Raw genomic sequence first — 57,671 nt, forward strand, 5'->3', positions numbered from 1 at the left:
CCACCTCGGGCTCCAGCTCGACCCGCGGGACGAAGGGCAGATAGGACGCGGCGACGCCGATCACCACGAGCAGCAGGGGAGCCGACAGCCCGATCCGCCGAGCCAGCGCGGCCCCGCCCGCGACCACGGCGACGAGGGCGACGATCTCGATCGCGATATGCACGGAGCACAGTGTCTCAGTTCCCACTGGTCCGCCGAGCCGGCGTCGTCTAGCGTGTGCGGAGCGAGATCCGTCCACCACGGGGAGTGATCACATGCGCCGTACCGTCTCCGCCCTCTCAGCCCTCTTGATGTTCGGGGCTCTGCTCGCCCCGGCGCCTGCTCTCGCCACGCCTGTTGCCGCCGAGGACACGGTCACGACCGGCTGCGTGCTTTCGGTCCCCGAGCCGGGCACATCCGTGCCGGTGAAGATCTGCTACACCCTCTTCAAACCGGCGGTCGCGTCGGCTGACCACCCTGTTCCGCTGCTCTTCAGCAGCCACGGCTGGGGCGGCTCACGAACCACGGACATCCGCCAGTTCCGGCCCCACCTCGACGCCGGCTTCGGCATCCTGAGCTTCGACCAGCGCAGCTTCGGCGAAAGCACCGGCGTCGCCCACGTGATGAACCCCGACTACGAGGGCCGCGACGTCATCAAACTCATCGACTTCGTCGCCTCGCTCGACTGGGTGACCAAGCAGCGACCCGGCGACCCGCTGATCGGAGCCATCGGCGGCTCGTACGGCGGCGGCTACCAGCTCGCCGGCGCCTTCACCGAGATCCGCGACCACGGCCGAACCCGCGTCGACGCCCTCGCCCCCGAGATCACCTGGTGGGATCTCAAGCGCTCCCTCGCCCCGTCCGAGACCGCGCGCACCATCTGGCTCGGCATCCTCTACGCCAGCGGCGGCAAGAACCTCCCGCCCTCGATCGGCAAGTCGTTCGTCACCATGGTCGCGACCGGCGCCTGGCCTACCGGCAAGGCCGGCCGCGAGCTCACCGCATTCTTCGCCCACAACGGCCCCGCCTGGCACGTCGCCCAGGGCCGCAAACTCGACGTACCGGTCCTGCTCGAACAAGGCATCACGGACAACCTCTTCAACCTCAACGAAGGCCTGTCCATCTTCGACCGCGCCCTCACCCCACGCGCCCGCTCCCACTCAATGCTCGTCGGCTACAACGGCGGCCACGCCCTACCCGCCGTCGTACCACCCGGCTACGGCACCGCAGGCGACCCCTGCTCCATCGCCCTCGGCTCACCCAACTTCGCCGGGCTCGCCCTCCGCTTCCTGCGCCTGCAGCTATTGGGCGAGTCCACCGGCCTCACCGGCTTCGGCAAGTACCACCTCTCCACCGCCGACGGCCGTTGCCTAACGCAACGGTCCCTAGCCGCCAACACGGTCAAACGTCTCGGCAAGATCGCCACCCCCACCGGCGTCGGCGTCCCCGTCAACGTGAAGATCGCCGCCGGCCCACTCACCGTCGCCGGCACCCCCCGCGTCACCGCCAACGTCTACACCATCGTCCCGCGCACCCCGGCATTCCTGGCCCTGAGCGTCGGCACCAACCCCCTGACCGCCCGCGTAATCCAGAACAACACCATGCCGCTCCGCGAAAAACGAGCCGCCCACGGCACCCGCCGTACGATCGAACTCCCCGCGATCGCAGTCGACGTACCAGCCGGCCAAAACCTCTACCTCACGGTCTCCCCAGTAGCCGACATGTTCGCCGGCCAACGCGCCCCACTCCCCGGCGCCCTCCTACTCAAGAACACAACCGTCAGCTACCGCACCATATCCAGATAAGTCTTGTAGACACTGACAAACGGCTCATCCTCAGCCACCGCCGTCACCAACCAGTCACAAGAAGCCTGCGCCTGCTCAACAACCTCCGCCGGATACCCATACTTCACCTGATGCAAGGCGAACTCGTCCTCGTCATCCACCAGCACAGTCCCATCCCGCCGCTTGATGACATCCAGATCCAAATCGATCATCGTCACCCGATCATCCGAGAACTCCACCGGCGTAGTGATATCGCAGTAGATCTCCGTCATCCGCGGCGCATCATTGAAAATCACCGTGAACCACCGCCCCCGCGGAAACAACTGCACATGAGCCTCCTCCGCGGTGATCTTCAACCCCTCACCACGCTGCGAGACAGCCCCCACCCGCCCACCCAACCAAACCCCGAACTCGTCCTCCCCCAAAAACTCCATCCACTGATGCCAGTGCAAACTCTCGTCAAACTTCCGATACACAACCCGCACGTCCCGTCCCATAGCAGCAATCTATCGCTGCGAGGGTGTAGCGGCGGCGACCCGCACCTTGGCGCTCACCGCGGTCTGGAAGTGCTGCGCCTGGCCGGCGTAGTACGCCCGCCACACGCCCCCGGCCGGCTCGTCGACCGTTGCAGAGAACGCGAAACCAGCGCTGTCCCAGTCGGCGTTCTCGATGTCGGCCACAGTCACCCAGGAATCACCTGGCGCCCGGTACTGGATCTGCACCGGGACGGTTCCCGGCGAGTACCTGCCAGGAAATTGCACATGCCCGCTGGCCACCACCTGGCCCGACTCATCCCTGGCAGCGGTGAAATCGCTGAACTCCACCGGCTGCAGCACGCTCACCGACGCCTTCTCCAGCACCAGAGGCAGGAACGGGTCCGGCCGACCGTTCTCGTCGCTTCCTGCGAATCCGACCTGGTAGTAGCCGGTGACGTAGGGCACCGAGGTGACCGAGAACCGCCCATCGGCGTCCGTCTTGGGCACGTCGACAGCGACCGGGCAGGTCCCGAACTGATCGCACTCCAGCAATCCGAACCGCCGATTCGCCAGCGGACGCCAGCCGTCCGGGGATTTCCAGCTCAGCCGGCCGCTGATGGTGACCGGCTCGCCCAGCTTGACCTGCTTCGGGCTGACCTTGACCGTGATTCGCGTTGGCGACGGTGTCACCGAGATGTGCTGGGGCTCCGATTCGGCGAAGACATAGTCACCACCGCCCTCGAACCTGGCGTAGATGTTGGCTTCCTGGTTCAGCGCCACCTCGCCGGTGAAGCGCCCGTCTGGGCCGGTCTGGACGTCCACGGACGGTTCGAAACTGGCGCCGACCCGGACCGGCATCCGCGAGATCGGCCGGAGCACGCCGTCGGTCGGCCATTTGCCGCTCAGTGTGCCGGTGACCTTCACCGTACGTCGGCTGTAGGTGATCGTCGTACGATCAACAGACAGCGGGCTGAAGATCGGCTGAATGACGTAGACCAGCGTCCCAGCGGACCTCTTGGAGGTTTGCTGGCCGAGCGTGTCCACGGCGTCGACATCGATGCGGTAGGTGTCGAACTTGTCGAGTTGGACCCGCGTGCCTGCGGTGAACACGCCGTCCTGGGCCGTGCCGCTGGACAGATTGAACGAGGTGATCGCGGCGAGCTCCTCGCCGGTGGCCTGCGACCGGATGTGCGCGGTCAAACCCTCGATACCCGCCTCGGCGCTCGCGCTGATCTGCACGATCCCGAGATCGCTCTCGGAACTGAACGCCGACCCGATCCGCGGCGGAGTCGCCGCGGTTGCCACCGACGGCACGACCCCGATCAGGACCACGGCACCTGCAAGTACCGCGATCAGTCCACGAAATGCCACCACAGAACGACGCCTCATGCGACTATCCCCCAGATCCCCAGCGGCCCACTAGCTCGCCGCCAGCAGTAGACACCGGCAACGCCTGCTACGCAACGCGGCTGAGTTGCAGGAACGTGCAATCTTGCTCTGAGGGGGAAGCCTCCAGTTGGCGGAACTGTATGGGTTGTTTGTATGAGTTGTATGTGTTGGTCACGCTTTGCGACCCCTAGGATCCTCTACGCATCTGTGGCTCGGGGGAGTCGAGAGCGGTGGGGCAATGAGCGGGTGGGGTGTGCCTTCGGGCAAGCGGCGTGTTGTCGCGGGCGTCTGTGTGCTGGCGGCCGGAGTATCGAGTTGGTTGTCGGCCGTTCCTGGGAACGAGCAGTCAGCCGGTGCGGTGCCTGTAGCAGCCGCGCCGGCCGCGATGGATCAGTCGGCATCGTCGAGGCAGGCGAAGGCGACGGGTACGCGAGTCGAGGTGTTGGGCAAGCGCACCGAGATGGCTCAGACGTTCGCCAATCCGGACGGCACGTTCACCCTCGAACAGTCGAACATCCCGGTCCGGACGAAGAAGGACGGCCAGTGGGTCGACCTGGATGCAAAGCTGTCAATCGGCTCGGACGGTCGTGTGCGACCGGCTGCTACCGCGATGGAGATGAGCTTCTCCGGTGGTGGTGACGATTCGCTGATCGTCATGAGGGCGGACGATCACGAACTCAAGCTTCGCTGGCCGGGGCAGCTGCCCGAGCCAGTTGTCGTCGAGGACAGCGCTACCTATCCAAACGTGTTTCCTGATGTCGATCTGAAGATTACTGCGGCTACTGCGTCGTACAGCGAAGTGCTGATCGTGAAGACGCCGGAGGCGGCACGCCTTCCACAGTTGCAGGGACTCGATCTCGAAGTAGAGGCGCAGGGGCTGAATGTTTCCGAGGCCGCGGGTGGCGTCGTGCTGGCGAAGGATCAGTACGGCAAGGTCATTTTCACCGGACCGGCGCCGGTGATGTGGGACTCACGTGGCGAGGCCCAAGCGCCGACGGACGACGATCGCAGTGATCAGCCGCTCGAAGGTGACAAGGTTGTCCAGATTCCGCTCGAGGTTAGCCAGGATTCGCTCACCATCAGCCCCGAGCCGTCTTTGGTGAACGATGCCGCGGCGAAATACCCGCTGTACATCGATCCGCCGTTCCATTCGGTGCAGTACGGCCGGGCGATGATCAATCAGCACTATCCGACGACCGCTTCGTGGCAGTGGGAGGGGCCAGAAGGCGTCGGCTACCAGGAGTTCGAGCCGTGGAGCCGGAAGCGGCTGATCTACCAGATGAAGATCGGTGGGTTGGAGGGCACCCACATCACGAAGGCCGTCTTCAGTGCCTTCGAGACTTGGGCCGCGAGTTGCACCAAGAAGGAGGTGCAGCTGTGGAAGACAGCCCCGATTAACACCAACGTCACCTGGAACACCGGTTCCGGTTCGAACGTCTGGCTGAAGCATGTGGCCTCGGTTACGGATGCGGTCGGCAGGGACGAGTGCACCCCGGGCGGCAAGTGGCTGGAGTTCAACGCGACGAGCATCGTCGCCGAGCAGGCGGCGGCACGGAAGGCCTACGCCTACCTCGGTCTGCGAGCCGCGAGTGAGACCGACTCGATGGCCTGGAAGCGGTTCGACAAGCGGGTCAGGTTGGACATCATCTACAACCGAATCCCGGTGTTGTCCGGCGCGCACACGATCAATCCGACGATGGGGTGCGCCCCCTCGACGGCGCCGGCGAAGGTCAACCAGGTCAGCCCGGTCCCGCTGATCAAGGTGCTGGACGCGGACCGCCAGTCGTCTCGGGTCGACTTCGAGTTCTGGTTCAACAACGTGGACGAGCCAGTGTGGAAGGGAAGCAGCCTGACCAAGGTGAGTAGCAGCACGGTGGAGTACTCGCCGGCCTCGGATGTGACAGGGTTGCGGGAAGGGAAGTTGATCGGCTGGATGGCCCGGGCATGGGACGGCATCGACCATTCGGCATGGTCGCCGAAATGCTGGTTCACTCTCGACCTGACGGAGCCGCCACCACCCACAATCACCGTCGTCACTCCCGCACCTGCGTCGGGCATCTATCCGCTGGGCCAGCCCATCGAGGTAAAGCTCAGTGTCACGACGAACGACCCGAACTACTTCAAATACGCGATCGATACGGAAGAGCCAACCAGCCCGGTGGTTTCGGTGAATCCCGGCACCTTCAGCTTCACCCCGACCAAGGCCGGACCGCTGGTCATCAGAGCCTGGAGCTTCGATCGGGCGGGGAATCGCAGCGAGCGCTTCAATGCCCGGACTGTTCGGGTCGAAACTGGCCCGTCGACAGGTCGCTGGTATCTGGACGAGGGAACTGGGACGGTGTCGAGGGACACCAGTGGCAAGGCCCACGACTTCAATCTCGGTACTGCGGGGAGTTGGGCCGTCGGTGACTCGTGGGATTCGACCTCGACCGGCGCCAACGACTGGTCTGTCGCGTTGCCGGGCACAGCGTCGATCGCGACCGGCGCTTCGAACATCGTCGATACGAGCCGCAGTTTCACGGTGAGCGCCCGTGTACGTATTGGTGACAACACTTCCCGGCAGGTAGCGGTGAGCGAGGACAGAGCCGGGGCCGGTGGTTTCATGCTCGGCTTCCTCAGATGGGATACGAGTGATCCTGATGAGCGCAGGGCGATTTGGGGCTTCTCCATTCCGGATCCTGACGGAACCGGTCAGGTGACCGTCGAATCCGATTCGTTCGGCTACGAGCCAGGGGACTGGATCTACCTGACTGGCTCCTACAACTCGGCCGATCGTGAACTGAGCCTGGTGCTGAACGACTACGCCCAAGAGTCGGTAGCCGCGGTCCCGGGCATCAAGGCGGCCCCAGACGGCACCGGGCAGTTGCGCATCGGGTCGGCTCTCGACGGCGGAGTGCAGAAGCACTTCCTCAAAGGCCAGGTCGACGATGTGCGCATCTACGCCGGACCGATCGACGGAGCCGCTCTGTCGACCAACTACGAAGACACATCTCCCACCGGATAGCTGAGGACATGCGGATGCGAATCAAGCGACGGGCCAACGTGGCCCTGGTGACTCTGCTGGGTGTCAGCTTGCTGGCGGGAACAGCATCGTATGTACCGGAAGCAGAGGCGAAAACGCCGTCCAAGCCGGCTCCAGGCGTGCAGGCTGAGAAGCCGGCCCGTGGAACGGACTTCCGGCCGGGAAAGGCTGCGAGCCGAGCTGAGAAGCAGAGCGTGGCTGCGAGCAGGCAAACAATTGCGCCGACCTGGCCGAGCGCGACGACCAAGACGATCGGTGCAGTGCAGGGGCAGGCGGCCACGCCTTCGGTGAAGATCGAGACCTCTCCGGTGTCGGTGTCAGCCGTCCAGCCGGCAGCCGCGAAGCTACGTCAGCCGACCGTGAAGGTCGATGTGCTCGATCAAGCCGCCAGTACCCAACTCGGCATTGAGGGCGTCGTCATTCGACTGCAGCGCACGGACGCTGAGCGTCAGCAGGCCAGAGTCAAGGTCAGCGTCGACTATTCGAAGTTCGCTGGTGCATTCGGTGGTGGCTGGTCCGATCGTCTGCGCTTGGTGGAGCTGTCCTGTTCAGCGAGTGGTGCCTGCGCTCACGAACGAGTGCTATCGGGTTCTGTCAACGACACCAAGAAGCAGACCGTCGGTGCGGAAGTAGATTTGTCCGCTCCTCAGGTCGGAGCGCGCACTGCTTCGGGTCGGGGGTCGTCGTTCACGACGCTCGCGGTCACTGCAGGGGCTTCGGGCTCGACCGGCTCCTATGCGGCAACGCCGCTGTCTGCTTCGTCGACGTGGAACGTCAGCGTGCAGACCGGCGATTTCAGCTGGAATTACCCGTTGCGCGTGCCGCCGGGGACTGCTGGCCCGCGGCCCGATCTTTCGATCGGCTACAGCTCAGGGTCGGTCGACGGGCAGGTGGCGTCGAGCAACAATCAGACGTCCTGGGTCGGCGAGGGGCACAGCCTCGAGCCCGGCTTCATTGAGCGCAAGTATGTCTCCTGCGCCGACGACATGACCGACAGCAACACCACCGTGAAGACCGGCGACCTGTGCTGGAAGACCGACAACGCAGTTCTGTCGCTCGCAGGGCACTCAGGTGAGCTGGTCAAGTTCGGCGACAACCAGTTCAAGCTCAGGAACGACGACGGCTCACGCATCGAGCGCCTGTATGACGCAGGCAACGCGAGCGGTGCCAAGGGTGGCGAGCATTGGCTGGTCACCACTTCGGACGGTACGAAGTACTACTTCGGGAGCAACGCGATCGTCTCCGGCACGGACCGTACCGACTCGGTGAACACCGTCCCGGTCTTCGGAAACCAGATCGGTGAACCATGTCGCGCGGCGACCTTTGCCAAGTCGTTCTGTCAGCAAGCGTGGCGCTGGAACCTCGACCGGGTGATCGATGTCAACGGCAACCTGATGCGCTACCGGTACATCAAGGAGAACAACAACTACGGCCGCAACAACAACGAAGGCGCTTCGCAATACCAGCGTGCCAGCTACCCCTGGTTCATCGACTACGGCAAGGTGACCGGTTCCACGGAGACCACGACCGTCGCTCCGGCCCGAGTCTGGTTCGATGTGGCCGAGCGCTGCCTGCCCGGTGGTGCGATTACCTGTGCCGAGTCGCAACTGACAGCGGCGAACGCCTATGCCTGGCCAGACGTTCCGTTCGACCAGATCTGTACATCGGCATCGACTTGTCCGAACCGGACCTCGCCTGCGTTCTTCACCCGCAAGCGGCTGACCAAAATCACCACTGGAACGCTGAAGGGCTCATCCTTTTCACCGGTCGACAGTTGGGCCTTGACCCAGGACTACCCACCGTCGGGCAACGAGAACCGTTCGCTGTTCCTGCGGACGATCACTCACACCGGTCACGTCGGCGGCACACTGACAAATCCGCCCGTCTCCTTCGCTGCCGTCGACCGGCCCAACCGGGTCGACGCGCTCGGCGATGGCGCTCCGGCGATGACGAAGTGGCGCATCGGCGCGATCGAGTCCGAGTCCGGCCAGATCACCAACGTCAACTACAGCAACCAGCACTGCACACCGGACCCAAAGCGCGATCCGGTCAATAACACGCTGCGCTGCTTCCCGGTCTACTGGACCATCGACGGCGGCGCGAAGCCGACGAGGCATTGGTTCAACAAGTACGTCGTGACCAGCATCGTCGTCGACGATCAGAGCACCGATGCGCCAGACCAAGGGACCTTCTACGACTACCTCGACGACGCGGCCTGGCACTACGACGACAACGAACTGACAGTCCCTGCGTATCGGAGCTGGGGCGACTGGCGCGGCTATTCGAAGGTCGCTGTCAGGACAGGCGGGCTGGATCCATCAGAGCAGACGCGGACGGAGTACCTCTTCTTCCGCGGCATGAACGGGGACTTCGCCGACGAGAAACTGACGACCCGCAAGAACGTCAGCGTGACCGACAGTCAGAACAGCTCCCTGGTTGATTCACCGCGCCTGAATGGAGTCGTGCGAGAGCAGATCAGCTACAACGGCGTCAACGGTCCGGTGGTCAGCGCATCAATCAGTACGCCATGGACCAAGCAGGCCACATCGCCGCTGGGCGGCGCCGCAACCCTGTTGCAAGCGAAGTCCACCTCGACTCGCACCCGGCTCAGCGACGGCAGCTACCAGACCACCGCGATCAATTCCGAGTTCGATGACCTCGGCATGGTGACCGAGGTCGAGGACGCGGGCGACGTGGGGAACGCGAACGACGACAAATGCACACGCATCACCTACAACCGCGGTGCCATCCTGCTGACGACGGTCAGCAGAGAAGAGACAGTGTCTGTCGGTTGTGAGGCCACACCGGAACGGCCGGCTGAGGTCGTGTCCGACGAACGCACCTACTACGACGGCCACGCCGGTCTGAACGATCCGCCAACGCAAGGCCTGATCACCAAAGTCGAGTCGCTCAGCGGCTGGTCGAACGGTCCGGTTTACGAGCAGCGATCTCGGACGGCGTACGACACTCTCGGCCGGGTCCTCTCGACGTGGGACGGCCTGAACCGGCTGACCAGCGAGGTCACCTTCACTCCGGCGACTGGCGGTCCGGTAACGGGGCGTGCGGTCAAGGACGCCAAGGGCTTTGTGAACTCGACACTGATTGATCCCGCCTTCGGTGCGACGATCGCTGAGATCGATCAGAACGGACGACGTACAGACCTGGCCTATGACGCCTTCGGTCGGCTCACTGGCGTCTGGCTGCCGAATCGGTCAAAGTCCGCTGGGGTCACCGCGTCGATGATCTTCGGGTACTCCCTCTCGAAGACCAAACCGAACGTGGTCACGTCGCAAGAGCTCAAGCCGGATGGAACGTACAAGACGAGCAAGACGCTCTTCGACGGTCAGTTGCGGCAGCGACAGGTACAGACGCCTGCCGCAACTGGCGTCGGCCGGGTGATGGCCGACACGACCTACGACCGGCGCGGCAACGTCAAGACGACGACGGGCGCCTACTACGAAAGCAAGTCCGGCCCTTCGGACACGTTGTTCGACGTCGACGAGGAGAATCTGCCCTCGCAGACTGTCAATACCTATGACGGCGCGAATCGGCTCGTGCTGGCAAGTTTCGAGGTGCAGGGACACGAGCGCTGGCGGACCCAGACCAGCTACGGCGGCAACACCACGACCGTGATTCCGCCGACTGGTGGGACAACCACCACGCAGGTCGTCGACGCCCGCGGCCAACTCAGCGAGCTTCGCCAATACCGCAGCGCGGCCGCGAGCGGTCAGTTCGACTCGACCAAGTACACCTACACCCCCGATGGCCAACTGGAAACCGTCACCAACGCTGAAGGCAGCGTCTGGCGCTACACCTACGACCTGCGCGGACGGCAGATCAGTGCGGTGGACCCCGACAAGGGCACCACGACCTCGACCTACGACAAAGCTGACCGAGTCACCTCGACAAAGGACGCTCGCGGTCAGCAGCTATTCGTGTCGTACGACGAACTGGACCGCAAGACCGCAGTACGGAGCGGATCGGCAGACGGTCCTGTTGTGGCCAGTTGGGTCTACGACACCCTCGGCAAGGGTCTGCTGACCTCGTCCACCCGGACGATCGGCGACAACAACTATGTGTCGGCTGTGAACAGCTACGACTCGCTGGATCGCCCGACCGCCACCCAGGTCGTCATCCCGGAGTCCGAGGGCAAGCTCGCCGGAACATACGTCTCGACGACCAGCTACAACCCGGACGGCAGCGTCAACAAGGCAAAGCTGCCGACGACGCCGGGGCTGCCGGACGAGACCATCGAGATGAAGTATGACGAGTTCGGCAATCTTCGAGGCATGGGCGGCTGGCAGTCGTATGTCGCCGCGACGAAGTTCAGTGAGTACGGCGACCCGCTCCAATACACCATGGGTCAGAAATCGGAGCTGGCGATCTGGCAGTCCTTCGCCTACGAGCAGGGAACCCGTCTCCTGGAGCAGATGCGGGTCGATCGCAGCGGGGTCGTGGCTCCTGAAGACACGTTCGACTACACCTACGACAACTCCGCGAACGTAACCTCGGTAAGCCACACCATGGGCGCCGTCATCGATCGTCAATGCTTCACCAACGACTACCTGCGGCGTACGACAGAGGCATGGACGCCGACCGGCAGTTGCTCCGATGCGCGATCTGCCTCCACTTTGGGCGGCCCTGCGCCGTACTGGCAGTCCTACACTTACGACCGTTCCGGAAACCGCACCAAGCTGATCGACCACAAGGCAGCCGGCGACGCCACCTCGACCTTCGCCTACCCGGCGCCGACTGCGCCGAAGCCGCACGCCGTCACGGATGTCAACACGTCCGGGCCGGCAGGGACATCGACTGACACCTATGCCTACGACTCGTCGGGCAACATGGCTTCACGCACCGTCGGTGGCGACACCGACACCTTCACCTGGGACATTGAGGGCCATCTCGCCTCAGTGTCTGGTCCGGCTGGCGACACCAGTTTCGTGTACGACGCTGAAGGCAGCCGCCTGATTCGTCACGATCCGAAGGGCGCAACTCTCTACCTCCCGTCGGCCGAAGTCCGCTGGGAGAAGGCTGGCGACACGGTCACCTCGACCCGCTATTACGAGTTCAACGGCTCGACGGTCGCGATGCGGAACGACAGCAAGACGGTCGAGTACCTGATGTCCGACCCACAGGGCACCGCCTCAGTCTCGATAGACGGCCTCACGGCAGTGGTCTCTCGCCGCAACATGGATCCGTTCGGCAACGTCCGCGGTACAACTTCGCCCACCTGGGACCCGAACGCCCGTGGCTTCGTCAACGGAGTCGACGATCCATCAACAGGCCTCACGCACCTGGGCGCCCGCGAATACGACCCGAAACTCGGCCGCTTCATCAGCGTCGACCCACTGCTCGACGTCACCGACCCAATAACCCTTAATGGCTACCGCTACGGCAACAACAACCCGGCGACCTTCAGCGACCCGGACGGCCTGAAGGAGCTCTTCCCTGACGATCCGGCCAACGACGGTGTGCACGCCCCCCGACTCGGCTACAAGCCGCCGAGAACCCCAACCGTGGACGAGGTCAGGGAGGACAACCGCCGCGAGGCCGTCCACCAAGTCAGCCACCACAAGAAGGCGAAGCAGGAAGCCAAGAAGAAGATCAAGAGAGTCGTCAAGGACCTCGTCAAGATCGTCGCCGACGAACTCGGCATCACCGACGCTCTCAACTGCTTCACCGACGGCGACGTCGGGGCCTGCATCTCCACCGGCGTCACCGTCCTCTCCTCCTTCGTCGGCGGCATAGCCGGCAAACTCGTCAGCAAGTACCTCCTCCATGCCAAGAAAGCATGGAAACTCATCGGCCGAATACAAGGCCTCGTCGACGAACTGATCGACGGCGTAAAAGGTGTCCGAAAAGCCGAAGACGACCTCCGCGCGGCCGAACGGACGATGGCCGACTCCTGCCCACTAAGAAACTCGTTCATCGCCGGAACGCTTGTGCAACTAGCCAATGGCAAGCAGAAGCCGATTGATCGACTGCAGGTCGGCGACCTCGTGATGGCGGCTGATCCAGCCACAGGGAAAGTTTCCGCACAAGCGGTTGTCGGGACAATTGTCGGTCACGGGGTCAAGGAACTCGTCGAACTCAAACTGACCACGACCGATGCCGCTGGGCGGCAATCCATGAGCACGCTGACTGCCACTGACGGCCATCCCTTCTACATTCCATCGGCGGGCCGCTGGGTAGATGCGAGCATGTTGAGGGCGGGCGACGAACTTGTGGCGCTAGACCGATCTCAAAGGGTCGCGGTCGTCGATGCTCGTGCGTATCAGTTCGCCACCAGCGTCTACAATTTGAGTGTCAAGACGGCGCATAACTACTACGTTGGCGCAGGCAGGTCGTCGGCGCTCGTCCATAACTGCGGCTCGGAAACTGAATTCGGACAGGCGTGCACATGTGATGCAGATCAACTGTTTGCACGGTTTGGCACAAGTAAGGAGAGTACGGGCCGGTTGGCGCGGAATGCGCAGATGGCTGAGGACGGCACCCCACGGTCCTACGGGCATGGTGTCTCGGTGACCCCTGTGGACAGTGCTGCAGAGGGCGTGTCAGTGGCTACCCGGAGTCAGATTGAGGGCGCCGGTTTCTCACTACGGTTCACACCGACGCGTAATAACGGCCGACATCACACGCTCATCCTCCCCAAACCGGTAACATCCGGTGTTCAGAAGGACTTCAACACCGTCTTTGGGCGGAGATGATTGGCGGTGACAAGGTGGCCAGAGATGATCTCGAAGTGATCCTCAGATCGTTACGGATCCTCGTGCTGCTTGACTGGCGGGATGGGCCGTTCTGTGGAGTAGCGGTTGCTGCAGATAGTTCGAAGTACATATATTTTCAAGTGATAGGCGAGCCGTTTGAATCATTTGAGTCTTCCGGCGAGGCTGATCGATTGATTGGGCTATGGGATATTGATGACTCGCAGAGCTCTGTTTTTCGCGAGAGACTTGTTGGGAATGGGCAGTACCTCTGGCCTCCGGAAGGAGATCCTGCGTTCCCTGACGTTAACAGTGTCGTTGATGCGTTGCTGAACGTACAGCGCACTCTCCCGCAGTCGATCATCCACTCAAGTAATCTGACGTCAGTCGGACAAATGTGGTTCGCGCCACCGGGTTGGCCTTAATGTTTTAGTTGCGGTTGGAACGCTTGACTGATTCTCCTTATGAGTAAGACGATTCCGTGTTCGACGTATCGGGCCGACATGGTGCGGTCATCGCTTGATTGTGTGGTGACCTCTGGCTATTAGAATCCGAGGCGTCCAGGAAATGCTGAGCTACTATCGCGCGAGCGGACAGCTCTGAGAGGGGAACCAGTGGCGGTCAGATCTGAAGTCCAGGATGTCGTAGCGGCTGGGCCGCTGCCGTCGGAGGAATCCGACGAGGACGAGATTGACGAAGCACCACAGAGGATCGATCGAGTGATGGCGCCAGTGACAGACGAGGAGACTCAGCAACTAACTTTGGCGTTCGGTGACGACGACTGCTTCGGGGTTGCCTGGTCGCTGCTGCATCTGATCGAGACTGCGCCTGGGGCTCAGACCGCTGTTTATTCCCTCAGGCCCGAGAACATGTGGGTCCAGCTGCTCAATGCACGAGTGGAGTTCGCGCGAAACAACCCCATCGAGCCGCGCCAGCGTTGAGATGAGTCGGTTGGCGAGGCTATATCTGGATATGGGGTGCTGATGGACCGTCCGGCACTGCCGCCATTTCGCTATCATCCACGGCCGGTTTCAACGGGCTCGGTGGCGCTGGAGGACGGCGCATGCTCGGTGTGTTGCCAATCGCGAGGGGCCCTCTATACGGGATTCCTCGTAACGGACGATGGCGACGATGCGCACGTCTGCCCGTGGCGCATCGCTGACGGTACTGCCGCGGTCGCGCTGGATATCTCGTTCACAGATATCCAGCCGATCCCCTCCGGTGAGGCATCTCTTGAGGTGCTGGATGAGATCGAGTTGCGGACGCCGGGCTTCACCGGATGGCAGCAGGAACGATGGCTGTTCCACTGCGACGATGGTGCCGCCTACCTTGGCCCGGTCGGGGCCGAGGCTCTGAGGCAGCACGACGATAAGGTCAAGGCGATCGAGGCGGAAGGCCGTGAGAGCGGTTGGTCCGACGATGACATCAGGCTTACATCGACTCGCTATCCCGTGACACTTCTCCAACTGCCTACCTCTTCCAATGCCTGCATTGCAGCACCCACTTGGCATACTCCGACTTCACCTAGACGCCCGAACTCATCGGCGGGATCAAAGACTTCGTCGCCGAGATGCTCGACGGCGCTGACGTGGTCGCAATGCCAAGCGGAGGTTGTGGCCCATCGGCGGCCGCTGGTCGGCATGTCGACCCCACTGGATTCGAGGACCCCGACGAGCTGCGCGTTGTATCGGGTTAGTCAGGCGCCTGAGGCTTGGGCCCGAACGACCTTCTATCGAGATGGGAACGCGGTCGAGAATCCCTTCAGGTGACAACTCTGAGAATCCGGTCCTGTTCGGCTCCGATCGGACATTTCAACTGTGGCGATATGGCGCAGGTCATTCTCAGTTACTGCTGAGGGCGGTACCGGACGAGTGTGATGACGCGTGTCTGGGCATACTGTTTGAAGGACCTGACTTCGGTCACCTTTGTCGCATTCGAAACGGTGCGCGGTGCTGGCCTGCGACGATGCGTGTCCGCGCGGGCCAACCGTCTAACGAGGCCGGATTCACCTGGTGAACCGCGGTCGTCAGATCCGGGTGGGCGCGGCGCGCGGAGCCGCCCCCACTCACCAACCCTCTGCTGGGCGGTCCGGGCAGGTCGCGCTGAGCGTGAACCGAGCAGGCTCCGCCGAGTTGGTGAGTGGGGGCGGTCCGCCCATCCCCTCCCACCCCTGTCCCGCCCCATCCCTTGGCACGGTGGCTTCGCTCGACGCGCCACCACCAGCAGCCCGCCTCGAGTGTCAGGAGATTGCCGCCGGTAAACGATGTACAACGACACGGAGGTCACACTCGACCGCCCACTCCCCACACTCGCCGGCCACACCGGGGCCAAGGGTCACCCGGCCAGCCAGGTCACCCGGCCCGCCGGCCCCCACTGCCTGATCGGCCGCACGCCGACCCGCGGGAAGGTGACTTGAACGCTGCCACCGACTGCACGACTCAGGCACCAACCCAAATGACCGAAGTCAGGTCGAACAAGGCTGGGCAGCAGGCGAGAAGACGCAAGCAGCCGGGCGAGGCGCCTTCGCCATCGGCGAAGCCCTCATCGGCACCAAGGGCGGCGCCTCGCTCCTTACAACTACCACCCGCAATTCAGGCGAAACAGACGTCCGAGGGTGCGGTGTGGGGTCAGTAGCAGATCTGGCTGTCGATGTAGATGTGGTCCAGGTCGGTGAATTTCTTCCAGAGGCTGCTCTTGCCGCGGCGGTCCTCGGTGTTGGTCCAGCTGCCCCAGTAGTGCCACTTGGTGACGCAGTTCCGGAAGAATCGGACGGCGTCGGTGTCGTAGTAGTAATAGTGGAACTTCGACTCGTCGCCTGCGGGGAGTTCGACGTCGGAGTTGTAGTTGACCCAGCTGTTCAGGTGCTGGACGCAGGGAAGCGTGTCCCCGGAGTAGGTGTAGGAGGAGCCGGACCAGCAGTTGGCGATGCGGATCGAGAGGCCCGTGTTGTTGGTGACCTCACCGCCGCAGCCTTGCGTTGTGCAGGTGCCTGCGGAGGCGGGGGCGCCCGAGCCGATGGTCATGAGGAGTACGGCGAGGGCGAGTGCCGCTGAGCGTGCGCCCCACTTGCCGAGCCTTTGCTTGATCATTTGTTCCTCCCGGTGATCGCGAATTCGGCGTGGCAGCACGCTGGCAGTAGCGGATCGGACCGGGCCACGGCATTCGGCCTGTGCCGAAACCCTCGGAGCACGCCAAGCGGGCACCAGGCGAGCCTTTGCAGGAAGGTGCAAGTTTGCTCTGAGGGGTGGAACGAACGCGGGGAGTGGTCGAGGATGGGTCGGGTCGCGTTCCGAGAGGGCGCGGGTTGATCGGCCCTTGTCGGCTCAGGGGGGCTCCTAGCCGGCGGGGGCCGGTTGCTGTCCGGGGGTGGGGCAGGTTCAGCTGAGTGCCTCAAAGGGTCACGTGCTGGCTCGCCGGCGATTCTGCTGGTTTCGGATGTGAGGATCGGAGTATGACGACCGGTGCTCTGCTTGATCGCTTGCGGGAACTGTCCACGACGAGCCTCGTCGATGCTGCGTCGACGTTGCGCATTCTGCCGCCGGGGATGCGGCCGGTCGCGGCGGGTGGTCGGCTGGTGGGGCGGGTTGTCACGGCACGGGCTAATCGGGACCTGATGTCGGTGATTCATGGGTTGCGGGAGTCGGGGAGTGGGGACGTGCTGGTGGTTGACGCCGGCGGGGACGACAGGGCTGTGGCGGGTGAGCTGTTCTGTACCGAGGCTCAGCGGCGCGGTCTGGCTGGGCTGGTGATTGCGGGGCGTTCTCGCGATACGGCCACCGTGGCCCGGCTGTCGATACCGGTGTGGTCCATGGGATTCGCCCCGAACGCGTATCCGGCGAAGGCTCTTCCCGAGACCGGGATCGATCTTGTCCTCGAGGGTGTCCGGGTTCGGCCGGGGGATCTGATCGTCGGCGACGACGACGGGTTGGTGGTGGGCTCCGAGCAAGAGTTCGCTTCCGCCGTCGACGCGGCAGCGGCGATCGAGGCCCGCGAGAGGGACTTGCAGGCGCGCTTGCTCGACGGTTCGTCCCTCTTCGACGCTTTGAACTACGACGAGCACCTGGCCGCCCTCCGCGAGGGCCGTCCGACCGCACTCGCCTTCGGCTGAGCTGTCTACGCCAAGGCGCGGATGGCTTCGAGGTAGGGCTGGTAGGCGGACTTGAAGGGTTCGGCGGTTGTGATGTTGGCGGCCAGCCAGGTGCAGGTGGCTTGGGCGGTGGCTACTACCTGGGGTGGGTAGGCGTATTTGACGCGGTGGGCCTCGAACTCGTCTTCGTCCATGACTCGTACGGCGCCGGTGCGGAGCAGGCGGATGTCGAGGTCGAGGTCTACGAGGGTGACGGTGTCTACGCCGAAGACGGGGGGCATGGTGACGTCGCAGTAGATCCTCGTCGCATGCGGGTCGTCGTTGAAGAGGGCGGACCACCATTGGCCCCGGGGGAAGAGGCGGACCCGGTGGTGGTCGACGGTGATCCAGGTGCCGTCGGCGCGGCGGGCGCGTTGGCCGGGGCGGGAGCCTACCCAGAGGCCGTGTTCGTCTTCGCCTAGGTGGACGGCCTCCATCAGGCGGTGTGGGGTGCCGTCGTACTTGGTGAACAGGGTGGTCACCTGATGCATGCGGTCACTGTAGGGGAGACCCCGAACTAATCACGGTTAGTGAGCGTCTCAGAAAGTGAGATTCACCGCACGTGCCCGGCCAGTTCGGAATCGCGCGGGCGCATGCATAGACTCAAGCATTCGAGGACTACCGGTGGAAGGGGCTCGATGCGCGTGCTGGAGACGGTCGGCGGTCCGGCAGATCTGAAGAAGCTGACGCCGAGGGAGCTCACCGATCTGGCGGCGGAGATCCGCGACGTACTGGTGGAGACCGTGTCGCGGACCGGGGGGCATCTCGGGCCCAATCTGGGCATGGTGGAGATCACGCTGGCGATGCACCGGGTGTTCGACTCGCCGACGGATCGGCTGGTCTACGACACCGGGCACCAGACGTATGTGCACAAGCTGCTGACCGGACGGGCACCGAAGTTCGACAGTTTGCGGCAGGAGGGTGGTCTGAGCGGCTACCCGAGCCAGGCCGAGTCCGAGCACGACATCGTGGAGAACAGCCACGCCAGCACGAGCCTCTCGTACGCCGATGGTCTGGCGAAGGCCTACCGCCTCCGCAAGGAGAACCGGCATGTCGTCGCGCTGATCGGTGACGGTGGTCTGACCGGCGGCATGGCGTGGGAAGCGCTGAACAACATCGCGGCCGAGAAGGACCTGAAGCTCGTCATCATCGTCAACGACAACGGCCGGTCGTACAGTCCGACCGTCGGTGGCCTGGCGACGCATCTGACCGCGCTGCGGACCAACCCGCGGTACGAGAAGATCCTCGACCTGATCAAGAAGAACCTCGGCCGGACGCCGTATGTCGGCCCCCCGATGTACGAGGTGCTGCACGGGGTGAAGAAGGGGCTGAAGGACATGCTCGCCCCGCAGGGCATGTTCGAGGACCTCGGCCTCAAGTACGTCGGTCCTGTCGACGGCCATGACCGCGAGGCGATGGAGGACGCGCTTCGCAAGGCGAAGGCGTTCGGCGGCCCGGTGATCGTGCACGCGGTCACCCAGAAGGGCTTCGGGTACGCGGCGGCCGAGCAGGACGAGGAGGACAACTTCCACCAGATGCGCCCGGCCAACAAGCCGCGCGGCTGGACGGATGTGTTCGCCGAGGAGCTGGTCCGGATCGGTCACCGCCGGCCGGACGTGGTGGCGATCACCGCCGCCATGATGAACCCGACCGGCCTCAACCAGTTCGCGCAGGCCTTCCCGGACCGGACGTTCGATGTCGGGATCGCCGAGCAGCACGCGGTCACCAGTGCCGCGGGGCTCGCGATGGGTGGCATGCACCCGGTCGTCGGCCTGTACGCGACCTTCCTGAACCGGGCGTTCGACCAGCTGCTGCTCGATGTCGCGCTGCACAAGTGCGGTGTCACGTTCGTGCTCGACCGCGCCGGCGTGACCGGTGACGACGGCGCGAGCCACAACGGCATGTGGGACATGTCGCTCCTGCAGCTCGTTCCGGGCCTCAGACTGGCTGCGCCGCGGGACAGCACGCGGCTGGTCGAGCTGCTGAACGAAGCGGTCGACGTGAGCGACGCCCCGACCGTACTGCGGTATGCGAAGGGCGAGGTGTTCCCGGACATCGACCCGATCGACCAGGTCGGCGGACTCGACGTACTGCATCGTTCCGGCACTGATGTCCTCCTGATCGGGATCGGCTCGATGGCTGCCACCGCGATGGATGTGGCGCAGCGGCTGCAGGCGCAGGGCATCGGCGTCACCGTGGTGGACCCGCGGTGGGTGAAGCCGGTCGATCCGAAGCTGGTCGAGCTGGCGCCGCAGTTCAAGCTGGTGGTCACGGTCGAGGACAACGGCCGCGCCGGTGGTTGCGGCGTGATGATCGCCCAGGCGCTGCGCGACCACAACATCACGACGCCGGTGCGTGACTTCGGCATCCCTCAGCAGTTCTTGGAGCATGCGAAGCGTGCGGCGGTTTTGCAGGAGATCGGCCTCACCGGTCAACAGATCGCGAGAGACGTCATCGAGGCCGTTGCCCAGACGCAGGGTGAGTCGATCAGTGAGCCAGCGACTGGTCGGCCAGGCGGAGTCTGAGCAGGCGGCCTGAGTGGGCCGCCATGCGGCACCCGCGCGGCGTCGGGCGGCGGGACGAGCCCGTACGCCGCTGTGGCCCTTCCTGCTGTCATTCGTCCTGGTCGCCGCGGCGGTGGCGGGCGGCCTCGCGCTGCATCAATCCACCACCCAGGCCGAGCAGCCGGCCAAGACCGCCCCGAAGACACCGGATATCGATCTGGTCGCCCGGGCCGCGGCCGTCGACAAGGTCCTGAAGCGCCGCGCCCAGGCCGTCCTCCAGGATGACCAGGCCGCCTTCCTCGCCGATGTCGATCAGGCCAACCTGACCCTGATCGCCCGGCAGCGCACGCTCTTCACCAACCTGACCCAGTTCGGCTTCGCGAAGCTCGCCTATCAGCAGCTCGCCCAGCAGTACGACGACGCCGTCACCCGCAAGTACGGCCCTTCGACGTACGTGGTGGCGGTCGCCATGACCTACCAGATCCGCGGGATCGACACCGTCCCGGTGAAAACCATGCTCGGTTACACCTTCCGCGAGCGCGCGGCCGGCCGCTGGACCCTCGTCTCCGACCAGGACATCGACAAGCGCTTGCCCCGGGGTTCGCACGAGGAGGCCTGGGACACGGGCGAGGTCCTCGTGAAACGCGCTACACGGGTCCTTGTCGTCGTCGAGAAGGGCCAGCAGCAGCTGGCGACCAAGCTGACCGGGATCGCGACCAGCGCGGTGAAGGCGGTCAGCAAAAGCTGGCCCGGCGGCTGGACCGGCTCCGGCGTGGTGATCGCGCTCGACGACAAGATCGTCCGCGGCGCCGACTACACCGTCCCGAAGAACGCCGAGGACGCGCTCGCGATGGCGACCTGGGTCTACCGCACCTTGCCCGGCGAGGTCAGCGGAGCCGGCGAACGCGCCGACTCGTACGTCGTGATCAACCCGCGCAACCGCAGTCGGATCGACGCCCGCACCCTCGCCCACGAATTCACCCACGTCGCCACGGCGTCGTACGGGCCCTATGCGCCGCGTTGGCTGGTCGAGGGCGCGGCCACGTACGTCGAGTTCCTGCCGATGGACGGTGCCCAGGACCTGGCGCTCCCGAAGTACCGGCAGGAGGTGCGGACGAAGTACCTGGCGAAGGCGAAGAGTCTGCCGGCCGACGCGGTCTTCTTCCAGCGCCCCGACAGTTCGTACCCGCTGTCCTGGCTCGCGGTCGACTACCTGTTCGACCGCTTCGGTGGCACAGAGGTCGCCACGCTGTATCAGGAGCTGGCCGCGCTGGGCTCCAACCAGCAGGAGCGGGACCGGATCATGACCGAGCATGTCGGCCTCACCGAGGCTGCTCTGTTCCGAGCCTTGAAGACCGCCGCCGCTTCGTGACCGGCGTGTTGGTGGCGGAACGCCGCGAAACGAGTAGGGTGGCCGGGCTGTAGACAGACGGGTACTCGGAGGAACGACCCGACGTGAGTGCGACCATCCCTAGCGCCCCACCGCCAGGCGCATCGGCTGGCCCTGGCCGCTGGCTGGGGTTGCTGCTGGCGGTAGCACTCGTGTCCGGCGGTGTGGCCTACGCCGTCAACGAGCGGTCCGAGGACGCCCGGGCTCGGGTGACTGCGTCCGAGACACCGCCCGAGACGCCGCGATCGCCGTCGAAGGCGTCGACGGCCGCGACCGCTCGCCGGGTGGCGATCGACACGATCCTGATCCGCCGGGCCCAGGCCGTGCAGACCGGGAACCTGACGCTGTTCCTCAAGGATCTCGATCCGTCGAACACCAAGCTGATCGCGCGCCAGAAGGTGCTGTTCGCGAACCTGGTCGAGCTGGGTTTCACCGAGCTCGGGTACAGCCAGGCCGAGGAACGCTTCGACCCAGCGGTCGTCAAGGCGCGCGGACGAGCGACGTACCTGGTCCGGATCCTGATGCGCTACCAGATCCCCAAGGTCGACGTGGCTCCGGTGACGACCGAGCTCGGCTACACGTTCATCAGCCGGGCCGGCCGGTGGGTGCTGACCGATGACGACGACCTGGACAAGGACCTCGGCCCCGGTGCGCACCGGGAGGCCTGGGACCTGGGCCGGATCGAGGTACTGCGGGGGCCGCGCGTCCTGGTCGTGGTCGAGAAGGGTGACCACGAGCGCGGTCGCGCGATCCTGACCGAGGCGGCCGAAGGGCTGACCGAGGTGCGGGACTACTGGCCGCGCCGCTGGCGTGGGTCGGCGCTGATCATCGCGCTCGACGACACCGAGGTCCGCGATGCGCGGTTCGCCGACGAGGACATCGAGTCGGCGGCCAGCGCGGGGTCGACGTTCTCGTCGCTGCCCGGTCAGGACACCGCCGACGGCACCGTGGCCGGCGCCTACATCGTGATCAACCCGAACCAGCGCGACCAGGTCGACGAGATCCTGCTGTCGCACGAGCTCACCCATGTCGCGACCGCCGACCTTGGCGGGTACGAGCCGCTGTGGCTGGCCGAGGGCGCCGCGGAGTATGTCTCCTGGCGCGGTATCGAGGCACTCGGTGGTCCCGGCGAAGTGTCCAAGTGGGAGCAGGAGGTCATCGACGACGCGCTGCCGACACTGCACTCGCTGCCGACCGACGCCGGTTTCTACGAGAGCTCAGCCGACGTGTACGGCGTGAGCTGGCTGGCCGTCCGCTACCTGGTGCAGCGGATCGGCCTGGACGCGGTCGAGGAACTGTACGAGGACATGGCTGCCCACGGCATCAACCAGGTGTCCCGCGATCGCATCCTGCTCAGCCGCAGTGGTCTCACCGAGGTCACGTTATGGACATCACTGCGGACATACCGGCCGCAACGCTGAGTGCCGAATTGACCTCGCGCTGTCAGAGAGGCAGGCTCGGAGGGTTCCGTCCATCCTGAGGAGGCGCAGATGAGTCTTGTGCGGAAGAAGTCGATCGAACAGTCGATCGCGGACACCGACGAGCCGGAGTACCAGCTCAAAAAACGCCTCACCGCTCTAGACCTGACAGTCTTCGGTATCGGTGTGATCATCGGTGCCGGTATCTTCACGCTCACCGGCCGGGCGGCCAAGGCCTTCGCCGGCCCGGGCATCGCCCTGTCCTTCGTGCTGGCCGCGGTCTGCTGCGCGCTGGCCGCCCTGTGTTACGCCGAGTTCTCCTCGACCGTCCCGGTGTCGGGATCGGCGTACACGTTCTCGTACTTCTCCCTCGGTGAGATCTTCGCCTGGATCATCGGCTGGGACCTGCTGCTCGAGTTGATGCTCGGGGCAAGCGTCGTGGCCCAGGGCTGGTCGACGTACGCCGCCTTGTTCCTGGAACAGATCGGGTTGGGCTGGCCCGAGTCGATCGGGCCGGACAGCAGCGTGAACGTGCTGGCGATGCTGCTCGTGGTCGTCCTGGCCACGCTCGCGACGATCGGTATCAAGGAGTCGATGCGCGTCAACCTGGTGCTGGTCGCGATCAAGCTCTTCGTGGTGCTGTTCGTGATCGTCGCCGGCCTGTTCTACATCAAGGGCTCGAACCTGACCCCGTTCATCCCGCCGAGCGTGCCGGCTCCGAGTGGCGACGTGACGATCACGACGCCGTTGTTCCAGGCACTGTTCGGGTTCACACCGTCGACGTTCGGTGTGATGGGTCTGGTCTCCGGTGCGTCGCTGGTGTTCTTCGCGTTCATCGGGTTCGACGTGGTCGCCACGACCGCCGAAGAGGCGAAGAACCCGCAGCGCGATCTGCCGCGCGGCATCATCGGTTCGCTGGCGATCTGCACCGTCCTGTACGTCGCCGTCTGCCTGGTGATCACCGGCATGGTCAAGTACACCGACATCAGTGGTGAGGCGGCGCTCGCCGAGGCGTTCCGTTCGGTCGGTCAAGGTGGGTTCGCGACGCTGATCTCGGCAGGTGCGGTCGCCGGTCTGACCACCGTCGTACTGACGCTAATGATCGGCGCGGCTCGCGTGGTGTTCGCCATGAGCCGTGACCACCTGATGCCGCGTCAGCTCGGCAAGGTGCACGCCAAGTGGGGTACGCCGTACCGGTTGACGATCGGTATCGGTGTCGTCGTCGCGATCGTGGCCGGCGTGACGCCGATCGGCAAGCTGGAAGAGATGGTGAACATCGGCACCCTGGCCGCGTTCACCCTGGTGTCGATCGCGGTGCCGTTGCTGCGCAAGAGCCGCCCGGACATCAAGCGTTCCTTCCGGGTGCCGTGGAGCCCGGTGATCCCGATCGTGGCGGCGCTGATCTGCCTCTACCTGATGCTGAACCTGTCGCTGGAGACCTGGCTGCGGTTCGCGATCTGGATGGCGATCGGCTTCGCGATCTACGCCGTCTACGGCTACCGCAAGAGCCGCGTCGGCATCGAGCAGAAGACCGGGGAACAGGTCCAGGCCTGATTCACTCTCCGGTGGTCGGCTGTGGATAGGATCAGCCGACCATCGGAGGGGGAGTACCCATGAAGCACCCGCGGCGTCTGGTCGCCGGGCTCACCACGCTGGCGATCGCCGGTGCGGTGGCTGTGGTCGGCGTACGGCTGCAGCAAGGTGCCGCGGCACCGGGCGGGCAGGCTGTCGCGGTCAAGGCGAAGCCCGGGGCAGACACGGCGGCGCGCAAGCAGCAGATCAACAAGCTGCTGAGCGCCCGGGCCGCCGCGGTGCGCAAGGGTGACGTGAAGGCCTTCCTCGCCTCGGTGGACAGCAAGGACAGCAAGCTGGTGGCGCGGCAGCGGATGCTGTTCGCGAACCTGCGCCAGTTCGGATTCCTCAAGCTCGAGTACTCGCTGGCCAACGAGCACGAGGTCCCGCGGCTGGTCGCCAAGTACGGTCCCACGGCGTTCTCGTCCCGAGTGCTGATGCGGTACCAACTGGCCGGCCTGGATGCCAAGCCGGTCCAGACCGACGTCGCCTACACCTTCGTACGACGCGCCACCGGCTGGATGCTGGTCGAGGACGGCGCGATCGACGAGGTGCTCAGCCCCGACGGTCACCGGCAGCCGTGGGACTTCGGACCGATCAAGGTCATCCGTCGCGGCAAGGTCGCGGTCGTGGTCGCCCAGCGCGAGGCCGCCCTCGGGCAGAAGATCGCCATCGCGTCCCAGAAGGCAGCCACCGGCGTACGACGGCATTGGTCGCGGCCGTGGGACGGCTCGGTGATGGTCGTGGCGATGCCCGACGCCCAGGTGCTGTCCTTGCTGTGGACCTCCGGAACCGGCCGAGGCTGGACGATCGCGGCGAAGGCGGTCCCGGTGTACGAGGGGGATCCGACCGGGATGCGGAAGGCCGCACCGGCCGGCACCCGGATCGTGGTGAACCCGTCGGTCCGCAAGGAGCTCGACGAGGACCTGCTGGTCCACGAGATGACGCACGCAGCCACGCAGAGGCTCGGCCGCCAGGGCCCGATGTGGATGGTCGAGGGTCTCGCGGAGTACATCCGCTGTGCAGTGATCGAGGACGACCCCGCGTGGACGGTCGACCCGTATCGCAAGCAGGTCCGGAAGACGCTGCCCTCGATGAAGGCACTTCCTGGCCGGGCGGAGTTCGGCGCGGCCGGCAGCCGCTCGTACGGGCAGAGCTGGTGGGTGGTCGAATACCTGGTCGACAAGCTGGGGGAGAAGAAGGTCGCTGCCCTCTACGCCGACCTGGCCAGTCACGAGAACGGGGCCGACGCCATCCTGAAGAAACACTCCGGGATGACGCCGGCCCAGTTGCTCGCAGCCGTCAAGAAGTTCAGAGGCTAGCGAGCCCACGCGGCAGGAATCGGCTGCCGTTGACCTTCTCGGCGATACCGGAGCGGTCCAGGTACGGCGTGATGCCGCCGAGGTGGAACGGCCAGCCGGCACCGAGTAGCAGGCACAGGTCGATGTCCTGCGCCTCGGCCACGACACCCTCGTCGAGCATGATCTTGATTTCCTCGGCGAGTGCGGTGAGCACGCGCGTGCGCAGGTCCTCGGCTGACGACGGCTTGTCGCCGACGGTGACGAGCGCCTCGATCTCCGGGTCGACGACCGGCTTGCCCTCGGGCCAGATGTAGAACGAGGGCTTGCCGGCGGCAACGACCTTGGCCAGGTTCTCGGAGACCGCGAACCGGTCCGGGTACGCCCGGTTCATCGTCTCCGCGACGTGCAGCGCGACCGGGAGACCGACCAGCTGCAGCAGCACAAACGGCGGCATCGGCAGACCGAGCGCCGACAGCGCCTTGTCCGCCTCAGGAATCGGCGTGCCCTCGTCGACGGCCGCGCTGACCTCACCGAGGAAGCGCGTCAGCAGCCGGTTCACCACGAACGCGGGGGCGTCCTTGACCAGCACGCACGACTTCTTCAGCTTCTTGCCGACCGCGAACGCGGTGGCCAGCGTGGCGTCGTCAGTCTGCGCGGCGCGGATGATCTCCAGCAGCGGCAGTACGGCGACCGGGTTGAAGAAGTGGAACCCGACCACGCGCTCCGGGTGCTCCAGATCGGCGGCCATATCGGTGATCGAAAGCGACGAGGTGTTGGTCGCGAGGATCGCGTCCGGGCGGATGATCTTCTCCAGGTCGGCGAAGATCGTCTTCTTCAGCTGCAGCTCCTCGAAGACGGCCTCGATCACGAAGTCGGCGTCGGCGAAGACCGCGCGATCCACCGAGCCGGTGACGAGCGCCTTGAGCTGGTTCGCCTTGTCCGGGCGGATCCGCCCCTTGCCGAGCAGCTTGTCGATCTCACCGTGCACGTAGCCGACACCGCGGTCGACGCGCTCCTGGTCGAGGTCGGTCAACACGACCGGCACCTCGAGCCGCCGTACGAACAGCAGCGCCAGCTGGCCGGCCATCAGGCCCGCGCCGACGACGCCGACCTTGTTCACCGGGCGCGCCAGCGACTTGTCCGGCGCACCGGCCGGCCGCTTGGCCCGCTTGTTGACCAGGTCGAAGGCGTAGAGGCCGCTGCGCAGCTCCGCGCTCATGATCAGATCGGCGAGTGCCTCGTCCTCGCCTGCGAACCCACGGTCGCGGTCGTTGTCCTTGGCCGCCGCGATCAGGTCCAGAGCCCGGTACGGCGCGGGCGCCGCGCCGCTGACCTTGACGTCGGCAAATCCCTTGCCTCGGGCAACGGCTGCGTCCCACGCGTCGCCGCGGTCGATCTCGGGGCGCTCGACGGTGACCTCACCGGTCAGCACCTTCGACGCCCAGAGCAGCGACTGCTCGAGGAAGTCGGCCGAGTCCAGCAGCACGTCGCCGATCCCGAGCTTGACCGCCTCCGGACCGCTGAGCATCTTGTTCTGGTTCAGCGCGTTCTCGACGACGACCTTGACGGCCTTGTCGGCACCGATCAGGTTCGGCAGCAGGAAGTTGCCGCCCCAGCCCGGGATCAGGCCGAGGAAGACCTCGGGCGTCGACAGCATCCCGGCCGCGACCGAGATCGTCCGGTACGTCGCGTGCAGGGCGACCTCGAGGCCGCCGCCGAGCGCGACGCCGTTCACGAAGGCGAACGACGGCTTGCCGCCGTCGACCAGTTTGCGCATCACGCCGTGGCCGATCTTGCCGAGCGCCAGCGCCTGCTCCCGGTCGGTCAGCTTCGGTACGCCGGTCAGGTCGGCGCCGGCCGCCAGGATGAACGGCTTGCCGGTGACACCGATCGCGACGATGTCCTCGCGGGCCAGCGCCGCGTCGATCGCCGCGTTCAGCGAGCCGAGACCCTTGGGACCGAACGTGTTCGGCTTGGTGTGGTCGTGACCGTTGTCCAGCGTGATCAGCGCGAGAGTGCCGGCCTTCCCAGGCAGGACGACGTCCCGGGAGTGCGCCAGCGTGACAACCTCATCGGTCGACAGTTCCGATGCGCTGTCGATCAAAGCCTGCAAGTCGCTCATGCGGCTGCGTTCCCTTCCCAGTTCGGGTTCTCCCAGATGACCGTTCCACCCATGCCGAGGCCGACGCACATCGTGGTCAGGCCGTAGCGGACCTCGGGCTTGAGCTCGAACTGCTTGGCCAGCTGGGTCATCAGCCGGATGCCGGACGAGGCCAGCGGGTGACCGTAGGCGATCGCGCCGCCGTACGGGTTGACCCGCGGGTCGTCGTCGGCGATGCCGTAGTGCTCGAGGAACGCCAGCACCTGAACGGCGAACGCCTCGTTCACCTCGAAGGCCTGGATGTCGTCGATGGTCAGCCCGGCCAGCTTCAGCGCCTTCTCGGTCGCCGGCACCGGGCCGAAGCCCATCACCTCGGGCTCGACGCCGACGAAGCCGTACGAGACCAGCTTCATCTTCGGCTTCAGGCCCAGCTCCTCGGCAGCCTCGGCCGAGGTGATCAGCGCGGCGGTGGCGCCGTCGTTGATCCCGGCCGAGTTGCCCGCGGTGACCCGGCCGTGCGGCCGGAACGGGGTCTTCAGCTTGGCCAGGTCCTCCAGCGTGGTGCCCGGGCGCATCGGCTCGTCGGTGCTCGCCAGACCCCAGCCGAGCTCGGCCGACCGGGTCGCGATCGGCACCAGGTCCGGCTGGATCAGGTCGTTGGCGTACGCCTTGGCGGCGCGCTCCTGCGACAGTACGGCGAACGCGTCCGTGCGCGCCTTGGTGATCGACGGGTACCGGTCGTGCAGGTTCTCCGCCGTCGACCCCATCACCAGCGCGCTGGTGTCGACGAGCTTCTCGGAGATGATCCGCGGATTCGGGTCGACGCCCTCACCCATCGGGTGCCGGCCCATGTGCTCGACACCGCCGGCCACGACCACGTCGTACGCGCCGAAGGCGATCCCTGAGGCGAGTGTGGTGACGGCCGTCATGGCGCCGGCGCACATCCGGTCGATCGCGTAGCCCGGGGTGGTGTTCGGCAGACCGGCCAGCAGGGCCGCCGTACGGCCGATGGTCAGGCCCTGGTCACCGATCTGGGTGGTGGCCGCGATCGCGACCTCCTCGACCTTCTCCGGCGGCAGCGCGGGGTTGCGGCGCAGCAGCTCGCGGATGCACTTGATCACCAAGTCGTCGGCGCGGGTTTCGGCGTACTGGCCCTTGGCCTTGCCGAACGGGGTGCGAACGCCGTCGACGAAGACGACATCGCGGATCTCACGGGGCACGAGGAAACTCCTCTGAGGTTGGGAAAGCTAAGAGCGATGCTACCCGTCGGTAACAGAACTGCCCAACCGCCGCGCGTTGTGCGGCTGCTCACACAGGCGCATGCTGAGACGACAGGTACTTATCGGGAGCGTTCAATGAACGACTTTGATCTCTCAGTCCCGGTTCTGAGCCGGGGGAAGCACCGCAATCCGCGCAAGGGCGCGTGCTTCATGGAATTCGCCTCGTATCTGGCCGGGGAGCCGTGGTCCGACCATCCGGCCTGTACGCATCCCTTGCTGGCCGGCGTGGCCCGCGACGTCAACGACTGTACGTCGGACGCCGGGCGGACCCGGCTCGCGCCGCTGATCCCGTCGGTGATCGGGCTGACGCCGGACGACCCACACGTCGTACCGCGGGTGACTGCTCGTTGCATCCAGCACGCGCTGCCGGTGGTGTCGCAGGAGCGTCAGTACATCTTGGCCGTTGCGCTGATCGTGGGGGAGCGCCAGCTCGCGCTGATCGATGGGCGTCCACTCGACGACCTCGAGCCAGAGTCTCGCGAGGTACTGGAGTCTGTCCCGGCCGCGACCAAGTGGGCGCGGTCCTTCACTGGACGGAACCACCGCGGTACGCCGGACTTCGCGCGCCGGACCGCTCCACGGGCAGTGTCGTGTGCGGTCGAGGGGATTTCGCAGGCGTGTGTGCGGAACCCGGATGAGCGGCTGTTCGATCTGCTGACCGCGGCGATCGAGGAAACCAAGAGCTGGGTGCCCGTGACACGGTCGATTCGGCAGGAGGCCGTACCCTTCACTGTGTGACTTTGGAGATCGATACCGCTACAGGTTTGATGCCAGTCCGCGAGTGGGGAGACCCTGACTCGTCCGCGCCCGGAATCCTGCTCCTGCAGGAGATCTTCGGGATCTCGCCGTACATCGAGCAGCGTGCTGTCGACCTGGCCGCGCTCGGGTACTACGTGGTCGCCCCGGAGATCTACTGGCGCCTGGACGATGTCGACCTGGATGAGGACGCCGACGATCTGCTCGAACGCGCGATCGCGACGATGCAGCGGCTCGACTGGGACCAGGCGGTGACGGATTCGGTGGCCGCGCTGGAATACCTGCGCGGCCGCGATCGCCGTACTGGGCTGGTCGGCTTTTGCTTCGGCGGTGGGCTCGCGTTCAACGTGGCCGCGGTGTCGTCGGCCGATGCGCTCGTGAGCTACTACGGGTCCGCGCTGCCGAATCTGCTGCACCTCGCGCCGGATGTGACCGCGCCCAGCCTTCACCACTTCGGCGACGCCGATGAGTACTTGTCGGTGGACGACGTGGTGGCTGGTTTGCCTGGTACCGAGATCCACCGTTACCCGGGGGCGGGTCACGCCTTCGACAACCCGATGCCGGCCTTCCACGACATCGACGCCTCGGTGCTTGCGTGGAAGCGCACGACCGATTTCCTCTCTCGCAAACTGCAAGGAGCCGCATGAGCCTGTACGACATCCCGCTGACCACGCTGTCCGGTGCGCCGACGTCCCTCGGTGACTACAAGGGCAAGGCCGTGCTGGTGGTCAACGTCGCCTCCAAGTGCGGCCTGACCCCGCAGTACGAGGGTCTCGAGAACCTGCAGAAGACCTACGCGTCGCGCGGTTTCACCGTGCTCGGCGCGCCCTGCAACCAGTTCGGTGGGCAGGAGCCGGGGAGCGCGGAGGAGATCGACACCTTCTGCTCGACGACGTACGGCGTCACGTTCCCGATGCTGGACAAGCTCGAGGTGAACGGCGACGACCGGCACCCGCTGTACGCCGAGCTCACGCAGACCGCGGACGCGGCCGGCGAGGCCGGTGACATCCAGTGGAACTTCGAGAAGTTCCTGATCGGCCCGGAGGGCGCAGTCGCCGCCCGCTTCCGCCCGCAGACCACCCCGGAGTCGGAAGAGGTCGTCGCCGCCATCGAGGCGAACCTCCCGAAGTAGCGGACAAACATTGGCCGCTTCTCCTCCTAGCGTGGGGGTCACCAAACCACCAGGAGGAGAAGCGCCATGACCATCAACCCTGTCTCGCCGGTTCCTGACGGCTATCACTCGGTGACGCCGTGGATCATCGGCCACGACACGGCCGGCCTGATGGACTTCCTCGCGGCGGCCTTCGACGCCGAGGATCTGGGCGGCCGCGTCGTCGACGACCAGGGCCGCATCGGCCACGCCGAGATGCGGATCGGCGACTCCATCGTGATGATGTTCGACAAGCCGGACTGGCCGCCGACCCCGGCGTTCCTGCGCCTCTACGTCCCGGACGTGGAGCAGACCCTGAAGAACGCCGTAGCCGCCGGCGGCACCGTCGTCACCAACCCCACGCACATGTTCTGGGGCGACGTCATCGCCCGCGTCCACGACCCCTTCGGCAACCTGTACTGGCTGCACACCCGCATCGAGCTCGTCGACGAAGCCGAACTCAACCGCCGCTTCACCGACCCCAAGTTCACCGAAGCCATGGCCTACGTCACCAGCTCAATCTTCAAACCCGAGGTCTAGTCGATTTTTGCGGCTGGTTCGGTGGCTATGGCGTTGGTGAGGGTTTCGGCGGTGAGGGCTATTTGCCAGTCGCGGGCGTGGTGGTCGCGGAGGAAGGTGGAGACCGCGGTCAGGTCGGCGTCGGCGGGTGGGGCCCAGGCCAGGCGGCGGATGGTGTCGGGGGAGAGCAGGTTCTCCGTGGGGAGGCGGTGGGCCTCGGCGATCTCGGAGACTGCGGTGCGGGCGGCTGAGAGGCGGGCTGCCGCGTCGGGGTCGCGGTCGGCCCAGGCGCGGGCGGGCGGCGGGCCGTCGTACCGGGGGCCTTGTTTGGGGAGTTCGGTGTCGGGGAGGTGGCGGGCGTGGTCGACCGCCTCCCACCAGGTGCGCATGTGGCGGTGGGCGCCGCGGCCCTTGAAGGCGGTGAGCTTCTGGAGGGTGTCGCGGTCGGCGGGCATCGCGGCCGCGGCCTCGACGATCGCGGCATCCGGGAGGATCCGCCCAGGGGAGATGTCGGCCGACGACGCGATCTGGTCGCGGGCCTCCCACAGCGCCCGTACGACGGCCAGGCTGCGGCGATTGCGGACTCGGTGCATCCCCGAGGTCCGGCGCCACGGATCTGGCTTCGGTTCACGCGGTGGCGCGGACAGGATCGCGGCGAACTCCTGCTCGGCCCACTCCCACTTGCCTTCGCGGCGCAGTTCGGCCTCGATGGCGTCGCGGAGCTCGATCAGCATCTCGACGTCCAGAGCGGCGTACACGAGCCAGGGTGCGGGCAATGGCCGGGTCGACCAGTCGGCCGCCGAGTGCTCCTTGCGCATCCGGTAGCCGAGGACCTCGCTGACGAGTGACGCGAGACCGACCTTCGGGTAGCCCAGCAGGCGGCCGGCGAGCTCGGTGTCGAAGACCTTGCGCGGGATCATGCCGACCTCGGCGAGGCAGGCCAGGTCCTGGTTGGCGGCGTGGATGATCCACTCCGCGTCGATGATCGCGTCACCCAGTGCGGACAGGTCACCGAACGGGATCGGGTCGACCAGCGCGGAGCCGGAGCCCTCGCGGCGCAACTGCACCAGGTAGGCGCGGTGCGAGTAGCGGTAGCCGGAAGCGCGCTCGGCATCGACGGCGACCGAACCGGTACCGGCCCGGAAGGCCTCGATGATCTCGGTCAGCGCAGGGTCGGTGTCGACGACATCGGACAGGCCGTCGCGGAGTTCGAGGAGCGGCAGCTCAACTGTCGGCTCTTCCGGTACTGGCGGCTGGGGGTCGGCCTGGCTCATCGGCCCCGCTGTCCGCGCCGGGTCGGCATCGCGACCACCCCCGGCGGAACCGGCGGCAGCCCGGCCGCCGTACAGAGCACTTCGCCCCAGGCCTCGGCGTGCTTGGTCACATCCACGAGTCCACCGGGTCCGGGCACGGGGCTCCAGGACGCACGGATCTCGATCTCCGCCGTCGCGTCGTCGTCGGCCATCCCGCCGAAGCTCTCCGATACCACGCGAGTGACGGTACCGCTCGGGGCCAGGTACTCCGCACCCCGGTCCGCCAGTGCCTCCATCAGCCAGGTCCAGCCCACGCCACCGAGCAGCGCGTCCGTCACCATCTCCGGTTCGACGGCAGCGCGCACATACGCGACACAGCGGAAGGTCGACTGCCAGGCGTCGTTACCGGCCGGGTCGTAGAGGACGACGAGCCGACCGGTGGCGACATCGTCACCGTCGATCGTCACATCGGCGCTGACCGCGGCCGCATGCGGAGCGATCCGCTGCGGTGCAGGCATCTCCTCGACGAATACTTCTGGCCGGAACCGGGCACCGCGCAACTGCGTCACGGCCTCGGCAAACTCCGCGGGTGGCGCGTCGACCTGCTTGCGGGCACCCATGCTCCGCAGCCTACGACTGATTACGCACCGACGCGCGTTTAGACGCGCCGGTAACGGCCCGTACGCGGAGCGAAAACCTGCACTGGCCAGGCCCGGAAAACGGTTTGTGTGCCGCGTGGGATCATCGTGAGGTGCCCGTGACACCTGCTGCGCTTGCCCGTTCCCCCTTCTTGCTCGCCGCTCGTGGTGAGCCCGGCCCGCACACTCCGGTGTGGTTCATGCGCCAGGCCGGCCGCTCGCTGCCCGAGTACCGTGCGGTCCGCGAGGGGACCACGATGCTCGAGTCGTGTATGCGGCCCGACCTCGTCGTCGAGATAACGCTGCAGCCGGTACGCCGTTACGGCGTCGACGCGGCGATCTTCTACTCCGACATCGTGACGCCGTTGAAGTCGACCGGCTTCGGGGTGGAGATCAAGCCCGGTGTCGGGCCGGTGGTCGCGGACCCGATCCGGGACCTGGCCGGCGTGGAGGCGATCCGCCCGGTGACGCCGGCGGACGTGCCGTACATCACGGAGTCGGTGCAGGAGCTCGTACGGCAGTTGGGGGAGACCCCGCTGATCGGATTCGCGGGCGCGCCGTTCACGGTGGCGTCGTACCTGGTCGAGGGTGGGCCGAGCAAGGACCACGCCAAGACGAAGGCGCTGATGCACAGCGACCCAAAGCTGTGGAACGCGCTGGCTGATCGGTTGGCTGATGTAGCGATCGCGTACCTGACCGTGCAGGTCGAGGCGGGTGCCTCGGCGATTCAGCTGTTCGACTCGTGGGCCGGTGGGTTGTCGCCGCGCGACTACGAGCGGTTCGTGCTGCCGCACTCGGCGAAGGTCTTCGACGCGCTGGCGGCGTACGACGTACCGAAGATCCACTTCGGGGTGAATACCGGTGAGCTGCTCGGGCTGATGAGCGCCGCCGGTGCTGATGTAGTCGGGGCCGACTGGCGGGTGCCGCTGGACGAGGCCGCGCGGCGGATCGGCGGGAAGCCGGTGCAGGGGAACCTTGATCCGGCGCTGCTGCACGCGGGCTGGGAGGTGCTGGAGGCGGAGATCGACCGGATCCTGCTCGAGGGGCAGGCGGCTCCGGGGCACATCTTCAACCTCGGTCACGGGGTTCCGCCGGATGCCGATCCCGAGGTGCTGAACCGGATCGTCAAGCACGTGCAGTCGAAGTCCGCTCGTGCTGTCTGAGTACGGCGTCACTCTCGAACGCCTGACCGCGGACCACGCCGACGCGCTGCTGGCCTTTGAGCGCGAGAACCGCTCGTACTTCGCCTTGTCGATCGCCGACCGTGGTGACGAGTTCTTCGAGCATTTCGCGGAGATCCTGGACGCACGGTTGGTGGAGCAGGCGGAAGGTGTCTGCCAGTTCCACGTGCTCGTGGAGCCGGGCGGCGCGGTGGTCGGTCGGCTGAACCTCGTCGATGTCGAGAACGGGTCGGCCGAGCTGGGTTACCGCCTCGCCGAACGCGTCACCGGCCGCGGGCTGGCGACCGCCGCCGTACGAGCGATCGTGCGGATCGCGGCGAGCGACTACGCCCTTAAGCAACTGACCGCCGGCGCAGCACGCGCAAACGTTGCCTCGTGGACCGTGCTGGAACGAGCAGGCTTCCAACGTATTGCAGAAACCGAAGGGCCGAGGCCTCAAGTGGTGTACGAGCTGAGCTTGGAGGGTTTGTGAGTCGGGTTGTTGTGGTTGGTGGCGGGATCAGTGGGTTGGCGGCCGCGCATGCGTTGGCTAGTGGGCCCAATCCGCCGCAGATCACGGTGCTGGAGGGGTCGCCTCGGCTGGGTGGGAAGTTGGCCGGGGCTGAGGTTGAGGGTGTGCCGGTTGATCTGGGGGCCGAGTCGGTGCTGGCTCGGCGGCCGGAGGCTGTGGAGCTGATCAAGGCGGTTGGGCTGGCGGACGAGCTGGTGCATCCGGCAACCACCTCAGCGGGGTTGTGGGTCGGCGATCGGATTCGGGCGATTCCGCCGACGGTGATGGGTGTGCCGGTCGACGCGGCCGCGGCGGCCGACGTACTGGGGGAGGCGGCGGCTGAGCAGGTTGCGCGGGAGGCTGAGTTGGCGCCGCCTGCGCTGGAAGAGGATGTGGCGATCGGGCGGTTTGTGGCCGAGCGCATGGGGTCTGCGGTGACGGAGAAGTTGATCGACCCGTTGCTTGGTGGGGTGTACGCGGGCAAGGCGGATGAGATCTCGCTGGCCGCCGCGGTACCGGATCTGTACGCGAAGTTGCGGACGGCACCGAGTCTGCTCGCCGCGACGGGCGAGCTGCGGGAGGCCGGGCAGAAGCGGGCCGGTGAGCCCGTGTTCGCCGGGATCGTCGGTGGCGTGAACCGGCTGATCACCGCGCTGGAGCAAGACCTGCTCGCCCGTGGCGTCGTGATCCAACGACAACTCGCCGTACGGCGGATCACGCGCACCCCGGACGGGTTTGAGCTGGAAGCCGGTCCGGTACCGGCGCCGACGTACCTGACCGCCGATGCGGTGATCGTCGCGACCCCGGCCGCGCCTGCGAGCCGGATGCTGGCCGAGTTGGTGCCGACGGCATCGACCGAGCTGGCCGCGATCGAGTACGCGAGTATGGCGATCGTCACGCTCGCGGTCCGCAAGGACGACTGGCCCGCCGACGCGACCGGCTCCGGATTCCTGGTCCCCTCGGTCGAGGGCCGAACGATCAAGGCCTCGACGTACTCCCACGCCAAGTGGCAGTGGTCGAACGACGCCGGGGGAGACCTCGCCGTACTGCGGACCTCGGTCGGCCGGCTCGGCGAGGAGTACGTGCTGCAGCGCTCCGACGAGGAGCTCGTCCGGCTGGCCGCGTCCGACCTGAAACAGGCGATCGGCCTCCAAGGACCGGTCATCGGCTCGATCGTGACCCGCTGGGGCGGCGGACTTCCGCAGTACGCCGTCGGTCACCTCGACCGTGTCGACCGCGTGGAAGCGGCCATCGCCGACGTACCGGGGTTGGCCGTGGCAGGCGCGGCGTACCGGGGTGTCGGGATCGCCGCCTGTGTGGCCTCGGGTGTGAAAGCGGCCACCCGGGTGCGTGGTTTCACCGATTCATTGGAGAGAATGGTCCCGTGACGGACAAGCCGAAGGCGCGCGAGCTGAACAATGTGATCCGCTACACCATGTGGTCGGTCTTCAAAGTCGAGACCCCGCTCGGTGACGCGGACCGTGACGAGCTGACCGCGGAGCTGTCCGAGCTGGTCGGCAAACTCGCGGCCGACGACGTGGTGATCCGCGGGATCTACGACGTCGAGGGTTTCCGCGCCGACGCCGACTTCCTGGTCTGGTGGCACGCACCGACCTCGGACGCGTTGCAGAAGGCGTACCACGCGCTGCGCCGGTCCCGGCTCGGCCGGCACCTGGCCCCGGTCTGGTCGCAGCTCGCGCTGCACCGGCCGGCCGAGTTCAACAAGAGCCACATCCCGGCCTTCCTCGCCGACGAGGAGCCGCGCGCGTACGTCTGCGTGTACCCGTTCGTCCGCTCCTACGAGTGGTATCTGCTCCCCGACGAGGAGCGCCGGTTCATGTTGGCCGAGCACGGCAAGATGGCCCGTGGGTACCCGGATGTGCGGGCCAACACGGTCGCGTCGTTCGCGCTCGGCGACTACGAGTGGATGCTGGCCTTCGAGGCCGATGAGCTGCACCGGATGGTCGACCTGATGCGCGACCTGCGGGCGTCCACCGCGCGTCGGCACGTGCGTGAGGAAGTGCCGTTCTACACCGGCAAGCGCACCGAGCTGGGCGACCTGATCGCCAACCTGGCCTGACATCATGCACCGCAAGGCGTTCCCGGTGCTCTACGTGAGCAATGTCCGGCGGTCGGTCGAGTTCTACGCGCTGCTCGGCTACGAGATGACGTACCAGTTCCCGCTCGAGGGCGACCCGCACTACGTCGGCCTCGAGCGCGGCGAATCCTCGCTCGGGATCGCCGACTCCAACTGGCCGGAGGCGACCCTCGGCATCACCGTCGGTACGGCGCCGCGCTTCGAACTGTTCGTGTACGTCGACGACGTCGAGGCCGAGGTGGAGATGTTCCGCAAGCACGGCCACCCGATCCTCCAGGAACCGGCGACCATGCCGTGGGGCGAACGCCAGGCCTACCTCGCCGACCCCGAAGGCAACCCGGTCGCCCTGGCCACTCCGGTCTAGGTGCCGGGCTTCTGGAACAGGTAGTCCTCGGCCCGCATCGACATCGGCGGCCGCACGTCCTCCGGCAGCAGCTCGCGCAGGTCCTTCTCGGTCAGGCTGTCCGGGTCGCGGGCGGACAATCGCGTGGCCTGGTTGGAGATCGCTTCCTCCAGGACGTTCCGGATGAAGCGGCCGTTGCCGAAGTTGTGGCCACGCGGTGACGGCGGAATGATCGACCGGACGACATCCAGTACGTCGTCGCTGTACGTCATCCCCTTGTACCGCGCCTGCAGCTCGAAGATCGCGACCAGCTGGTTCGTGTCGTACTCGGCGAATGACAGCAGCTTCGGGAACCGCGATGCCAGACCGGTGTTGGACTCCATGAACCGCTGCATCTCGCGGTGGTACCCGGCCACGATCACGATGCAGTCGTTGCGGTGGTCCTCCATCAGCTTCAGGATCGTCGCGATGGCCTCCAGCCCGTAGTCACCCGGGCTGTTCTCGGGCACCAGCGTGTACGCCTCGTCGACGAACAGCACGCCACCGATCGCCTCGCGGAACTTCTCCGCGGTCATCGGCGCCGTCGTACCGGTGCTGGATCCGACCAGGTCGGAGCGGTCGACCTCGACCACGTGACCCTTCTCCAGTACGCCGAGCTGGTGGTAGATGCGGCTCAGCAGCCGCGCGATCGTCGTCTTCGCCGTACCGGGTTTGCCGACGAAGACCATGTGTCGCGCGCGCTCGTGGCTCGGCAGGCCGAGCTCCTGGCGGCGCAGGTTGGTCTTGACCTCGGCCACCATCTTGCGGACCGAGTCCTTCACCGACTCCAGACCGACCAGCGAGTCGAGCTCGGCGAGCGGGTCGTTCGTGAAGTCGACCGGTCCCAGCGCAACAGGCTTGGCAGCCGCCTGCGGTGTGGCCTGCGCGTTGTCCCAGGCAGAGGAGAGCGAGGTCTCCGCCTGCTCGGCTACGGCCACGGGACGGCGGTCCCGATCGAGGAGCCGGAACAACGCATCCAGATCCGGAATCAGCGGATCCGGCCACGGCGCGTCGCCGAGCGCACCGGACAGGTGGACCGAGACACGGGTCGCCGCAGCAGCCCAGGTCCGGGCGGCCGCGCGCTGGTCATGCCGTACGGCGCGGCCCAGCCACTCGGTGTTCGCCTCCAGCCAGGCTTGTGGGCGGAAACCGGTCCGCGCGGACGCGAACGCCTTCTCGACGTCCTGAGCGGCCGGGCCGAGAATCTGCGCGACGCCCGGCGGCAGGTTGGTGAGCCGCCCGGCCAGGATCATTCCGGCCATCAGCTGCGCGAAGTCACCGGCGTACTCGTCCGGGATCGTCATCAGCAGCTTGGCGTGCGCATCCCGCAGGGAGTTGAGCGAGTACTTCAGAGCGGCGCTCGGGCCGGCCAGCTCCGGCAGTACGGCGTGCTCCGCGTCCGTGAGCGCGCTCGTCCGCCAGTACTGCACGATCGCGGGGTAGTCAGCGGTCGTGTGCAGGTGGATCGCGTCGCGGTCGGCGAGGACCCGGTCGAACGCAGCCGTCAACGCCTTCGCCCGGGCCGCCAGCGGCGGTGCGTCGGTGAACATGGCCACCACGTCCCGCGACACCTCGACGGCGTGCTTACGCCCCTGCTCACGGAACCCCTGCGCGCCCGCAATGACCTGCAACGGCCAGTCGGTCGGCGCGACCCGCACGATGTGCCCGGCACCACCGATCCGGTACGTCGGCCGCTGGAACTCGCGCGCGAGGACCGCACCGAGATCGGCGTGGTCGCCGTGCAGCACCGGAATCCATCCGCCGAGCAGCGGAGCCACCTGATTTGTGAACCAGACCGCGGCCGGGGTCCCCTTCGCGAATCCCGCGAACGCATCCGGACGCAGCGGCCGCAACGACCGCTGGTCCTGGCCCCACGCATGCAACCTCTGCCGGACGGCCGTCACCCAGGCCCCCGGCACCTCCCACGCCTGCTCAGCACCCAGGACATCCAGCACGGTCGCAGTCTAGTGGTCTAGCAGGTGATCACTCCGGCTGCAGCGCCAGGCTGACGCTGTTGATGCAGTACCGGAGGTCGGTCGGCGTGCCGTAGCCCTCGCCCTCGAACACGTGGCCCAGGTGCGAGCCGCAGTTCGCGCAGCGGACCTCGACGCGCTTCATCCCGAGGGCGGTGTCCTCGATGTACTCGACCCGGTCCTCGGCCAGCGGCGCGAAGAACGACGGCCACCCGCAGTGCGAGTCGAACTTGGTCTCGCTGCGGAACAGCTCCGCGTCACAGGCCCGGCACTTGTAGACACCGATGGTCTTGGTGTCGGTGTACTCGCCGGTGAAGGCTCGCTCCGTACCGGCCTTGCGCAGCACCTGGAACTCCGCGGGGGACAGCTGCGCCTTCCACTCCGCGTCGGACTTCTCTACGGCGTAGTGCTTGGTGGAATCAGTCACAAGCCCAGTATCGGCGGTAGCGCAAGGAAAACCCCACGCCACCGCCGCTACGTAAGACTGCCGCAATAACTAGCGCACCCAGGACGGGAGCGGGATCACCCGCACCACCTGGGGGTCGTGGTCACTGATCTGGTCCGGGAACTCCGCGTTCATGTGCACCACGTCGTACGACGAGGCCGGCTGCAGGTTCTTCGAGATCAGGATCTGGTCGAGGATCTGGCTGTTGCCCTCGAACACGTAGCTGTAGCGCTCCTTCAGCGGCAGTGTCCGGGGCATGTCGATCAGTGCGGTCTTGCCCGACCCGACCAGGATGTCCGTGGTCTCGGAGAAGTCGAAGTCGTTCAGGTCACCGAGCACGATCACGTTCGCGCCGGTGTCCTTGGCGAAGATCTGGTCGACGAAGCCACGGACCGCCTGCGCCTGCTGGTGCCGCTTGGCCGCGGTCACCTGGACCGGCGGCTGGGTCCGGCCCCAGAGCGGGTTGTCGCCGCCCTTGGAGCTGAAGTGGTTGACCACGACGAACAGGCTCTGGCCGTGCCAGGTGAACTCGCCCGCGAGCGGGACCCGGGTCGCGGCCCACGCCGGGTTGGCCGGGTCGACGCGACCGGGGGAGGCGCTCAGGTGCGGCCGGCCCCGCCGGTCGGTGGTGATCGTGGTCGCAACCGCCGAACCGCCGCCGGCCCGGTCGACGAACTTGACCGCCTTGTCGGTGCGGTAGAGGAACGCGACCCGGATGTTGCCACCCGGCTCACCGCCCTCGGCGTTGTTCACCGGGTCGATCTGGCGGTAGGCGTACTGCGGTCCGCCCGCCTTCACGATCGCCGCGGTCAGCAGATCCAGGGTCACGTTCGCGGCCGTCGTACCGGAGTTGGTCGCGCCGTCGTTGTCCTGAACTTCCTCGAGGCCGATGATGTCCGGCGATGCGAGGTTCTTGACCACGGCCTGGGCGAGTCCGTCGAACTTGGCGTCGCCGTCGGACGGGTCGAGGTTCTCCACGTTGAAGGTCGCGACCGACACCTGCAGCGGCGAGGAGGCCTTGGTCGTCTCGCGCTTCACGCCACCGTCGATCACGGTCGGCGTCGTGGTCGGCAGCAGCTTGAAGTTGCCGAACCCGTAGTCGACGACACCGGCAACGGTCCCGGCGAGCTTGTCACCGGTCTTGGCGTCCGGGATCGGGGTCAGCAGGTCGTCGAGCAGGATCCGCTCGGGGTTGCTGTCGGTCTTCTGCAGCACGATGCCGCCACGGACGGTCCGCACACCAGCCCCAGCCGGTACGACAGACAGCTCGCGGAAGGAGGATGTCGGGCCGGTGACCTGCGGCTGGTCGATCCCGGTCCACATGCCCTCGAGCGACTCCCAGAAGTCCAGACCGTCCTCGGCCGGATCAAAAGTCCCAGTCGTCTCGACGTCACCGGACGAGTCGTTGTCGATCACAGTCGACGGCGGAACCCGTCCACCCGGGCCGACCAGAGTCGGAGCCGGTACGGCGGCAGTCCCGGTGACCGTGATCTTCGCCTGCGTCAGCTCGGTCGTGGTGAGGTTCGTGACACCGCCCGAGCCACCCGGCCGGAACTCGGTCACGGTGCCCTGCACGGTCACGGCGTCGCCCACCGAGACGGTCGGCGCGGAGCTCGTGAAGACGAACAGACCCTCGCTGGTCGCCGGGTTGTCGTCCGGCTGCGGGTCCTGGAACCAGAAGCCGTTGCCGCTCTTCGCGATGACCACACCGGTCACGTTGCCGACCAGCTTGCCGACGAGCGGCGAGAGGTGCGCGGCGCCCTGGATGTCGTGGATCTTGGCGTCGATCGGGTCCGGCGGCGGCGGAGTGTTGGTGAGCACCTTCGGCGTCGGCGCGACCTCGGCGAACTCGGTGCCGTTGTTGTCGGCATCCGTGGTCGGCACCTTGCGGGTGGCCGACGTCGTGTTCGAGGTGCCCGGTGCGGCGCTGGTCTCGAAGTCGTTGGCCGCGCCGTACCCGACGAAGTCGATCACGCCGGGCGCCGTGGCGCAGCCGGTCGTGCAGCTCAGGCTGGTGGCCGAATTGACCAAGGCGACCTTGCCGGAGGCGGCGGACATGTTCACGCTGCCGGTAGCGTCCGGCGTCGGCAGCGGCTGCCCGTTGGCACCGCCAGATGCGCCCTGGGCGAGGTAGACAGCGCCGGGGGCGATCGAGCCGGTCAGGTTGATCTTGTTGGCCCACGAGGTGCCGGCCGCAGAGGCGTACTGGATCGTCCAGCCGGTCAGGTCGACCGGCGCGGAGCTGTTGTTGGTCAGCTCGATGAAGTCGTTCGTGTACGGCGCCCCGCTGTTGCCGCCACCGCCGTACACCTCGGTGATGACCACCGAGGCGGAGGCGGCGCCCGCCGGGTTCGCCGCGATGACGGCCGCTCCGGAGGCGATAAGAGTGGAAGTGATGACCAGGGCGCCCAGGCGGCGTCGTGATCGAAGATGGGCAGACATGTCGCGGATTCTCACACCCGCATAGGTCCGCCGGAAGGTCCAATGCGTGAACAGCAGGTTCCGTTGCCGATCCGCAGGGGGGATCATTCGCCGGTCCTGCCCGCCCCAGTGGGACAGGACCGGCGAAATCACAGGGAGTTAGTTGACGCTCACTCCGGTCCAGGCGGCGGCAACAGCGGCCCGCTCGGGGCTGCTGGCGCCGTACAGGTCGGAGGCCGCGTTCAGCGTCGCGGTCCGGGCCTGGGCGTAGTTGGTGCTGGTCGTCATGTAGACGGTCAGCGCGCGGTACCAGATCTTGCCGACCTTGTCCCGGCCGATGCCCTGCAGCGTGCTGCCGTTGCAGGTGGTCGAGTTGTGCGCCAGACCGCCGAACACCTTGGCGCCGGTGCCCTCGGCGAGCAGGTAGACGAAGTGGTTCGCCACACCGGAGGAGTAGTGCACGTCGAGGTTGCCGACACCGGACGACCAGCAGTCGACGGACTTGCCGTCCTTGCTCGGCTTGTCCATGAAGCGCAGCGCCGGGCGGTCCTTCATGATCTCTTCGCCGATGTAGTAGTCACCCGGGTCGGAGGCGTTGTTGGAGTAGAACTCCACCAGGGTGCCGAAGATGTCGCTGGTGGCCTCGTTCAGGCCGCCGGACTCACCGGAGTAGGTGAGGTTCGCGGTCGCCGAGGTGACGCCGTGGGACATCTCGTGGCCGGCCACGTCGATCGAGACCAGCGGTCCCGCGACGACGTTGTCGCCGTCGCCGTACGTCATCTGCTTGCCGTCCCAGAAGGCGTTGACGTAGTTCGTGCCGTAGTGCACGCGGCTCGGGACACCCTTGCCGTTGTTGAAGATGCCGTTCCGGCCGTGGGTGTTCTTGTAGTAGTCGAACGTCGTCGCGGCGCCGTAGTGCGCGTCGACCGCGGCGCTGGCGCGGTCGGCGTTGGTGCCGTTGCCCCAGTGGTTGTCCGCGTCGTTGAACTTGGTCGGCACGATGCAGCCGAGGCCGAACAGCTGGCACAGGATCGACTCGGTCTTGTTGTTCGCGTCGCCGGTCGCGCCGTTGCCGCGGACCGGGTCGGTGAGCGTGAAGCCGCCGGTCGCCGGGGTGGTGTCGATCGGCACCGTCCCGGAGTACAGGCTGCGGCCGTCACCGGTCGCGGTCTCGATGTGCTGCTCGCTGATCAGCTTGGCGCCGGTCAGGGCATCGATCGTGGTGGTGATGTGGCTGGGCGTCCCGTCGGCCTGGGTGCCGGTCGTGGTGACCAGGTAGGCCAGTCGCGGCGCGCCCTTGCGGGCCTCGATCACCAGCGCGGGCTTGCCTTCGGCCTTCTGGCCCTTGGCGAGTGCCTTGCCGGTCGCGGTGGCGATGCTGACCTTCGGCGTCCGGTCGACGTTCGCGCTCTTGGTCAGCGTGACGCTGGCGCCCTTCCAGGCGCCTTGGACGTCCTGGTGGACGACGACGTCGCCACCGAGCACCTTGAGCCCACCGATCGTCCGGTCCATCCGGACGTGGGTCGCACCCGACTTGTCGACGATCACATCGCGTACGGCGAAGGTGTCGGCAGTGGTGGCCTTGAGCCCGGCGAGGTTGTCGCCGATGGCTGCTTTGGCCCGGGCGACGGCAGCCGCAGGACTGGGGACGGGGGCTGCCGTGGGCGCACCGGTGGCGGTGGTGGCCGAGGTCAGCCCTAGGGCGGTGGTGGTCGCTACTGCGGTGGCAGCGGCGAACAGGGCGGATCTGTTCATCCTCGCGCTCCTCTTAGAAGCGTCCCGGAGGCCTCACGCCCCAGGAACGAAGTGCACGTACGTTACCGCCCAGTTACCGGACGTGCCTAGCCTTTACGAAAACTTGCCTTTCCGCAGTTTTCCAGCAGATTGTCCGTCCTGAGCGGTAGCGTCACCGCATGGCGGCGACCAAGGCAATCGAGCTCGAGATCGGCGGCCGGCAGGTGCGGGTGAGCAACCCGGACAAGCCGTACTTCGCGGATCGCGGGCTGACCAAGCTCGACATCGTGAACTACTTCGTCGCGGTCGGCGACGGCATCCTGGGCGCGCTCCGGGACCGGCCGACCACGCTCGAGCGCTGGCCGGGCGGTTGGTTCGAGGGCGCCAAACTGTCCACCCGGGCCGACAACCGCGGCGATGCGTTCTACCAGAAGCGGGTCGCCAAGGGCGCGCCTGAGTGGGTAGAGACCGCGACCATCAAGTTCCCGAGCGGCCGGCCCGCCGACGAGGTCTGCCCGACCGAGCTCGCCGTGGTCGCCTGGGCGGCCAACCTGGGCACGCTGACCTTCCACCCCTGGCCGGTCCGCCGGCCGAACGTCGACAACCCGGACCAGCTCCGGATCGACCTCGACCCGCAGCCGGGGACGGACTTCAAGAGCGCGGTCGCGGTGGCTCCGGCGCTGCGTGAGCTGCTCGCCGAACACGGCTTGGAGGGTTTCCCGAAGACCTCAGGCGGCCGAGGCCTGCACGTCTACGTGCCGATCGAGCCACGATGGGACTTCATCCAGGCGCGGCGTGCGGTGATCGCGCTCGGGCGTGAGCTGTCCAAGCGGCTCCCCGACCAGGTCACGGTGAACTGGTGGAAGGAGGAGCGCGGCGAACGCATCTTCATCGACTACAACCAGATGGCCCGGGACCGGACCATCGCCTCGGCCTACTCGGTCCGTCCGAACGCGCGGGCGCGGGTGTCGGCGCCACTGCGCTGGGAGGAGCTCGAGGACGTCGTACCGGATGATTTCGATGTGCTCACGATGCCGGCCCGGTTTGCGGAGGTCGGTGACCTGCACGCCGCGGTCGGCGAGCAGGCCTTCTCGCTCGACTCACTGCTGGAGCTGTCGGCCAAGCATGAGCGCGACCACGGCGAGGCCGATCTGCCCTACCCGCCCGAGTACCCGAAGATGCCGGGGGAACCCAAGCGGGTGCAGCCGTCCAAGGACCGCGACCGGCCGAAGGCCGACTAGGCGGTGCCGTCCTTGTAGACCGGGTGGTAGTCGGTGTTGCCGTTGACCTTCACGACCCAGACGCGGACCGGGGTTCCCTCCGGAAGGTCGCCGCTGGCCCAGCCGGAGCAGTACTCGGCGGCGTGACCGCGGGTGCTGACCACGCGGTCGATGTCGCCGTCGCGGCGGATGTCCAGGCGCACCTCGATTCCCCACCCGTCCGCCTCGATGTCGCACGCGGCGATCGCGTCCCCGGGTGCGGTCCCGCCATGGAACGGCCGCGGGTCGTCGCCCGGGTCCTGCTGCCAGAGCCCATAGCCGCCGCCCTCGTAGGCGCCGTAGCTGAACGACGCGGCGTTCGCGACGCCGGTCGTGGTGACCACCAGTGCAAGTGTGCCGAGCAGTACGCCGGCCGTCCGGATCTTGGTGCGCATAGATCAGTTCCTCCCATGGGGCGATTGAGGCTGTTAGAAGATAACAGCGCCTCTGTGATCTAGGCGAGTAAATACCAAGAAATACTGTGAAGATCCCGTCCTTTAGAACGTGCGGAGTGCGCCGCCGTCGATCGGGATGATGGCGCCGGTCAGGTACGACGCGGCGGGGGAGAGGACGAATGCGGCAACTCGGCCGAACTCGTCGGGATCGCCGTACCGGCGGAGCGGAATGGTCCGCTCGGCGCTGCGGCGGGCCACCTCGGGGTCGCCGCCCTTGCCGTCCAGTTCCTTGAGCCGGTCGGTGGCGATCCGGCCGGGGAGCAGGCCGTTGACGCGGACGCCGTTCGGCCCGAGCTCGTCGGCGAGCGTCTTGGCGACCATCGCGAGACCGGGCCTCAGGCCGTTGGAAATCGCCAGGCCGGCGATCGGGGACTTGACCGACGAGGACAGCACGAAGGCGATCGACGTACCGTCAGAGCCGGCCCGGGCGACCGACTTCGCGATCCGCAGGCCACCGAGGAAGACGCTGTTGAACGCGGCCTGCCAGTCGGACTCGTCGGAGTCCAGTGCGGTGCCGGGCTTCGGGCCGCCGACGCTGATCAAAGCGCCGTGCAGGGCGCCCCACTTGGCGATCGCGGTGGCGGCCAGCCGCTCGGCGCTCTCCGGGTCGGCGTTGTCGACCGGGATGCCGACCACGTTCTCACCGAGCTCGGCGGCGGCGCGGGTGATGTTCTCCTCGCTCCGGCTGGAGATGACGAGCCGGGCTCCGTCGGCGGCCAAAGCCTTCGCGGTGGCGAAGCCGAGGCCGGTGCTGGCACCGGTGACGATGTAGATGCGGTCGCGCAGTCCAAGGTCCACGGCACCATCCTGCCTCACCGCCGCAACCTCCGCACCTCGAGAGTTCGTGGCCGACGGCAAGCGTTCGTTTGTCAGTCCCGAGGGGTCGCGGGTGCCGGCTCTTCGTTGCGCTCGGCAACAACTTCGCCGGCCGCGTCGGTGGCCGGCCGGCGGGTGAAGTAGACCAGACCGGCGACGGCGAGGATCGCGAACAGGAACCACTGCAGCGCGTAGAAGAAGTGCGGTCCACTGTCGATCTCGGGCCCGGGGAACTTCCCGAACGCCGGGTCGTTGGCCGGAACCTGGTTGTCGATCATCAGGTACCCGTCATACAGGTCCAGACCAAGTGCCTTCGCGTACGCCGGCCCGTTGATCAGCCGCGCGGTCCCGTTGTCCGGCGTACCGCCGTTGGTACTTCCGCCGCGCTCGCTGCGCTGCAACCGGCCGGTGATCGTCACCTCGCCATCCGGTACGGCGGGCACCTTGCCCGGGGCGAGTTCGGCGCCTTGCCGGGCCAGGAACCCGCGGTCGACCAGGATCGCCTTGCCGCTCGGCAACACCAGCGGGGTGACGATTTCGAATCCGGGACGGTCGTTCACGTTCCGATAGCGCAGAACTATCTGCTTGGCGGCGTCGAAGCGGCCGGTGACCTCCGCCGTACGCCACGCGTGCTGGTCGCCGACGACGCCCTGCGGACCGACGATCTGGTCGAGCGGTGCCGGAGCAGCGGCCAAGTTTGACGTGGTCACGCCGTTGCGGACCTCCCGGTCGTGCAGCCGATGCAGTTGCCAGCGGCCGAGCTGAACGCAGACCGTGGCCAGGACCAGGATCGTCAGCGCGGCGCCGAGCCACCGGACGTTCATCAATCGACGCACGTCTCGAACTTAAGCCATACCAAAAACTTGTCGGCGGTCGGCACGTACTCTGGGCTGGTGAGGGCAACCGACGAGGTGGCGACGCAGGCAGGTCTGGCAGACACGTACGGCCGGATCGCCACAGATCTGCGTGTCTCGCTCACGGACCGTTGCAATCTGCGCTGCACCTACTGCATGCCGGAAGAGGGCTTGGACTGGCTGGCCAAGCCGGAGCTGCTCACCGACGACGAGATCGTCCGGCTGGTGGGGATCGCGGTCACTCAGCTCGGTGTGCACGAGATCCGCTTCACCGGCGGCGAGCCGCTGCTGCGCCGCGGTCTGGTCGACATCGTCGCCCGTACGACGGCGCTCACGCCGCGACCCGAGGTGTCGCTGACCACGAACGGGATCGGGTTGGCCCGGCAGGCGGTCGCGCTCAAGGCGGCCGGACTGGATCGGGTGAATGTGAGTCTCGACACCATTCGTCCCGATACTTTCGTTGAGCTGACCCGGCGGGATCGCCTGAAGGACGTGCTCGCCGGCATGGTCGCCGCCCAGGAGGCCGGGCTCACGCCGGTCAAGGTGAACGCAGTACTGATGCGTGGAATCAACGACACCCACGCTCCGGAGTTGCTCGAGTTCTGCCTGGAGCACGGCTACGAGCTGCGGTTCATCGAGCAGATGCCGCTGGACGCGCAGCACGGGTGGAACCGAGCCACGATGGTGACGGCCGATGAGATCCTCGAGCAGCTCGGCGAGCGGTTCGGTCTGGAGCCGACCGACGCGGCGGCCCGGGGGAGTGCGCCGGCCGAGATCTTCAGTGTGCGCGGCGGTTCGCAGACCGTCGGGATCATCGCGTCGGTGACGCGGCCGTTCTGCGGTGATTGCGACCGCGTCCGGCTGACCGCCGATGGTCAGGTGCGCGACTGCTTGTTCGCCCGGACGGAATCCGATCTGCGCACGGCAATGCGTTCCGGGGCCGATGACGCGGAACTCGCGGATCGCTGGCGACGCGCGATGTGGAAGAAACTTCCCGGGCACGGGATCAACGATCCGGCGTTCCTGCAACCCGTTCGCCCGATGTCGGCGATCGGTGGCTGAAAAGCGGAAAGGTGCTTTTTCGCTAAGGCGTCGTCGCGCTGAAAGGTTCGACGTCGCGCAGGAATCCACGGCGGTCCAGGAAGTCGGACAACGTCGCCTTGTGTTCGTCACAGGCCAGCCAGGTCTTGCGCCGGTCCGGGGTGTGGATCTTGGGGTTGTTCCACAGCACCGCCCAGGTAGCGGCGTTGCCGCAGCCCTTGGACGAGCAGATCTCTGGCATAACCATTCCTGATCCCTCAATTATCAATAGCCTGGGGTAAATCTTCGGACCCCCGGCACAAATGAAGCGACGTCGGACAGCCACGGGGGGAGCCGTCCGACGCCGCATCAAGTCTCTGAATTCCAACCGTGAACTTCAGAGCACGCGGGAGATTCTGACACGGAACCCGGCGAACTTTCCAGTCCCGGCACAGATCACTTTTCGGTGTCGGTCTGTCGCACCGGTTCGGGGTCCTCTTCGGCCCGGATCACCGGGCCCGGCGACGCCTCCAGCGCAGGCCGGTCCGGGGCGACGTACGGCGTACCGCTGTCCTGGGTCGCGGTCTTCGCGACGTTGGCCAGCACGACCGCGAAGTACGGCAGGAACACTGCACCGACGACGAACATCCAGCGCCACGGCGACGGCGTCAGCACCGCCAGCACGAAACACACGACCCGCAGTCCCATCATCGCGGCGTACCGGATGATGCGGCTGTCCAGGTCTTCGGAACGGCTGGGCTGGGCACTGGTCACCGAAATGACCGTTTCGCCGGACCGTTCACGACGTTTGGACATCTATCCTCCTCACCAATACCCACGGTACGCCGCTACGGAAGGAAGCTCATGACCGAGCGCAGCGAGGGCATCAATCCAACACAGCCGGCTCGTGCCTCAGCGGCGCCCGGAGCGAAGCGAGGACGACGATGAGTAATCGGACCTATCGCGTCACGGAGATCGTCGGTACGTCGAAGGAGGGGGTGAACGAGGCCATCACCAACGGGATCACCCGGGCCGGCGAGACGCTGCGGCACCTGGACTGGTTCGAGGTGACCCAGATCCGCGGTCACATCGTCGACAACCAGATCGACCACTACCAGGTCGGCATGAAGGTCGGTTTCCGGCTCGAAGACTCCTGAGGATAGCGTTCGGCTACGACTGCCGACGGTGAGGAGTTCTTGTGAGCAGGTCTGTGCTGGTGACCGGGGGCAACCGGGGGATCGGTCTGGCGATCGCGACTGCGTTCAAGGAGGCCGGTGACCAGGTCGCCGTCACCTACAACAGCAGCCCGCCGCCGGACGGATTCCTCGGGGTGAAGTGCGACATCACCGACCAGGAGCAGGTCGACGCGGCGTTCGAGACCATCCAGGACCAGCACGGTCCGGTCGAGGTGCTGGTCGCCAATGCCGGGATCACGCGCGACACGCTGCTGCTGCGGATGTCCGACGACGACTGGGACTCGGTCATCGACACCAACCTGACCGGTTCGTTCCGGGTCGCCCGGCGGGCGGCCAAGGGGATGCTGCGGCTGCGCAAGGGCCGGATCGTCTTCATCTCCTCGGTCGTCGGTCTGCTCGGCCAGGCCGGTCAGGTCAACTACGCGGCCAGCAAGTCCGGTCTGGTCGGGATGGCCCGGTCGATCGCGCGCGAGCTCGGCAGCCGCGGGATCACCGCCAACGTGGTCGCGCCGGGATTCGTCGAGACCGACATGACCGCCGTACTGCCCGAAGAGACCTCGAAGCAGTACCTCGGCCAGATCCCGCTCGGCCGGTTCGGCCTGACCGAGGAGATCGCGCACGCGGTCCGCTGGCTCGCCTCCGAGGAGGCCGGGTACATCACCGGTGCGGTGATCCCGGTCGACGGCGGCATCGGCATGGGCAACTGACAACACTCTTGTAGAAGGGGGACGCCGGTGGGCATCCTCGACGGCAAGCGGATCCTGGTCGCCGGGGTCACGCTGGACTCCTCGATCGGCTTCGCGACGGCCAAGGTGGCGCAGGAACAGGGCGCCACCGTGCTGATCTCGAACTTCGGCCGGGCGCTGAGCATCACCAAACGGATCGCGAAGCGACTGCCGACCGAACCGCCGGTGCTCGAACTCGACGTGACCGACGCCGACCACCTGGCCGCGCTGCCGGACGCCGTACGGGAGCATGTCGACGGTCTCGACGGGGTCGTGCACTCGATCGCGTACGGGAACCCGGAGACGATCCTCGGCGGCAAGTTCCTCGAGGGGCCGTGGGATGACGTCGCGCAGGCCGTGCACGTCTCGGCGTACTCGCTGAAGGCGCTCGCGACCACGTGTGCGCCGCTGATGCCGCGCGGCAGCAGCGTCGTCGGTATGACGTTCGACGCGACCGTGGCCTGGCCGGGCTACGACTGGATGGGCGTGGCCAAGGCCGCGCTCGAGTCGACCAGCCGCTACCTGGCCCGCGACCTCGGCGCTGCGGGTATCCGCTGCAACCTCGTTTCGGCCGGGCCGCTCAAGACGCTGGCCGCCAAGGCGATCCCGGGTTTCGAGAAGTTCGAGGAGCCCTGGCTGGAGCGCGCCCCGCTCGGCTGGGACCCGACCGACCTCGAACCCACCGGCAAGACCATCGTTGCCCTGCTCAGTGACTTCTTCCCCTCCACCACCGGCGAGATCATCCACGTCGACGGCGGCTACCACGCGATGGGAGCGTAGTGTCCACGTCCCTTGTTGAGCTCCGTGTGCTGGACGGCGCCAACCTGTACTTCAGCCGCGCGGCGGTCAAGCTCACGCTCGACGTGACCGCGCTGGTGGACGCCCCGGCCCCGGCCGCGAAGGCGTACGCGCAGGCCGTCGGCCTGGGCGCAACCCGGCCGGGGCGGATCGGCTCCGGGTTCCGGCAGCGGTTCGCGATCCGGGTGACCGGACACGTCGTACGGCGAATTGCTCGCGAGGCCGGGATCGGCCGGATCGGTGTTCGGGTCCGGCCGGAGTCCGACAACCACCGCCTGGTCGTGGCCTTCCCCTGGGCCCACGAACAGCGCGCGCGAGCGCTCGCGGCGGCGATCGTCGAGGTGCTGGACGCGTTCGGCGCCGAACACCTGCCTGAGCTGATGGCGACCGTCGGCGAGCGCGTGCACAATGAGCCGCCCGGCAACGTGCCGCCGACCATCCGGCCGAAGGTGCCGGTCGTCGCGGTCACCGGCACCAACGGCAAGACCACGACCTCCCGGATGATCGCCCACATCGGCCGCGCCGCCGGGCTGCACGTCGGCTGGTCGAGTACCGACGGCGTCTACTTCGACGGCGAACTGGTCAAGTACGGCGACTTCTCCGGCCCGAGCGGTGCCGGCCAAGTGCTGTCTCAGCCGGGGATCCAGTTGGCGGTCACCGAGACCGCCCGCGGCGGCATCCTGCGCCGCGGAGTCGGAGTCGCCTCGAACGACGTCTCCGTCGTCACCAACGTCACCGCGGACCACCTCGGCCTGGGCGGGATCGACACCGTCGACCAACTCGCCGAGGTGAAGGCGGTCATCACCCAGATCACCCGCCCACGCGGCTGGTGCGTGGTGAACGGTGACGACCCACGCACGTTCGCGATGCGACTCGGTTCGCCGGCCAAGTGCTGGGTGTTCTCACGGGACCCCGACTCGCCGTCGATCCGCGCCGTACTCGACGAAGGCGGCCGCGCGACCACCGTCCTCGACGGCTTCATCACGGTCCTCGACCAGGCGACCGATCCGGAACCGCTGCTGAAGGTCGTCGACGTACCGATGACGTTGTCTGGCTTGTCGCACTACAACGTCGAGAACGCGCTCGCGGCTGCGTCGGCAGCGCTCGGGCTCGGGTTGCCGCGGGCCGCGGTGATCGAGGGGCTGAGCTCGTTCGCGCCGAACGAGAACAACCCCGGCCGGATGAACATGTACTCGCTGCGCGGCTTCACCGTGGTGATCGACCTCGCGCACAACGAGGCCGGCCTCGAAGCCCTCCTCGAGATCATGAACGGCGTACGGCACGAGGGCTCGCGCTTGCTGCTTGCGCTCGGCTCGCCGGGCGACCGCGCCGACGACATGGTCTCCGCGCTCGGCGCGATCGGTGCGCGTGGTGCGGATCAGGTGGCGATCGGGCACAAGAGCGAGTACCTGCGCGGGCGGCCGCCGTCCGAGCTGGAGGCCGTGTTCCGCGAAGGAGCGGCATCGGTCGGCGTCGACGACGTACCGGCGTACCCGACCGAGCTGGAAGCGGCGCAGTCACTGGTCGCTCAGGCGCAACCGGGTGACGTAGTCGCCGTCATGTCTCTGCAGGATCGGGCGAGTCTTGACGGCTGGTTGCGGTCCGAGGGAGCTACCGTCGACACACCGGAAGACCTGAAGTCCAAGGTCGAAAGAGCCCAGCACTAGTCCCACCGCCCTCGGTTGGGGCGGGACGGGGATGAGGATGCGCTACCTGTGGTCGATCCCGGCTGCTGCCGTCGCCTGGTTCGTGGGTGGCTTCTCCGCCGTGTATCTGAAGGGTCTGCCGAGCGGTACGACGATGTTCGTACCGCCGCGGCTGGATCTCTTGCTGCTAGGCGGATTCGCCGGGGGAGTGCTGGCCGGTCTACTGGTCGCCCGCGTCCGCGCGACCGTACCCCTGGTGCTGATCGTTGCCGCCGGCGCCTGGTGGCTGACCGGCAATCCCTGGCAAGAGCGGGAGTTGCTGATCTCGTTGCTGGTGGCAAGTGCTGTCGGCGGCGTCTTGGGTGCCCTAGGCACCAGAAGCTCGGTGGTCGCCGCATTTGCGCTCGCGTTGCCTCTCGCGTGGTACGCGCGCCGTCCGGCTGGTCAGCTGACCGACTTCCGCTGGCTCTGGCAGCTGAACGGGCTCCTTGTCGGTGTCGGTCTCGCGCTGCTGCTGTACGTCGCTTGTTGGTTGCGCGGGTGGCGGTCGGCGTACTTCTGGGTGCCGTTGATTGCGTGGTACCTGGCCTCGTTCGGTTTGGTCGCGGCGGTGCAGGCGGTCGAGCGGGCGCCGAGCGGTCAGGGGTTCAACCCGACGGTGGATGCGGCGATGGACGCGTTCTTCAATTCACTGGGACCGATCTTGCGGGAGTACGGGGCATGGCTCGTGGTGGCCGTTCTGCTCGCGATCCCGATGGTCGCGCTCAAGCTGCGCGCCCTGCCGCCGGTCCCGCCGCCGCCCGACCCGTACGCCGACCGGACGAACGACGCCGTACTGGGTGACGACCTGGACTGGATCGACCGCGACGAGCCTCGACGCCGCTTGTTCTCCCGCCGCAACACGCCGGAAAGCGCAGTCTGAGTGAACGTTCAATCATAAGCTCGTCGGTGACAGAGACCGCCCCTCTCTCACCAGGAGTCGCTTTCATGAACCTCCGCATCGTCCTTCTCGGCGCCACCACTCTCGTGCTTGGCGCCGTCGCCAGCCCGGCGTCGGCGTACTCGGAAAGCACCGCGTGTGAGCCCGGCCAGGCCTGCTTTTATGAGACGACAAGCTTCGGCGGGAAGAGCGCGATCTACAACGACGTCCCGACCGCCTGCACCCAGCTCGCCCTCGCCCCTGGTTCCCTCTTCAACTGGTCCTCCGAAGACGTCCTCCTCTACCGCACCCCCGACTGCTCGGGGAGCCCTTCCCTCGAGCCGGCCAACAACTTCCACAGCTACCCAGGCACGAAGTTCCTCAGCTTCCGAGCCGGCTGATCAGTCCGCCTCGCCGGACCTGCGCCACTCATCAACCCCCTTTCAGGTCCTCCCCGCTCAGCGCGCTGAGCGTGAACCCCGCGACCGCCGCCAAGTTAGTGAGTGGCGGCGGTCCGCCCCGCACGATCTCCCCTCGCTCCGGGCACGCGCGCTCCTTCGCCCGTGTGCCCCACCCGCCCGTTCACGCGGCTGCCGCCGCTTCCCTCAAACGCTTCCGCCCAGCTGTTCATTCGCAAGCAGCCGCCGCTCCAGCCCGCTCCTGCGTCGCGTGCACCGCGGCTAGCTGACAGGTGGTTGTGGGGGTGGGGGCGCGGCGGAGCCCGATCACCGAGGGCTGGGTGGTGCCGGGGCTGGGGGCACCCGGCTGGTGGTCCGGCTCATGCGATTCCCCCTCGCTCCGGGCACGCGCGCTCCTCCGTCGCGTGCTCCCGCCCGTGCGCCCCACCCACCCGTTCACGCGGCTGCCGCCGCTTCCTTCAAACGCTTCCGCCCAGCTGTTCATTCGCAGGCAGCCGCCGCTCCAGCACGCTCCTGCGTCGCGTGCACCGCGGCTAGCTGACAGGTGGTTGTGGAGGTGGGGCGCGGCGGAGCCCGATCACCGGGGGCTGGGGTGGTCAGCGGTCGCGCTGGCGCGGTCTTCAGGGGCTGGGTGGTCACCCGGTGGTGTTGGCGCGGTCTTCGGGGGCTGGGCTGGGGTGGTCACCGGTTGGTGTTGGCGCGGCTTTCAGGGCTGGGGTGGTGTTGGCGCGGTTGTCAGGGGGTGGCGCGGTTGTCAGGTGGAGCTCGCGGGGTGGGGCGTCGTTCGGTTCGTGCTGGACGCCCGCGCATTGTCGGTAAGGACACGTAGTAGTGCCGCAACACCGGTCGCCGCGCGCTCACCCACGCTTGACCGGAGCCTTCGGAGGCGACCTCTACGTGTCCTTCCCGACGCCTGTCCCCCCTCGCTCCGGGCACGCGCGCTCCTTCGTCGCGTGCTCCGCCCGTGCGCCCCACCCGCCCGTTCACGCGGCTTCCGCCGCTTCCCCTCAAAAGCGTTTGCACCCGACCGTTGATTCGGAAGCAGCCGCCGCTCCAGCCCGCTCCTGCGTCGCGTGCACCGCGGCTAGCTGTGAGGTGGTTGTGGGGGTGGGGGCGCGGCGGAGCCCGATCGCCGGGGGCTGGGTGGTGCCGGGGCCGGGGGCGCGCCGGGGCCCGGTCAGCGGGGCTGGGGGTGGCTGGTTCGCGGCTGGTGGTCGCCAGACCTGATTGATTGGCGTGGGCTGGTGGTTCGCGCGGAGGTGGGCGATTCGCGCAGGTGGCTAGCAGCTTCCCGCGGGCTAGCGGAAAAGCTTCCGGCGGGCTAGCGGATCGGGCGACCGTTGGCGTCGAGGGGGACGGCGGTCCAGTCTGGGGCGGGGACGCCCTCGAAGGCGACTGCGAAGAATCGCTTGGTGGTGCTGGCGGGGGTGCCGACCGCGTCGACGACGTAGGTGTGCTTGCCGTGGGTGACTCGGACCTTGCGTGCTGCGGCGGTGGTCGTGCCCGCGAGGATGCCGATGCTTTCGCCCTCGCGCCCGAGGCCTGCCCGGAGCCGCGGGTAGCCGTCTGGCTTGCACTTCGGGCCTTCGCCTGAGGTCATCGAGATTGTGTCCGGATTGCTGATGCCGCGCCACAGGTTGGCGTTCTGGAACACCACGCAGCCGTGGCGGGCGCCGACGATCCAGTGGTACTTCCCGACCTTGCCCTGGGCGAAGTGGTACAGGTCATGCGTGCCCGGAACCGCCTTGTGCACCCACGGGTCAGGCAGGCGGAACGTGGGCTGCGGAACGAGCGTCGGTTTCGGGAGAAGCGTCGGTTTGGGGATGAGTGTCGGTTTCGGGGTGGCGGCGGTCTGGGTGTCGGGTCGCAGCAGGGCGCCGGCGAGTGGTGCGGCGGTGAGTGCGGCCGCGGTGATTGCGGCGGTGGCGAGGACGCCGACGGTGGTCCGGCGACGGCGGCGGCGGGTGATGCCGGTTCGCACCAGGCCGGCGGGGTCGATGGGTTCGGGGCGGTCGTCGGTCAGGGTGGTGAACTTGTCGGCCAGGTCGTGGGTCATGCGATGCCCCTTCCGGCCAGGACGGCCAGTTCATCGGGTGCCGTGAAGTCGAGGTCCGCGCGCAAGGCGTCCAGGCCGCGGCGGGTGTGTTGTTTGACCGAGCCGACCGAACAGCCGAGCAGGTCGGCGACAGTGCGTTCGGACAGGTCTTCGGCGTACCGGAGGTAGACGGCAGCGCGCTGTCGCGGGCTCAGCTGAGCCATCGCGCGTCGGAGCGCGAGCCGCTCGTCGACCTGGCCGGTGGCTGCGGCGATCGCGGTGTCGGGTGGAGTCTCGGTTGGGTGCTCACCGAACCAGCGACGCCGTCGGGCGGATAGGAACGTGGTAGTCACGATCCGCCGCAGGTAGGCCTCCGGACTGCCGGTGCCGGCCTTGCCCCAGTGGAACCACAGTTTGGTGAACGACTCCTGCGCGAGATCCTCGGCCCGTTGGTGGTCCAAGGTCAGTGCGTACGCCAGGCGGGCGGTCGCGCTCCAGCGCGCTCGCACGAAGTCGTCGAAGTCCGTCTCGGTCGGACGGTCTCTCATCGGCATCGCCTCCTCACCCCCTAGAACGCTGTGGCGAGCGTGCCAGGGTGACAGGTCAGCCGAGAAGCTTCTCGCCGATCCAGCCGGTGGGGTGGAAGCCGGGTGGGATGGCGAAGACGGCGGAGCCGATGGTGGTGGTCCACTCGTTGAGCGCGTCGGCCGCGTCCAGGCGAGCGAGCAGGGGGAGGAACTGCCCGGCGATGTCGGCTTGATAGCTGAGGAAGATCAGACCGGACTCGCGGTTCGTACCGGTGTCGTGGACGTAGTTGAGGCCCTTGCGGAAGATGCGGCGGCCGTCGTTCTCGGAGTGGTGGGAGAGGCGGGCGTGGGCGTTGGCTGCGATCGCCGGGCGGCCGTCGGCGTCGCGGGCCTCGAGGTTGAGCTCGTCGTGTTCGGCGGTGCCGGTAAGGGGCGCGCCGGTGCTGAGCTTGCGGCCGACGGCGCGTTCCTGTTCGGAGCGGGTGAGTTCGTCCCATGTGTCGAGGTTGAGCTTGATCCGCCGTACGACGAGCGTCGTGCTCCCGTCCGCCGCCCAAACCGTCGCGTCGAACTCAGGTGTCCCGACCGCGGGGTTGCCGGTGCCGTCCACCTGACCGAACAAATTCCGCCCGGTCACCGGCTTCCCGTCCGGCCCCGTGCTGTTCCAGAACCCCGTCTGCCGCCACACCGGCACCGCAAACGGCTTAGCATCCGCAACAAACCGCCGTACGGCGTGCACGACGCTCAGCTCGTCATCCGCGCCGACGAGGATGAGCAGGTCGCCGCCCGACCACTCGTCCTGCAGGCGGTCGTGCCGCATCACCGGCAGATCATCCAGCCCGGCCGGCTTGTTGCCGGTCAGCTGGAACACCCGCGGCCCGAATCCGACTGTCGTGGTGAGTGCGACGTTCGC

The 57,671-nt window shown here is 66.9% G+C and carries 49 protein-coding genes and 1 pseudogene (2 of these 50 running past the window's edge); 29 read left to right on the forward strand and 21 right to left on the reverse strand.

Features of this window, described 5'->3' with window-relative positions:
• On the reverse strand, positions 1-163 hold the beginning of the coding sequence (locus ACFTSF_RS30450; protein WP_380157678.1) for a Na+/H+ antiporter. It extends 1,745 nt beyond the left edge of the window; the window shows 163 of its 1,908 coding nt (coding positions 1-163); the start codon lies at positions 161-163; its stop codon lies off the left edge, out of view.
• Between the two features lie 91 nt (positions 164-254).
• Here ACFTSF_RS30450 and ACFTSF_RS30455 point away from each other — a divergent pair, with 91 nt between their 5' ends.
• On the forward strand, positions 255-1,784 hold the full coding sequence (locus tag ACFTSF_RS30455) for a CocE/NonD family hydrolase (protein ID WP_380157680.1): 1,530 nt from the start codon (positions 255-257) through the stop codon (positions 1,782-1,784).
• On the opposite strand, the gene ACFTSF_RS30460 is transcribed toward ACFTSF_RS30455, so the two are convergent.
• Positions 1,763-2,260 carry a DUF402 domain-containing protein gene (locus ACFTSF_RS30460; RefSeq protein WP_380157682.1) on the reverse strand — a complete coding sequence of 166 codons (498 nt, stop codon included), beginning with the start codon at positions 2,258-2,260 and terminating at the stop codon, positions 1,763-1,765. The two genes, ACFTSF_RS30455 and ACFTSF_RS30460, sit on opposite strands and share 22 nt — an antisense overlap.
• 9 nt (positions 2,261-2,269) lie before the next feature.
• Positions 2,270-3,628 (reverse strand): hypothetical protein, encoded by a 1,359-nt coding sequence (locus tag ACFTSF_RS30465; RefSeq protein ID WP_380157684.1) that lies wholly within the window; start codon positions 3,626-3,628, stop codon positions 2,270-2,272.
• A gap of 238 nt (positions 3,629-3,866) precedes the next feature.
• Here ACFTSF_RS30465 and ACFTSF_RS30470 point away from each other — a divergent pair, with 238 nt between their 5' ends.
• The 5 genes and pseudogenes from ACFTSF_RS30470 (at position 3,867) to ACFTSF_RS30490 (ending at position 15,773) form a co-directional block, all read left to right on the forward strand.
• Positions 3,867-6,632: a hypothetical protein gene (locus ACFTSF_RS30470; RefSeq protein WP_380157686.1), complete on the forward strand. Its 2,766-nt coding sequence runs from the start codon at positions 3,867-3,869 to the stop codon at positions 6,630-6,632.
• 14 nt (positions 6,633-6,646) lie between these two features.
• The gene (locus ACFTSF_RS30475; protein ID WP_380157687.1) at positions 6,647-13,360 is read left to right on the forward strand and encodes an RHS repeat-associated core domain-containing protein; all 6,714 of its coding nucleotides are present in this window, start codon (positions 6,647-6,649) and stop codon (positions 13,358-13,360) included.
• Between the two features lie 719 nt (positions 13,361-14,079).
• Positions 14,080-14,298 carry a hypothetical protein gene (locus tag ACFTSF_RS30480; RefSeq protein WP_380157688.1) on the forward strand — a complete coding sequence of 73 codons (219 nt, stop codon included), beginning with the start codon at positions 14,080-14,082 and terminating at the stop codon, positions 14,296-14,298.
• Positions 14,299-14,340: 42 nt separating this feature from the next.
• Positions 14,341-14,885, forward strand: a pseudogene (locus ACFTSF_RS30485) (CbrC family protein).
• 735 nt (positions 14,886-15,620) lie between these two features.
• Positions 15,621-15,773, forward strand: coding sequence for a hypothetical protein (locus tag ACFTSF_RS30490; protein ID WP_380157689.1), 153 nt, complete (start codon positions 15,621-15,623; stop codon positions 15,771-15,773).
• A gap of 211 nt (positions 15,774-15,984) precedes the next feature.
• On the opposite strand, the gene ACFTSF_RS30495 is transcribed toward ACFTSF_RS30490, so the two are convergent.
• On the reverse strand, positions 15,985-16,446 hold the full coding sequence (locus ACFTSF_RS30495; protein ID WP_380157690.1) for a hypothetical protein: 462 nt from the start codon (positions 16,444-16,446) through the stop codon (positions 15,985-15,987).
• A 362-nt stretch (positions 16,447-16,808) separates the two neighbouring features.
• On the opposite strand from ACFTSF_RS30495, the gene ACFTSF_RS30500 reads away from it, so the two are divergent.
• Positions 16,809-17,465: an RraA family protein gene (locus ACFTSF_RS30500; RefSeq protein ID WP_380157692.1), complete on the forward strand. Its 657-nt coding sequence runs from the start codon at positions 16,809-16,811 to the stop codon at positions 17,463-17,465.
• 5 nt (positions 17,466-17,470) lie between these two features.
• On the opposite strand, the gene ACFTSF_RS30505 is transcribed toward ACFTSF_RS30500, so the two are convergent.
• Positions 17,471-17,974 carry a DUF402 domain-containing protein gene (locus ACFTSF_RS30505; protein WP_380157694.1) on the reverse strand — a complete coding sequence of 168 codons (504 nt, stop codon included), beginning with the start codon at positions 17,972-17,974 and terminating at the stop codon, positions 17,471-17,473.
• A 147-nt stretch (positions 17,975-18,121) separates the two neighbouring features.
• On the opposite strand from ACFTSF_RS30505, the gene dxs reads away from it, so the two are divergent.
• From dxs to ACFTSF_RS30530, 5 genes are all read left to right on the forward strand, one after another.
• Positions 18,122-20,008: a 1-deoxy-D-xylulose-5-phosphate synthase gene (gene dxs, locus ACFTSF_RS30510; RefSeq protein WP_380157696.1), complete on the forward strand. Its 1,887-nt coding sequence runs from the start codon at positions 18,122-18,124 to the stop codon at positions 20,006-20,008.
• Between the two features lie 13 nt (positions 20,009-20,021).
• Positions 20,022-21,359, forward strand: coding sequence for a hypothetical protein (locus ACFTSF_RS30515; protein WP_380157698.1), 1,338 nt, complete (start codon positions 20,022-20,024; stop codon positions 21,357-21,359).
• Positions 21,360-21,442: 83 nt separating this feature from the next.
• Positions 21,443-22,798, forward strand: coding sequence for a hypothetical protein (locus ACFTSF_RS30520; RefSeq protein WP_380157700.1), 1,356 nt, complete (start codon positions 21,443-21,445; stop codon positions 22,796-22,798).
• 69 nt (positions 22,799-22,867) lie between these two features.
• On the forward strand, positions 22,868-24,349 hold the full coding sequence (locus ACFTSF_RS30525) for an amino acid permease (protein ID WP_344158438.1): 1,482 nt from the start codon (positions 22,868-22,870) through the stop codon (positions 24,347-24,349).
• Positions 24,350-24,408: 59 nt separating this feature from the next.
• Entirely contained in the window at positions 24,409-25,689 is a 1,281-nt protein-coding gene (locus tag ACFTSF_RS30530; RefSeq protein ID WP_380157702.1) for a hypothetical protein, read from the forward strand.
• On the opposite strand, the gene ACFTSF_RS30535 is transcribed toward ACFTSF_RS30530, so the two are convergent.
• Together ACFTSF_RS30535 and ACFTSF_RS30540 are read right to left on the reverse strand one after the other, a co-directional pair.
• Complete coding sequence (locus tag ACFTSF_RS30535) at positions 25,679-27,790, reverse strand: 3-hydroxyacyl-CoA dehydrogenase NAD-binding domain-containing protein (protein ID WP_380157704.1); 2,112 nt, start codon at positions 27,788-27,790, stop codon at positions 25,679-25,681. The genes ACFTSF_RS30530 and ACFTSF_RS30535 overlap by 11 nt on opposite strands.
• On the reverse strand, positions 27,787-28,989 hold the full coding sequence (locus ACFTSF_RS30540) for a thiolase family protein (protein WP_380157705.1): 1,203 nt from the start codon (positions 28,987-28,989) through the stop codon (positions 27,787-27,789). Before ACFTSF_RS30540 ends, ACFTSF_RS30535 begins: the two co-directional genes overlap by 4 nt.
• A 135-nt stretch (positions 28,990-29,124) precedes the next feature.
• Between ACFTSF_RS30540 and ACFTSF_RS30545 the strand changes: the two genes are divergently transcribed.
• From ACFTSF_RS30545 to ACFTSF_RS30560, 4 genes are all read left to right on the forward strand, one after another.
• Positions 29,125-29,787: a hypothetical protein gene (locus ACFTSF_RS30545; protein ID WP_344158430.1), complete on the forward strand. Its 663-nt coding sequence runs from the start codon at positions 29,125-29,127 to the stop codon at positions 29,785-29,787.
• Entirely contained in the window at positions 29,784-30,452 is a 669-nt protein-coding gene (locus tag ACFTSF_RS30550; RefSeq protein ID WP_380157707.1) for a dienelactone hydrolase family protein, read from the forward strand. Before ACFTSF_RS30545 ends, ACFTSF_RS30550 begins: the two co-directional genes overlap by 4 nt.
• Positions 30,449-30,937 (forward strand): glutathione peroxidase, encoded by a 489-nt coding sequence (locus ACFTSF_RS30555; RefSeq protein ID WP_380157709.1) that lies wholly within the window; start codon positions 30,449-30,451, stop codon positions 30,935-30,937. The genes ACFTSF_RS30550 and ACFTSF_RS30555 overlap by 4 nt, the downstream gene beginning before the upstream one ends.
• A gap of 66 nt (positions 30,938-31,003) precedes the next feature.
• Positions 31,004-31,495, forward strand: coding sequence for a VOC family protein (locus ACFTSF_RS30560; RefSeq protein WP_380157711.1), 492 nt, complete (start codon positions 31,004-31,006; stop codon positions 31,493-31,495).
• Here ACFTSF_RS30560 and ACFTSF_RS30565 read toward each other — a convergent pair.
• The gene (locus tag ACFTSF_RS30565; RefSeq protein WP_344158422.1) at positions 31,492-32,748 is read right to left on the reverse strand and encodes a ribonuclease D; all 1,257 of its coding nucleotides are present in this window, start codon (positions 32,746-32,748) and stop codon (positions 31,492-31,494) included. The genes ACFTSF_RS30560 and ACFTSF_RS30565 overlap by 4 nt on opposite strands.
• A complete protein-coding gene (locus tag ACFTSF_RS30570; RefSeq protein ID WP_344158420.1) occupies positions 32,745-33,347 on the reverse strand; it encodes a DUF3000 domain-containing protein in 603 nt (200 codons plus the stop codon). The genes ACFTSF_RS30565 and ACFTSF_RS30570 overlap by 4 nt, the downstream gene beginning before the upstream one ends.
• 131 nt (positions 33,348-33,478) lie before the next feature.
• On the opposite strand from ACFTSF_RS30570, the gene hemE reads away from it, so the two are divergent.
• From hemE to ACFTSF_RS30595, 5 genes are read left to right on the forward strand one after another with little or no spacing between them, the layout of a single operon-like run.
• A complete protein-coding gene (hemE, locus tag ACFTSF_RS30575) occupies positions 33,479-34,528 on the forward strand; it encodes a uroporphyrinogen decarboxylase (protein WP_380157713.1) in 1,050 nt (349 codons plus the stop codon).
• Complete coding sequence (locus ACFTSF_RS30580; RefSeq protein ID WP_380157715.1) at positions 34,518-35,018, forward strand: GNAT family N-acetyltransferase; 501 nt, start codon at positions 34,518-34,520, stop codon at positions 35,016-35,018. Before hemE ends, ACFTSF_RS30580 begins: the two co-directional genes overlap by 11 nt.
• Positions 35,015-36,424, forward strand: coding sequence for a protoporphyrinogen oxidase (hemG, locus tag ACFTSF_RS30585; RefSeq protein WP_380157716.1), 1,410 nt, complete (start codon positions 35,015-35,017; stop codon positions 36,422-36,424). Before ACFTSF_RS30580 ends, hemG begins: the two co-directional genes overlap by 4 nt.
• Entirely contained in the window at positions 36,421-37,116 is a 696-nt protein-coding gene (hemQ, locus tag ACFTSF_RS30590; protein ID WP_344158412.1) for a hydrogen peroxide-dependent heme synthase, read from the forward strand. The genes hemG and hemQ overlap by 4 nt, the downstream gene beginning before the upstream one ends.
• Before the next feature lie 4 nt (positions 37,117-37,120).
• The gene (locus ACFTSF_RS30595; protein ID WP_344158410.1) at positions 37,121-37,498 is read left to right on the forward strand and encodes a VOC family protein; all 378 of its coding nucleotides are present in this window, start codon (positions 37,121-37,123) and stop codon (positions 37,496-37,498) included.
• On the opposite strand, the gene ACFTSF_RS30600 is transcribed toward ACFTSF_RS30595, so the two are convergent.
• The 4 genes from ACFTSF_RS30600 to ACFTSF_RS30615 all read right to left on the reverse strand — a co-directional run bounded on the left by ACFTSF_RS30600 (position 37,495) and on the right by ACFTSF_RS30615 (position 44,110).
• A complete protein-coding gene (locus tag ACFTSF_RS30600; RefSeq protein WP_380157719.1) occupies positions 37,495-39,471 on the reverse strand; it encodes an AAA family ATPase in 1,977 nt (658 codons plus the stop codon). The two genes, ACFTSF_RS30595 and ACFTSF_RS30600, sit on opposite strands and share 4 nt — an antisense overlap.
• 28 nt (positions 39,472-39,499) lie before the next feature.
• Positions 39,500-39,916 (reverse strand): peptide-methionine (R)-S-oxide reductase MsrB, encoded by a 417-nt coding sequence (gene msrB / locus ACFTSF_RS30605; RefSeq protein WP_380157721.1) that lies wholly within the window; start codon positions 39,914-39,916, stop codon positions 39,500-39,502.
• Positions 39,917-39,985: 69 nt separating this feature from the next.
• Positions 39,986-42,376: a lamin tail domain-containing protein gene (locus ACFTSF_RS30610; RefSeq protein WP_380157723.1), complete on the reverse strand. Its 2,391-nt coding sequence runs from the start codon at positions 42,374-42,376 to the stop codon at positions 39,986-39,988.
• Positions 42,377-42,514: 138 nt separating this feature from the next.
• Positions 42,515-44,110: a M4 family metallopeptidase gene (locus ACFTSF_RS30615; protein ID WP_380157725.1), complete on the reverse strand. Its 1,596-nt coding sequence runs from the start codon at positions 44,108-44,110 to the stop codon at positions 42,515-42,517.
• Between the two features lie 158 nt (positions 44,111-44,268).
• Here ACFTSF_RS30615 and ligD point away from each other — a divergent pair, with 158 nt between their 5' ends.
• Positions 44,269-45,330 (forward strand): non-homologous end-joining DNA ligase, encoded by a 1,062-nt coding sequence (gene ligD, locus ACFTSF_RS30620; protein ID WP_380157727.1) that lies wholly within the window; start codon positions 44,269-44,271, stop codon positions 45,328-45,330.
• Here the strand turns inward: ligD and ACFTSF_RS30625 are convergent.
• The 3 genes from ACFTSF_RS30625 to ACFTSF_RS30635 all read right to left on the reverse strand — a co-directional run bounded on the left by ACFTSF_RS30625 (position 45,327) and on the right by ACFTSF_RS30635 (position 47,455).
• The gene (locus tag ACFTSF_RS30625) at positions 45,327-45,743 is read right to left on the reverse strand and encodes a hypothetical protein (RefSeq protein WP_380157729.1); all 417 of its coding nucleotides are present in this window, start codon (positions 45,741-45,743) and stop codon (positions 45,327-45,329) included. The genes ligD and ACFTSF_RS30625 overlap by 4 nt on opposite strands.
• 102 nt (positions 45,744-45,845) lie before the next feature.
• The gene (locus ACFTSF_RS30630; protein ID WP_344158396.1) at positions 45,846-46,601 is read right to left on the reverse strand and encodes an SDR family oxidoreductase; all 756 of its coding nucleotides are present in this window, start codon (positions 46,599-46,601) and stop codon (positions 45,846-45,848) included.
• Positions 46,602-46,672: 71 nt separating this feature from the next.
• Positions 46,673-47,455: an SURF1 family protein gene (locus ACFTSF_RS30635; protein WP_380157731.1), complete on the reverse strand. Its 783-nt coding sequence runs from the start codon at positions 47,453-47,455 to the stop codon at positions 46,673-46,675.
• A gap of 57 nt (positions 47,456-47,512) precedes the next feature.
• Here ACFTSF_RS30635 and moaA point away from each other — a divergent pair, with 57 nt between their 5' ends.
• Positions 47,513-48,535: a GTP 3',8-cyclase MoaA gene (moaA, locus tag ACFTSF_RS30640; protein ID WP_380157733.1), complete on the forward strand. Its 1,023-nt coding sequence runs from the start codon at positions 47,513-47,515 to the stop codon at positions 48,533-48,535.
• Positions 48,536-48,557: 22 nt separating this feature from the next.
• Here moaA and ACFTSF_RS30645 read toward each other — a convergent pair whose 3' ends face one another.
• Positions 48,558-48,761, reverse strand: a complete 204-nt coding sequence (locus ACFTSF_RS30645; protein WP_380157735.1) for a hypothetical protein — start codon at positions 48,759-48,761, stop codon at positions 48,558-48,560.
• A gap of 188 nt (positions 48,762-48,949) precedes the next feature.
• Complete coding sequence (locus ACFTSF_RS30650) at positions 48,950-49,309, reverse strand: DUF3099 domain-containing protein (RefSeq protein ID WP_344158388.1); 360 nt, start codon at positions 49,307-49,309, stop codon at positions 48,950-48,952.
• A 128-nt stretch (positions 49,310-49,437) separates the two neighbouring features.
• On the opposite strand from ACFTSF_RS30650, the gene ACFTSF_RS30655 reads away from it, so the two are divergent.
• The 6 genes from ACFTSF_RS30655 to ACFTSF_RS30680 all read left to right on the forward strand — a co-directional run bounded on the left by ACFTSF_RS30655 (position 49,438) and on the right by ACFTSF_RS30680 (position 54,178).
• Positions 49,438-49,650, forward strand: a complete 213-nt coding sequence (locus ACFTSF_RS30655; protein ID WP_380157737.1) for a dodecin — start codon at positions 49,438-49,440, stop codon at positions 49,648-49,650.
• Between the two features lie 41 nt (positions 49,651-49,691).
• Positions 49,692-50,396, forward strand: a complete 705-nt coding sequence (gene fabG, locus ACFTSF_RS30660) for a 3-oxoacyl-[acyl-carrier-protein] reductase (protein ID WP_380157739.1) — start codon at positions 49,692-49,694, stop codon at positions 50,394-50,396.
• 27 nt (positions 50,397-50,423) lie between these two features.
• A complete protein-coding gene (fabI, locus tag ACFTSF_RS30665; RefSeq protein WP_380157741.1) occupies positions 50,424-51,194 on the forward strand; it encodes an enoyl-ACP reductase FabI in 771 nt (256 codons plus the stop codon).
• On the forward strand, positions 51,194-52,879 hold the full coding sequence (locus ACFTSF_RS30670) for a Mur ligase family protein (protein WP_380157743.1): 1,686 nt from the start codon (positions 51,194-51,196) through the stop codon (positions 52,877-52,879). The genes fabI and ACFTSF_RS30670 overlap by 1 nt, the downstream gene beginning before the upstream one ends.
• Positions 52,880-52,916: 37 nt before the next feature.
• A complete protein-coding gene (locus ACFTSF_RS30675) occupies positions 52,917-53,780 on the forward strand; it encodes a hypothetical protein (RefSeq protein ID WP_380157745.1) in 864 nt (287 codons plus the stop codon).
• A gap of 65 nt (positions 53,781-53,845) precedes the next feature.
• Positions 53,846-54,178 (forward strand): peptidase inhibitor family I36 protein, encoded by a 333-nt coding sequence (locus ACFTSF_RS30680; RefSeq protein ID WP_380157747.1) that lies wholly within the window; start codon positions 53,846-53,848, stop codon positions 54,176-54,178.
• A gap of 1,339 nt (positions 54,179-55,517) precedes the next feature.
• On the opposite strand, the gene ACFTSF_RS30685 is transcribed toward ACFTSF_RS30680, so the two are convergent.
• The 3 genes in view from ACFTSF_RS30685 to ACFTSF_RS30695 are tightly spaced (at most 55 nt apart) and all read right to left on the reverse strand, a layout consistent with a single transcriptional unit that may run on beyond the window.
• The gene (locus ACFTSF_RS30685; protein ID WP_380157749.1) at positions 55,518-56,252 is read right to left on the reverse strand and encodes a hypothetical protein; all 735 of its coding nucleotides are present in this window, start codon (positions 56,250-56,252) and stop codon (positions 55,518-55,520) included.
• Positions 56,249-56,779 (reverse strand): SigE family RNA polymerase sigma factor, encoded by a 531-nt coding sequence (locus tag ACFTSF_RS30690; protein ID WP_380157751.1) that lies wholly within the window; start codon positions 56,777-56,779, stop codon positions 56,249-56,251. Before ACFTSF_RS30690 ends, ACFTSF_RS30685 begins: the two co-directional genes overlap by 4 nt.
• 55 nt (positions 56,780-56,834) lie before the next feature.
• Positions 56,835-57,671, reverse strand: the 3' portion of a protein-coding gene (locus ACFTSF_RS30695; RefSeq protein WP_380157753.1) for a Dyp-type peroxidase. Its footprint extends 321 nt past the window's final position; only the last 837 of its 1,158 coding nucleotides appear in the window; the start codon falls outside the window, past its right edge; the stop codon is at positions 56,835-56,837.

The sequence above is a fragment of the Kribbella sp. NPDC056951 genome, assembly GCF_042674205.1.
Classification (GTDB): Bacteria; Actinomycetota; Actinomycetes; order Propionibacteriales; family Kribbellaceae; genus Kribbella; species Kribbella yunnanensis.

Bases quoted from the DNA above. Each gene is read 5' to 3' on its own strand.
- ACFTSF_RS30455 (WP_380157680.1), top strand. From the start codon at position 255: ATGCGCCGTACCGTCTCCGCCCTCTCAGCCCTCTTGATGTTCGGGGCT.
- ACFTSF_RS30460 (WP_380157682.1), bottom strand. From the start codon at position 2,260: ATGGGACGGGACGTGCGGGTTGTGTATCGGAAGTTTGACGAGAGTTTG.
- ACFTSF_RS30465 (WP_380157684.1), bottom strand. From the start codon at position 3,628: ATGAGGCGTCGTTCTGTGGTGGCATTTCGTGGACTGATCGCGGTACTT.
- ACFTSF_RS30470 (WP_380157686.1), top strand. From the start codon at position 3,867: ATGAGCGGGTGGGGTGTGCCTTCGGGCAAGCGGCGTGTTGTCGCGGGC.
- ACFTSF_RS30475 (WP_380157687.1), top strand. From the start codon at position 6,647: ATGCGAATCAAGCGACGGGCCAACGTGGCCCTGGTGACTCTGCTGGGT.
- ACFTSF_RS30480 (WP_380157688.1), top strand. From the start codon at position 14,080: ATGGCGCCAGTGACAGACGAGGAGACTCAGCAACTAACTTTGGCGTTC.
- ACFTSF_RS30490 (WP_380157689.1), top strand. From the start codon at position 15,621: ATGTACAACGACACGGAGGTCACACTCGACCGCCCACTCCCCACACTC.
- ACFTSF_RS30495 (WP_380157690.1), bottom strand. From the start codon at position 16,446: ATGATCAAGCAAAGGCTCGGCAAGTGGGGCGCACGCTCAGCGGCACTC.
- ACFTSF_RS30500 (WP_380157692.1), top strand. From the start codon at position 16,809: ATGACGACCGGTGCTCTGCTTGATCGCTTGCGGGAACTGTCCACGACG.
- ACFTSF_RS30505 (WP_380157694.1), bottom strand. From the start codon at position 17,974: ATGCATCAGGTGACCACCCTGTTCACCAAGTACGACGGCACCCCACAC.
- dxs (WP_380157696.1), top strand. From the start codon at position 18,122: ATGCGCGTGCTGGAGACGGTCGGCGGTCCGGCAGATCTGAAGAAGCTG.
- ACFTSF_RS30525 (WP_344158438.1), top strand. From the start codon at position 22,868: ATGAGTCTTGTGCGGAAGAAGTCGATCGAACAGTCGATCGCGGACACC.
- ACFTSF_RS30530 (WP_380157702.1), top strand. From the start codon at position 24,409: ATGAAGCACCCGCGGCGTCTGGTCGCCGGGCTCACCACGCTGGCGATC.
- ACFTSF_RS30535 (WP_380157704.1), bottom strand. From the start codon at position 27,790: ATGAGCGACTTGCAGGCTTTGATCGACAGCGCATCGGAACTGTCGACC.
- ACFTSF_RS30545 (WP_344158430.1), top strand. From the start codon at position 29,125: ATGAACGACTTTGATCTCTCAGTCCCGGTTCTGAGCCGGGGGAAGCAC.
- ACFTSF_RS30555 (WP_380157709.1), top strand. From the start codon at position 30,449: ATGAGCCTGTACGACATCCCGCTGACCACGCTGTCCGGTGCGCCGACG.
- ACFTSF_RS30560 (WP_380157711.1), top strand. From the start codon at position 31,004: ATGACCATCAACCCTGTCTCGCCGGTTCCTGACGGCTATCACTCGGTG.
- ACFTSF_RS30565 (WP_344158422.1), bottom strand. From the start codon at position 32,748: ATGAGCCAGGCCGACCCCCAGCCGCCAGTACCGGAAGAGCCGACAGTT.
- ACFTSF_RS30570 (WP_344158420.1), bottom strand. From the start codon at position 33,347: ATGGGTGCCCGCAAGCAGGTCGACGCGCCACCCGCGGAGTTTGCCGAG.
- ACFTSF_RS30595 (WP_344158410.1), top strand. From the start codon at position 37,121: ATGCACCGCAAGGCGTTCCCGGTGCTCTACGTGAGCAATGTCCGGCGG.
- ACFTSF_RS30610 (WP_380157723.1), bottom strand. From the start codon at position 42,376: ATGTCTGCCCATCTTCGATCACGACGCCGCCTGGGCGCCCTGGTCATC.
- ACFTSF_RS30615 (WP_380157725.1), bottom strand. From the start codon at position 44,110: ATGAACAGATCCGCCCTGTTCGCCGCTGCCACCGCAGTAGCGACCACC.
- ligD (WP_380157727.1), top strand. From the start codon at position 44,269: ATGGCGGCGACCAAGGCAATCGAGCTCGAGATCGGCGGCCGGCAGGTG.
- ACFTSF_RS30625 (WP_380157729.1), bottom strand. From the start codon at position 45,743: ATGCGCACCAAGATCCGGACGGCCGGCGTACTGCTCGGCACACTTGCA.
- ACFTSF_RS30645 (WP_380157735.1), bottom strand. From the start codon at position 48,761: ATGGTTATGCCAGAGATCTGCTCGTCCAAGGGCTGCGGCAACGCCGCT.
- ACFTSF_RS30650 (WP_344158388.1), bottom strand. From the start codon at position 49,309: ATGTCCAAACGTCGTGAACGGTCCGGCGAAACGGTCATTTCGGTGACC.
- ACFTSF_RS30655 (WP_380157737.1), top strand. From the start codon at position 49,438: ATGAGTAATCGGACCTATCGCGTCACGGAGATCGTCGGTACGTCGAAG.
- ACFTSF_RS30675 (WP_380157745.1), top strand. From the start codon at position 52,917: ATGCGCTACCTGTGGTCGATCCCGGCTGCTGCCGTCGCCTGGTTCGTG.
- ACFTSF_RS30680 (WP_380157747.1), top strand. From the start codon at position 53,846: ATGAACCTCCGCATCGTCCTTCTCGGCGCCACCACTCTCGTGCTTGGC.
- ACFTSF_RS30685 (WP_380157749.1), bottom strand. From the start codon at position 56,252: ATGACCCACGACCTGGCCGACAAGTTCACCACCCTGACCGACGACCGC.
- ACFTSF_RS30690 (WP_380157751.1), bottom strand. From the start codon at position 56,779: ATGAGAGACCGTCCGACCGAGACGGACTTCGACGACTTCGTGCGAGCG.